This window comes from Methyloceanibacter sp. (genome assembly GCF_050999895.1).
Lineage (GTDB): Bacteria > Pseudomonadota > Alphaproteobacteria > Rhizobiales > Methyloligellaceae > Methyloceanibacter.
Genome location: NZ_JBPCOU010000062.1, coordinates 1 through 48,612, shown reverse-complemented (window position 1 = coordinate 48,612; position 48,612 = coordinate 1). Strand labels below are relative to the sequence as shown.

Below are 48,612 nucleotides of genomic sequence, written 5' to 3'. Positions count from 1 at the left end.
TGGGGAAAGGTTCCGCCCCAAAGCGGGGAAAGGAGGAAGCGCAGAGAGACCCGAAAGCCAACCCCCACGACCTTCTCGCCCACGCCCCCCGATGCCGGGTCATAGCCGAGCACCTGGGTCAGGATGAAGAAATAGACCGCGACACTGAGGAGGGCGAGGCCAGCGACAAGCATGCCGGTCACCGCACCGGCACGGAATGCGATGCTTAAGCCATCACCAAGGCTCTTCGTCGCGGCTTGCGCCGTGCGAACATTCGCGCGCACCGAGACGTTCATGCCAATATAACCCGCTGTACCGGAGAGGATGGCGCCCACCGCAAAGCCGATGGCCTGGGTCACGCCAAGCAGGTAGGCGATGATCACGAAGATGACGGCGCCGACAATGGCGATGGTCGTATATTGCCGCGCGAGATACGCCTGGGCACCCTCTTGAATGGCAGCCGCTATTTCGCGCATGCGGGGCGTTCCCGCATCGGCCGCCAGGATTGCCTTGGTGGTCCAGACGCCGTACGCGATGGAAAGCGCACCGCAGGCAATGATGAAATAAAGAACCCAAGTCATGTTCGGAAAATCCCCGTTCGGTTGGTTGGGATGGCAGGGGATCTCGACCGCGATTAGGAAGGACACTTAGAACTTAAGTGCCGCGGCCTCGTTGCCCCCGTGAATGGCTCAAAGCGTGGCGAAAATGCCAAAGTTACGCGTCAGACGCAACCGACTGCCTATGAGAGCGGCAATTTGGCTGGAACGCGGCCTCAGGGCCAGGCATGGAAAAAGCCCTTTTGGCCAAGTTTCAGAGGCTCGCCTTGTGCATTTAGCGGGGAAACGCCCTGTCCCGCCGCCAAAATTTCCCCGATTAGCGTGAAACCCACCTCATGCTTGCCAGCCTCCTCTTCAAAGTCCGCGGCGCTTGCAGCCGCCACGGCGACGACCACTTCATAGTCATCGCCGGCCGTGATGAGCTCCGAAAGGAGGTCCGGGTCGCGTGCCAGCACCTTCTCCGCTGCCTCCGACAGAGGCACCTGATTCGCCTCGATACGCGCGCCTGTGTGGGAAACGGCGCAGAGTTTCTCGATGTCGCCGATAAGGCCGTCGGAGACGTCGATGGCGGCCTGGCCGAAATTGCGAAGAAGAAGAGCGAGAGCGGTCCTTGGCGTGGGCTCACGATAGCGCTCGACGAGAAAGGCGGTGTCGGCGTCCGACAAACCCCAATGTTGCGCGAGTGCGGGGTCACGGAGAAGACGCAGTCCGAGACAGGCATCCCCGATGGTCCCGCTCACATAGAGCCGGTCGCCGGCCGTGGCGCCGTAGCGCAAAACGACATGGTTGTGCGTGACGTGGCCGATTGCCGTGACGGTGATGCTCAGGGGTCCTGGCGTTGAGGTGGTGTCGCCGCCGACAAGGGCGATGCTCGCCTGTGTCTGCATCTCGCCGAGGCCGGACGCGAAGCTTTCAAGCCATGCCGCGGTGACCTCCACGGGGAGCGACAACGCTAGCAGATAGGCGTAGGGCTTTGCCCCCTTCGCGGCGAGGTCGGAGAGCGTCACCGCCAGCGCCTTGTGCCCGACGGTGTCGGCCGGATCGTCGGGGAGGAAATGCACCCCCTCAACCAGCGTGTCGCAGGTCAACACAAGCTCCTGGCGCTCCGGCACGACGAGGACAGCGGCATCGTCGCGCAGGCCGAGCGCCGCTTTGTCGTTCGCCAGCGGGGCGAAATAGCGTGCGATGATCTCAAACTCATTGAGTGAGGTGCCCTGCTCCCGTTCCGAGATTTCAGGCATGACCTCCTCCTCCGCCCGCAAACTCAGACGGCCGCGCCTCGCGCGCGAGCTTGTCGAGAATGCCGTTCACGACCTTTGGCTCCTCGCCGTCGAAGAACGCATGCGCGAGATCGACATATTCGGTGATGACGACTTTCGGAGGCACATCGTTCCGCTTGAGGATCTCGTAGGCGCCCGCGCGGAGAATGGCGCGCAGAATGGAATCGACGCGGTTGAGTCGCCAGCCTTCGGCCAAATGCTGGTCGATGAGGGGGTCGATACTAAGCTGCTCGCGCACAACTCCCTGGATGAGATCGCGGAAAAACGACGCCTCGGCCTCGCTGTATTCGCTGCCGTCCACCTCTTGCCCGAAGCGATGGGTCTCGAACTCGCCGATGACCTCGTTAAGATCGATGGCCGTCATATCCATTTGATACAGGGCTTGAACCGCGGCGAGGCGGGCGGCGCTGCGGGCGGCACCGCGAGGGGGTTTCTTGTCCTTTTGGACCATGGCGCTAGCGCCGGCTCGCGGAGGAAAAATGTCGCTCGAGCTGCATCAGGGTGAGACAGGCGCGCGCGGCATCGCCGCCTTTATTGCGGCCGTCGACGCTCGCGCGTTCCCAGGCCTGGTCGCGGCTCTCGCAGGTGAGAATGCCGAAGCCGATGGGGACCGCGTGCTGCACGGCAAGCTGATGCAGCCCCGCGGAGCTCTCCCGCGCCACGATATCGTAATGGGTCGTCTCCCCGCGTATGACGCAGCCCAGCGCGATACAGCCGCGATGGCGCCCTGCCCTGCCAACAAAGCCGTTGGCAAGCGCAAGGCTGAGCGCGAGCGCGATTTCGAGAGAGCCCGGAACCCCAATGCGCTCGTAGCTGACCTGGTTGGCGTCGAGCTCCTCGATCGCACCGCGAGCCAGCTCGTCGGCGATGTCTTCATAGAAGCGCGCCTCGATGATGAGAACAGAACGTCCTTTGCGGCTCATGGCGCTATCCCAAGCTCCGATGGCCTGCGACCTTGAGGCCGTAGCCTTCCAGTCCCACGATCTTGCGTGCCGGCGCATTGCTCAAAAGCACCATCTCGCGCACGCCGAGATCGAGCAAGATCTGCGCGCCGACCCCGTATTCAATCAGGCGCTGCTGCCCGACGGACTGCGTGCCCTGATCTTTCAGGCGCGAGGAAATGGCGTTGGGCTTCGTTTCGCGAATGAGCACGACGACGCCGCGGCCCTCTTCGCCGATGATCTCCATCGCCTTCTGCACCAGGCTATCGCGATGGCCTCCGGCTGAGAACACATCGTCGATGGTGTTCATCGCATGCACGCGGACAAGCACGGGACCGCCAGCGGCGACCTCGCCCTTCACAAGCGCGATGTGCTCGGCCGGGTCCACCGTCGTGGCGTAGACCTTGACGTCGAAAGCCCCGCCATGGGCGCTGTCGAGTTCAGACTCCGCCACGACCTTGACGAGATGATCGTAGCGCAAGCGATACGCAATCAGGTCGGAGATAGCCGCGATCTTGAGGCCGTGGGTCCCGGCGAAGGTCGTGAGATCGGCCAGCCGCGCCATGGTGCCGTCGTCATTCATGATCTCGCAAATGACGCCGGCGGGATAAAGCCCAGCGAGGCGCGCGACATCCACCGCTGACTCGGTGTGGCCGGCGCGCACGAGAACGCCACCGTCCTTGGCCACAAGCGGGAACACATGTCCCGGCGTGACTACGTCGCGATAATCCTTGGTCGGGTCGATGGCGACCGCGATGGTATGGGCCCGGTCGTGGGCGGAGATGCCCGTCGAGATGCCTTCCCGTGCCTCGATGGAGACGGTGAAGGCCGTCGAATGCCGCGAGCGGTTCGAGCGCGACATCAGCTCAAGATGAAGCTGCTTGGCGCGGTCCGGCAACAGCGCGAGACAGATGAGGCCGCGGCCGTGCTTGGCCATGAAATTGATGGCCCCGGGCGTTGCCATTTGCGCCGGGACGACGAGGTCGCCTTCGTTCTCGCGCTCCTCTGCGTCCACGAGGATGAACATGCGGCCGTTGCGTGCGTCTTCGATCACCTCCTCGATGGAGGAGAGCGCAGGTAGCTGCGGGGCGGGCTTCAACACGGTCACGATCTTGTATCTCGTTGCATGATACGCTCGACGTAGCGCGCGAGCACGTCGATCTCAAGGTTTAGCAGATCACCGGGCACGCGGTCCCCCCAGGTGGTGTGGGCGAGCGTGTAGGGAATGACGTTTACACCGAACGCGTTAGCATCCACTTCATTGACGGTCAGAGAAACCCCGTCCAACGCCACCGAGCCCTTGGACGCGATGAGATGCGCGAGCTCCGACGGAGCCTCCAGCAGCACCCTAGCGCTGTCGCCGTCGGCCTTGATATCCTTGATCTTGGCGCGGCCGTCGACATGGCCCATCACCAGATGCCCGCCGAGCTCAGCGCCAAGGACCAGGGAGCGCTCCAGATTGATGCGGCGGCCTTTCGTCCAGGCGCCAGCGGTCGCGCGCTCCGCGGTCTCGTTGGACACCTCCACCTCGAAGATCGTGCTTTCGCCCTCTCCCGCGCGGAAGCCTGTCACGGTGAGGCAGCAGCCATCGCAAGCGATCGAGGCACCCTCCTCAAAGCTCGCGGGCTCGTAGGCGCACGCGATGCTGAGCCGCGCACCGTTGCGTGCGATGACTATGCCTATGTCGCTGACAATGCCGGTGAACATCTGCGGTTCCGCCGCCACACTGTCATGCGGTCAGCTCCAAACGATCGCGTGTGGCTGTTAGTGAAATGACCGCTATCGGTGAGCCGATCAAGTCCTTCGCCGGCAAAGGGTAACAGACCGTCACCGCCGACTGCTTCCGCACCTTGGTAAATGACAGCCTCATCGATCAGATCGGCGTCGAGAAACACGCGCGCCACCGATGGCCCACCTTCCACAAGCACCCGCGTAATCCCCCGCCCCGCCAGCCGCTCCAGCGCCTCGACGACGCAGGGCAAGCCTTCCGCATCGACGGGGATTGGAATGATCTCGGCGCCCCGCTCCTGCAGCCTTTCGGCGTTGGGCTGGTCCTCGTCATCGGCGCAGATTAGCCAGACGGGCACCATCTCATCTTCAAACAGACGCGCGCTGGGAGGCGTGCGTAGCCGGCCGTCGAGAACGACGCGAACCGGGGAGCGGCAGGACATCCCCGGTAGGCGGCAGGTGAGGCTTGGATCGTCCGCCGCGACCGTGCCCCGCCCGACCAGGATCGCGTCGGAACGGGCGCGCAAGAGGTGGCCGTGGGCGCGCGCGTCGGGGCCGGTAATCCACACCGGCGCGCCGTCGCCACGCGTCACGAAGCCATTGGCGCCGACGGCAGTCTTAAGGGTGACGGCGGGACGGCCTTGCGTCACGCGATAGACATGGCCGAGCACGATATCGAGGGCCTCCGAGGCGAGCAGCCCCTCCGTCACCTCGATGCCGGCGGCGGTGGCGCGCGAGATGCCGGCGCCCGAAGTGCGCGGATCCGGATCGCGCAACGCGATGACAAGACGCGCCGGTTGCGCCTCGGCGATGACATCGGCGCAAGCGGGTCCGCGCCCCTCATGCGCACAGGGTTCAAGCGTCACGTAGATGGTAGCGCCGCGCGCGGCCTCGCCGGCCTCCTCAAGGGCAATCGCCTCGGCGTGGGGGCGGCCTCCGGGCGCCGTCCAACCGCGGCCGATGATCTCGCCCTCCGGCGATACCACCACCGCTCCCACGGCAGGATTGGGCCAGGTCAGACCCAGGCCGCGGCGGGCAAGCGCCAAGGCCTGCGCCATATGCTGCTCGTCACTTGCACGCATTTTTTGGGTAGCGGCCTGACGCTAATCCTCGAGGGGAATGGCAGTCTCTTCGTCGCCTTCAGCGCCGGCCAACTCGCCGAGCAAAGCCTCGAAATCCTTGGCCTCGCGAAAGTTCTTGTAGACCGACGCGAACCGGACATAGGCGACGTCGTCAAGCGACTTCAGCGCCTCCATGACGAGCCTGCCAATGGTCTCGGACTTAATCTCGCTCTCGCCCATGTTTTCAAGCCGGCGCACAATGCCGCTCACCATGCGCTCGATGCGCTCGGGATCAACCGGGCGCTTGCGTAACGCGATCTGCACCGAGCGCATCAGCTTGTCGCGATCGAAGGGCGTCCGGCGACCGCTGCGCTTCAGCACCGTCATCTCGCGCAGCTGTACGCGCTCGAAGGTCGTGTAGCGTCCGCCGCAATCGGCGCAGACCCGCCGCCTGCGGATCGTGGTGTGATCCTCGCTAGGCCGCGAATCCTTCACCTGCGTGTTGGTGCTGCCGCAATAGGGGCAACGCATGGGCGCCCGCCCTCCGCTGTTTCACCGTCACGCCTTACGTCGTCGGATAGATGGGGAATCTTTCACAAAGCTCGATCGCGCGCTTCTTGACGCGTTGCTCGACGTCGCTATTGCCGCCCTCGCCGTTGGCCGCGAGCCCATCCAGCACCTCGATGATCATGTCGCCGACGGACTGGAACTCGGCGATACCGAAGCCGCGCGTAGTGCCTGCGGGCGAGCCGAGGCGGATGCCCGATGTGATCATCGGCTTCTCCGGATCGAAAGGCACGCCGTTCTTGTTGCAGGTGATGTTCGCGCGGCCGAGCGCTGCTTCGGCCGCCTTGCCGGTCAGCTTCTTGGGCCGAAGATCGACGAGCACCAGATGCGTGTCGGTGCCGCCGGAGACGAGGTCGACGCCACCCTTGACCAGGGTCTCGCCGAGCGCCTTGGCATTGTCGACGACGGACTGAGCGTAGAGCTTGAAGCTCGGCGCGAGCGCCTCTCTGAACGCCACCGCCTTGGCGGCAATGATGTGCATCAGCGGACCGCCCTGCAATCCTGGGAAGACCGCGGAGTTGATCTTCTTGCCGATCTCCTCACCGTTGGAGAGCACCATGCCGGCGCGCGGTCCGCGCAGGGTCTTATGCGTCGTTGTGGTGCAAACATGGGCGTGCGCCAGTGGGCTCGGATGCACGCCGGCAGCAACCAGACCGGCAAAGTGCGCCATGTCTACCAGGAAATAAGCCCCGACCGCATCGGCGATCTGGCGAAAGCGGGCGAAGTCGATGATGCGCGGATAGGCGGAGCCGCCGGCGATGATGAGGGCTGGCTTATGCTCCTTGGCGAGACGCTCGACCTCGTCATAGTCGATGCGGTGATCGTCTTGCTTCACGCCGTATTGGACGGCGCTAAACCACTTGCCGGAAAGATTGGGCGGCGCGCCGTGGGTGAGATGACCGCCTGCGGCGAGCGACATGCCGAGGACCGTGTCGCCGGGCTTGATGAGGGCGAGCATGACCGATTGATTGGCTTGCGAACCGGAATGGGGCTGCACATTGGCGAAGGCGCAGTTGAACAGGCGCTTGGCGCGGTCGATGGCGAGTTGTTCGACGACATCGACAAATTCACAACCGCCATAATAACGGCGCCCGGGATAGCCTTCGGCATACTTGTTGGTTAGGAGCGTGCCAGCGGCGTCGAGCACGGCTTGCGAGACGAGATTTTCCGACGCGATCAGCTCGATCTCGTGCTGCTGGCGGCCGAGCTCGTCGCTGACGGCGGCAAAAACCTCTGGGTCTGCCTCGCTCAAAGGCGTGGTGAAGAAATCATCGTCCTGCGCCGCGGCGCGTCTCGCATCACTTGCCGTCATTCTAGCCACTCCTTGACCCTTACGGACGGTGAACCACTGCCAATATCAGGCAAATTTCCTGTCGGCTCGCTCTACCACATGTCGCCGGGGCACGCTAGCAACACCCAAGGATTGGGCGAGACGCCAATGGCCTCAGGCGAACAAAAAAAGCCATCCGGCCGTGACCGGATGGCTTCGTAAAACCTTGTCGCGTCACCTCAATAGGCGGAGGCGGTCGTCTCTCCAGGCGTATCGGTGTTGTATATATCGGGCCGGAAATGGACCACGCCGTCAGGCGTCGACCAGGCGCTGATATAGGTGAAATATACCGCGATCGACTTCGCCACCTTGACGTCGGCTTGCTGACCGGATGACTTCATCGACATGATCCGCTGCTGGTCCCAGCCCGGATTGTCGCCCAAGATCCAAGCGACTAGCTGCTCCACATTATGGATGCGGACGCAGCCCGAGCTTTCGAAGCGGACGCTGCGGCCGAACAGGCTCTTCAGCGGCGTATCATGCATGTACACCGCGTCCTTGTTCGGGAAGTTGATCTTCACGAAGCCGAGCGAGTTCTCTTCCCATGGCAGTTGGCGGAAATTGTAGGTGTAAACCTCCGGACCGAACCAATCGATGCTGCGCGGATCGACGGGCTGTCCACTCGGCGTGAACACCTGCATGCGATAGGCGGCGAGCATGTCCTGGCCCCGGTTGGCAAATTCCTGGCCTTTGGGGACGAGATCCTTCTGGATGATGCTGCGCGGCACGTGCCAGTACGGATTGAAATTGATTTCCGACACCTTGCTGCTGAGCGCGGGTGTTGGCCGCTCGATCTTGCCGACCACGGCCGCATGCCGCGAGATGACCTGGCCGCCCTCCACCGCTTCAACTTGCGCGGAGGGAACGTTCACGAGCACGTAGCGGTTGGCGACACCGGGCGCCAAGGTCTGGAGCCGCTTCAGACTGGCCTGAAGCTGTGCGAGCCGAACCGTCGCCGGGACGTTGAGCGCATCGATGGTGGAGCGGCTGTCAATCACGCCGGTCGGCGGCAGGTTGTGCCGTGCCTGGAACTTCTTCACCGCCATCACGACGGCCTGATCGTATTCGTCGGGAATGCTTTGTCCGGTGAGGTCGCCCGAGATTTCGAGCCGGCGGTGCAGCGTCACGATTTCCTGTCCGCGCGAGCCCGGCTTCATCACCGAAGCGGGCACCATGGGCCAGCCGCCTTGCGCGACGATAGCCCGATAGCGCTCGATGGCCGCCTTGGTCGCCTCGATGTTGCGGGTCGTCAGCGTCGGTATGCCCGGCGCAGGATTGGTGATCCACGCCCGCGTTTGCGGATTGCCCTCTTCCGGCGGTGCTTGATGGGTGCCGGATCCGGGCTGGGAATTTCCCCATCCTGGCGCGCCATAGCTCCGCCCGCCGGGGGCGTTCTGATTGTTGTCGCCCTTCAGCCAGGAAAACAGGCCGGCATGGGAGGGTTGCGCGGTGGACAGAAGAAGTGTCGCCGCCAGGACCGTCGTGGCGCAAACCACGCCGGTCTTAAACATGCGCCGCAACGTTGGCATTTGCAGATCCCCGTTTTTCGCGGCCTACGAAGGTCGCGCTAACTATAGGCTTTTAATCATCGTTACTCTAGCCGTTTTAAAGTTACGGACGTGTAACGACCTCGGGAAACGAAACCTTCCAGCTTTGGTTTCCTAAAGGAGGCCCCGGGCCCCCGCAACGAGCCGTAACCCCGCCATGAATCTCAACAAAATCTAGCCGCGAAATCGGGCGATTTTGGGCGCAGGGATGTTTGCACAACAGAAATCGCCCCCGCGGTCTCCCGCGAGGGCGATCAAACTCTGTTGATCTCGCCCGAAGTTAGAGCTGGTAGCGGATCTGATCGGTCCAGAAGCGCTCGAGACGAATCAGGGACCGGTTCAGGACCTCGACGTCGTCAGGTCCGATACCGCCGACCTGCTGCAAGGACTTAAGCTGGCGGTTGTAGAGCCCGTTCACCACCTGACACACGTCCTGGCCTTTTTGGGTCAGCCGCACCCGCACCGAGCGACGGTCCGTCGTGGAGCGCTGGTGATTGATGTAGCCGGAATCGACCAGCTTCTTCAGATTGTAAGAAACGTTGGAGCCGAGATAGTAGCCGCGGCTCGTAAGCTCGCCCGCGGTCAACTCGGCATCGCTGATATTGTACAGAAGCAAGGCCTGCACGCTGTTGACGTCGGAACGTCCCAAGCGTTCAAACTCATCCTTGATAACATCGAGCAACAATCGATGCAGACGCTCGACCAGCTTCAACGAAACAAGATAACGGCTCTTGAGGTCTTCTGCCTCATCCGGTGCCGTATGTGTCCCTATGTTCAGGGCTACACTCATCGCCTACCCTCGTTAGTTGTTGTTAAATCCCCAACTTGGTGGCGACTGTAGGCTCAAACAATCTAAAATGAGCTTAAGCGAGACGCTTAAGATTGCATGAAATTCTAGTATTAAGTTTTGGTTATTTCGCGAGACCTTGAAGCGAGTCAAGCGCCTAGGCGGCGTTCCTCAAGCTCCAGCTCATCCTCGTCGTCGGCCGGCTGCGAGAAAAAAGACTCGATTTTAGCCTCATCGACATCTTCCAGGGTGGCTGGCGCCCAATTCGGCGTCCGACCCTTGCCGGCAATGCGAGCGCCGACCCCTTCACTAAAATCGGGGGTCCCCACGACATGCGAGGCGATGCGGTACTCCAGTCGCAAGGCACCTCGAATATCCAGCGATTTGCCGCGCTGCATTTGGAGGAATGCGATTTTGAGGGAGGTTGGCGACTTTCGGCGGAGGACGGCGGCGGTCTCGCGCGCCCATTCCTCATCCTCGCCGCGCTCGGCGTCGAGCCGCTCCAGAATGGCTTCAACGGAGGGCGCGGTGAAGACTCGGCTGATTGCGGGCGTCAGGCGCACGAGCTCCCCCTCGCCCGGCTCGCGATGCAATCCATCCAGAAGCCGATCGATCGGATGGTTGTCGCTCACCGCGTCCGTGATGACATGGAAGTGAGCGGAGGGAATGCAGTGGGTCACGAGGCCGAGGCGGAAGGCATCCGCCGGACCAATGGAGCGCCCGGTCAGAGCGAGGTAGAGACCAGTCACACCGAGGAGACGAGGAAGAAAATACGTTCCGCCGATGTCCGGGATGAATCCGATGCCGACTTGCGGCATTGCCATGCGATAGTTCTCGCCGGCGACGCGGTGAGTGCCGAAGAGCGTTATGCCGATGCCACCGCCGAGCACGAGCCCGTTCATAAGGGGAATATTCGGCCGGATGAAATTCTCTAAAACCCAAACATGGGTGTAGGCGGCACGATAGAATGCGCGAATCGTGGAGAGCGCCCCCTGCTTGCCCCAATCTTGCAGGACTTTGAGATCGCCTCCGCTGCAGAAGACAGAGGGATGGGTGGATTGCATCACCACGCCGTAGATGTTAGCCGCCGGTCCCCAGCGCAGATAGCGCTCGCTCAGGGCTTCGAACATCTCGCGGCTCAGCGCATTGAGGCGCTCCGGACGGTCGAGCGTGACGATGCCGGCGCGATCGTTTTCCTCGAATGTGATGCCGAGCCCTTCGCTCAACGTCCTGTCCTTCTTATCCATGCGCCGGCAACGTCGTTGGAAAGCCCGCGGCAGCTAGCATCCAATCGCTTCGATCACAAGTTGCGGGGGGCCTCACGCCGGCCCGCCGCTTCATGAAGCGCGCTTGGTTCCTGATCCTCGCAATGGCCATGCTGCTCCCAGTGCCGGCGTGGGCTGCCACGGAAGGACCGCCGACGCGAGAACGCAACCCGGTGCGGGCCGCAGCGCCTCCCTCTGTCAAAGAGCCGGAGGCGCCGGAGGCGAAAGAGGCTGTTGAGCCCGAAAAAAAAGAGCCGGCGACGCCGGCGGAAACGCCGAGCGTTCCTTGGAGCGACAGCGAGGTTGCCGCTGCGAAGGCCGCCTGCACCCAGCTCCTCGCCCCGGTGACGATGGAATACGAGCCCCTGCCTCCGATCAAGGAAGGCATGTGCGGCACGCCCGCTCCCATCCTCCTCAAATCCATCGGCAGCGATCCCAAGGTCGAGATTGCGCCCCCGGCGACCGTCAATTGCGCGGTCGCGGCAGCCGTCGCAGTATGGCTCAAGGATGTCGTGCAGCCGGAAGCGACGGATCTTCTTGGCGCGAAGGTGGTCAAGCTTCACAACGCGACGTCATATGCCTGCCGGAACCGTTATGGGGGCGCCATGACTCCCCTGAGCGAGCATGCGCTTGCAAACGCGCTCGACATCTCGGAATTCGTGCTCGGCTCCGGCGAAAACGTCACGGTGCTGGAAAGTTGGCCTCGTGTCGTCGAGACTACCGAACCGCCGCTGCCTTTGCGCAACCCGGACCGGCCAGAGACTACGGCCGCGTTGGCCCCACCACCGACCTTGCCGCCGGTCTCTTCGGTAAAGCGCATCGGCGCTTCCGTTCTGGAAGTAGCGAAGGCGAAGGCCGCCGACCCGCCAAAGCCGCCGCCGGAAGCGGTACCACCCCAGCCCATCGCCGTGCGCAAAAGCGATTTCGTGCGTAACCTGCATGACGCCGCGTGCAAGACGTTCGGCACCGTGCTTGGGCCGGATGCAAACGCCGCCCACAAGAACCATTTCCACCTGGATATGAAAGCGCGCCGGTCCGGCTTCTGCGAATAGGGCCTTAAACATTACGCAGGGTGAGCGGTTGGCAGCCGCCTTCACCGGGTGATAGCTTGGCTGTCATTTCAAGCGGAACCGTCGCAAACGATGTCACCGAAGGATAAGACAGTTTCTCTGCACACCGCGCGGGTGAAGCGCGCAGCGACGGCTGCGCCCCGCGTGCCCCGTCCGGGATTTCCGGCGACGCGCATGCGCCGCAATCGCCGCGCTGACTGGTCGCGCCGGCTTGTTCGCGAGACGTCGCTGCAAACGAGCGACCTGATCTGGCCCCTCTTCGTGATCGAGGGCCACGGCGAGCGTTCGCCGGTGGCGGCTATGCCGGGGGTCGAGCGCTTCAGCGTCGATCTTGCAGTCGAGGCCGCCGAGGACGCAGTCGAGCTTGGGATCCCTGCGATTGCCATTTTCCCCTTCACGGATGCGTCCCTCCGGGACAAGGACGCGAGCCAAGCGACCGAGCCTGGCAATCTTGTCTGCCGCGCCGTGCGCGCCATCAAAACGCGCGTGCCTGAGATCGGCGTCATCTGCGACGTTGCGCTCGATCTTTATACGAGCCACGGCCACGACGGCATTCTCATCGGCGGCGAGATCGACAATGATCGTTCCGTCGAGGTCCTGGTGCAGCAGGCTCTCGTGCAGGCGGAGGCCGGCTGCGACGTCATCGCGCCTTCGGACATGATGGACGGCCGCATCGGCGCCATTCGCGCCGCGCTTGAGGAGAGCGGCTTCAGTCACGTGCAAATCCTGGCTTACGCGGCCAAATACGCCTCTGCCTTTTACGGGCCGTTCCGCGATGCGGTGGGCTCGGGGGCGATGCTGCGCGGCGACAAACGCACCTATCAGATGGACCCTGCGAACGGCGACGAGGCGATGCGCGAAGTCGCCCTCGATATCGCCGAGGGCGCCGACATGGTGATGGTGAAGCCCGGGCTCGCCTATCTCGACATCGTATGGCGGCTGAAGCAGGAATTCCGCCTGCCAACCTTCGTCTACCAGACCTCGGGCGAATACGCGATGATCGCCGCCGCCGCGGAACGCGGCTGGATCGATCGCGAGCGAGTGATGCTGGAAAGCCTGATGGCCTGCAAGCGCGCCGGCGCCGACGCCATCTTCACCTATTTCGCGCCCGAGGCCGCGCGGCTGCTGCAAACAAAGGCGTAGCCTATTCGGTGACTTTCACGCTTTTGAAGATCACGCGCGCATCCTTGGTCTTGTCGAAATTGTCGCCCGACAGACCGAAGCGCCAGCCGCCTTTCGGCGCCTGACCGCGCAGATCACGGACCTTCGTCCCATTGATATAGAACGTGACCGTGTTGTCCTTGGTCGTGACACGCAGCGTGTTGGAGGCGCCGGGGCTCGTCTTGATGGACGAGGCCGCGATATTCTCGGCAATCGTGTGCCACTTGCCGTCCTGCTTGCGGGCGATCCAGAACTTGCCGTTATTGAGGACGCCGAACTGGAAGTAGGTCTTCTTGTCCTCGCCCCAGAACAGAAGGCCCGCGCCAAGCACCGGCTGGTCGCCTTCGGGCCACACCGCCTCGGAGCAGATGTCGGCGTTTTCGACCGTGTAAGTGACGTTGAGATTGGACTGCATGTCGTCGGGCGTGAGCTTGAAGACGAACTGTCCGTCCTTCACCTCGACGGAATCCTGCACCGCCCAGCCGCCGGCGTCGTCGGTGAACGCGTCCTCGAAAACGGCCTCGCTTCCCTCGCAGGCAAAGCTCGGCTGCGCGGCTGCGGTCGTGAAGAGCAGCGCAATCGTAAGCAACAACAGCGATTTCGGCATAGGTGGCCCCCGTAGCCTTTACTCGTGTCCGCGAATCCTTAACGTGTTGGCTAGGTATCGGCAACCTTACGTGGATGCCGCGTCTTGCTTCCCTCGCGTCTAGCCGCTTGTTTGAGGCCGCGGCGGTCACCATCTCAGCGCTGACAAACGCGACCCTTCATCGGAGAGATCATGATGAGCGAGCAGAAAACCTTTCCCCCGCGTGCGGGCTTTACCGATCAGCTTTACGCCTATGACCCGGTGACGCAGCCGCAGCTCTTCAGCCACGTGATCCGCAAGCGGTCGATGGCCTTCCTTGTCGACGCGCTCATCATCTTCGTGTTGACGGCGATCGCCTATGTCGTGGTGGCACTTCTCGGCGTCATCACGCTCGGTCTGGCCTGGCTCCTGTTCGGGCTTGTCTTTCCCGCCGTCGGTCTTGGCTACAACGCGCTCACCATCGGCGGCCCGAACTCCGCCACCATCGGCCAGCGCATGATGAATCTCGAGGTGCGCATGTGGCATGGGGGCAAGGTTTCGCCTCTGATCGCCGCCTTCCATGCCCTGTTGTTCTGGTTCTCTCTTGTCATCTTTTGCCCGATCCTGCTCTGGGCCCTGTTCGACCCGCGCAAGCGGTGCCTGCATGACATTATTGCGGGCATGCTCGTCATCAACCGTCCTTAGCCGGGAGCGCTAATTTAGAACCCTTCGAATGCGATGCGGCCCTTGTTACGAGCAATTGCGCGTGGCCACTTTCATCCACTAAGCTCGATCCAAAGAGGTTCCGGATTCGGACAGTCTCGACGGGCATGACAGAGCACAAGAGCAACTTTCCAGAGTTCTACATCACCGCCCCGCAGCCCTGCCCCTATCTGCCGGGGCGGCTGGAGCGAAAGCTCTTCACGCACCTCACGCGCGACAAGCCCTATTTTCTGATCGACAATCTCCTGAAGGGCGGTTTCCGGCGCAGCCAGAACATCGCCTACATGCCCTATTGCGATGCGTGCTCGGCGTGCGTGCCCGTTCGCATCCTCGTGGATGAGTTCTATCCCGGGCAATCGCTGAAACGAATCCGCCGCCTGAACAGCGACCTCGTCGCAACGCGCATGGCCCCCGCGCCGAGCGCCGAGCAGTATTCCCTCTTCCGCACCTATATCGACGCGCGTCACGCCGACGGCGGCATGGCCGAGATGTCGGTGCTCGACTATTCGCTGATGGTCGAGGACAGCGTGGTCGAGACCTTCATCACCGAGTATCGCCTGAAGCCGGATCCGGAAGCCGGCGGCGACGCGCCGCTCATCGCCGTTGCGCTCTGCGACCGCCTCAGCGACGGCGTCTCCATGGTCTACAGCTTCTACGATCCGGAACTGAGCGCACGCAGCCTCGGCACCTACATGATCCTCGATCATGTCGACTATGCGCGGGCGCAGGGACACCCCTTCGTCTATCTCGGCTATTGGATCGAGGGGTCGCGGAAGATGCGCTACAAGAATCGCTTCCAGCCGCAGGAACGTCTCACCTCGAAGGGCTGGGTGCGCATCGACGCGCCTTGCGAGTAGCCGTCATTCGGCCTAGCCAAAGCGCGGACCGAAACTGTTCGACTTCGGGAAGCCCTTCGGCGGCAAACGCCCGGCCTGGGCACGAGCGCCCCACCAATCGCGCAGATCGCTGATGACGAAGTCGCGGCCTGCAGAGTCGGTATAAGGCAGCCCTTCCTTCTTCTTAAAGATCTTGGCGTCGGCCAGCCCGCCATCCTTGTAGCGCTGCAGACGCACGCCTTTGCCGCGCGTCATCTCGGGCAGCTCCTTCAATGCAAAGAGCAGCAACTTCCGATTGTCGCCGATCACCGCGATGCTGTCGCCGTCGACCGGCGTGCACAGGACGGCCTCTTCGCCGTCCGGAATGTTCAAGACCTGCTTGCCCTTGCGCGTCATGGCGACGACCTCGTCCTCGGGCACGATGAAGCCGTGGCCGCTAGTGCTTGCGACGAGCAGCTTGCGGCCGGGCTCATGCACGAAGATCTCGATGGCATCGGACGCATCCTCGATGTCGACCATGAGACGGAACGGATCGCCATGGCCGCGTCCCCCCGGCAGCTTGTCCGCGCCAAGCGTATAGAAGCGTCCATTGGTGGCAAACAGCAACAGCGTGTCCGTCGTTTGCGCCTGCACCGCGCGTTGGAGGCGATCGCCTTCCTTGAAGATGAGGCTGTCGAGCGCGGTCTGATGCCCACGGATGGCACGGATCCAGCCCTTCTCCGACAGCACGATGGTGATCGGCTCCTTTTCGATCATCGCTTCGGCGAGATCGATGTCCGCGCCCTCCGGCGCCTCGGCAAAACTCGTGCGCCGGCGGCCCAGCTCGGTCTTCTGCCCAAATTGGGCCTTCAGCGCCTCGATCTCATCGCCGATCCGCCGCCACTGCCTGTCCTTGGAACCAAGCAGCGATTTCAGCTCCTTGCGCTCCTTTGTCAGCGCATCGTGCTCGCGCCTCAGTTCCATCTCCTCGAGCTTGCGCAAGGACCGCAGCCGCATGTTGAGAATCGCCTCGGCCTGGATGTCGGTCATCTTGAAGGCGCGCATCAATTCGGGCTTGGGTTCGTCCTTCTCGCGGATGATTTTGATCACCTTGTCGAGGTTGAGATAGACGATGAGGTAGCCTGCGAGCACTTCCAAGCGGTGGTCGATCTTGGCGAGGCGGAATTTCGAGCGCCGCACCAGCACGACCTGGCGATGATCCAGCCATTCGCGCAGCGCCCGGCGCAGGCCGATCACATTCGGCACCTGGCCGCGGCTCAGGACATTCATGTTCAGCGGAAACCGCGTCTCCAGCTCCGTGAGCTTGAACATGGATTCCATGAGCAGCACCGGATCGATGTTGCGGCTCTTCGGCTCGAGGATCAGGCGCACGATATCGGTCGACTCGTCGCGGACATCGGCGAGGAACGGAAGCTTCTTCGCTTGGAGCAATTCGGCGATGCGCTCGACGAGCCGGGCCTTCTGCACTTGATAGGGAATCTCGGTGACGACGATCTGGTAGGTGCCGCGGCCGGTGTCTTCCTGCTCCCAACGCGCTCGCAGGCGGAAGCTGCCGCGTCCCGTCTTGTAAGACTGCACAATCGACTCGCGCGGCTCGACCAGAATGCCGCCGGTCGGAAAGTCAGGGCCCGGCACCAGATCGACCAGTTTGTCCGCGGTGGCGTTCGGAAACTTGATGAGATGCAGGGCGGCATCACAGAGCTCGCCCGCGTTGTGCGGCGGGATATTGGTCGCCATGCCGACCGCAATGCCGGACGACCCATTGGCGAGCAGGTTGGGGAAATTGGCGGGGAGGACGACGGGCTCCTCGTCTTCGCCATCGTAATTGGGACGGAAGTCGATGGCGTCCTCGTCGATGCCATCGAGCAGAACGGCAGCAACCGAGGTCAACCGCGCCTCGGTGTAGCGCATGGCGGCCGCGTTATCGCCGTCGACATTGCCGAAATTACCCTGGCCGTCGACGAGCGGGTAGCGCACGGAAAAGTCCTGCGCGAGACGCACGAGCGCATCGTAGACGGCGCGGTCGCCATGCGGGTGATATTTGCCGATCACGTCGCCAACGACGCGGGCGCATTTCTTGAAGCCGCCTTCGGGATCGAGCTTCAGCTGGCGCATGGCGTAAAGCAGGCGCCGATGTACCGGCTTCAGACCATCGCGCACATCGGGCAGCGCCCGGTGCATGATCGTCGACAGCGCGTAAGCGAGGTAACGCTCCTCGAGAGCTTCGTGGAGGTTGACGGGCTCGATCGGCCCTTGCGAATCAGGCGGCGCTATTCTCTTTCCCATGCCTCGCGGGATACAAGCGCGCGCGCTCTGAATCAAGCGCGGCTCGCGCCATCACTTGCAGTCAGGCTCGACGAACATCTGAATGGCGGTATAGGTCCAGCGATCGCCGTGCTTCCAGCCGGCGACGCCGACGCCGATCTCGGTGGCGGGCGAACGCAAGCCCTTCTCGTGTCCAGGCGATTTCTTCCAATAGGCCATGGCTTTGCTCATGGCCGCGCTGGCCGTCGCCGGGTCAGGCCGCGTCCAGGACTGATAAAAATTCTCCCAGACTTTGCAAACTTGGACTCCGGCTGCCCTCAGGCGATCGCGCGGTGATTTTCCATCCGCCCGGTGCCCAGCCTTGTTGGTTCGCGCGAGATAGGTGGCATAGGCCTGCGCGACCTGATTGGCGCGCGCGCTCTGGCTCAGGGCGGCCAGGCCTTTCTGCCGGCGATAGGCATTGGTCTCATTGACGATCGTCGATCTGGCACTCGATGCCACGTCGAATTGCTGTGCCTGCGCGGACGCCGACACAAGTTGCGCGAGGGCAAGAATTGCGAGCGCCCTCATCAGGCGGCGCGAGGGGTGCGGGCGAGGAGCCCGATGAGCCGTTCGCGCGCCTGCGGCATTGCGAGCCCGTGCGGCTCGAGCACGTCACGGGTCAGGAAATGGCCGGTGAGCGCGAAGCCCGCCGCAATGTCTCCCGCGTCAATACCGGCGTCCTCGTCCACGAGAAAGCGCGGCAGCTTGAGGAGCTTGCCGACATAAGGCTCCCCCGCTACGCGCGATACGGCACGGCCCGAGCGCGGCGAGACGAAAGCAAGGTCGATATCGGTTCCGGTCGCAGCACATTCCGACAGATCGATGCCAAAGCCGAGATCCTGCAACAGCATCATCTCCCAGTGCACTAGCAGCGCGGGCCACAGGAGTTCGTCGTCGAAGGCGCGTAAAATCTGCAAGGCCGTGGCGTAAAGCTGCCTATGCGGGTCGCGCTCGGGCAACAGCTTAGCCAAAGTGGCGAGCGAGGTGACCGCGGAGAGCGCCCGCTCGTCGTCGAGAATGAGGGCCGCGCGCGCTTCACTCAGTTCAATGGTGAAGCTGCCGAGATGTTCCGAGAGCCGTGCCCGCCAGGTGACGGCCACGACATTTCCAGGCTGGAGCAATGGCCGCACGCGGCGAGAGCGCCCTCCTCGCACCAGTCCAAGATGACGGCCATGAGCGCGTGTCAGAAGCTCGACGATCGCGTTGGCTTCGCCCAGGGCGCGGCAGCTCAAGACGATCCCTTCGTCGCTCCAATCCATGTCGCAAAGCTATAGCTTCTTGGGGTGCAGGCACAAGAAAGGCCCGGCGCTGGACCGGGCCCTTCCAAACTCAATACGTCCAAAGGCGACTAGCCACCGCTGGAGCTGCCGCCACCACCGGAGCTGCCGCCCGCGCCCGCCGAGCCGGACCCGACCGAACCACCCGTGCCGGACGATCCGCCGGTCCCGAGGGTACCGGCTGTGCCGCCGGTGCTGGGGCTGAGAGTTCCGGCCGTGCCGCCAGTGCTGGGGCTGACGCCCGTGCTATTGGCGCTTGGAGAGCTGCTGGTGGATCCAGGTGTACCTGAGGCCGACCCGTAATCGTGCATCTGGCCAGGAGCATAGTCAGACGCCCCTGGCGTGTTCGGCGCCGCGCCATAATCCGGGGTCCCGGCACCGGTGCCTGCACCACCCGGCGTACCAAGGCCTTGCGCGCCGCCTTCGGTTGTACTGGAAGGTCCTGAGGCTTGAAGCGCGGTCGCGCCGAAAAGTAGGGCCGCCGCAGCCACTGCGGGAACGAAGAATTTCATGGGTTTGACTCCTCTGTAAGTAGCTCGGGCAGTCAACGTGGGCACTGGCCGGCAGTTCCGGGAGGTGAGACCCGACGCCTTGTTGCCCGCTTTATCTCCCTTTTGGGTAGTCGAGGCCCATTTGGCGATAGCGCTCGGGGTCTTCGCCCCAGCGCCCGCGCACCTTCACAAAAAGAAAAAGATGCACCGGCCGCTCCAGCATGGCTGCGATGTCCTCGCGCGCGGCAATGGAGATTTCCCTGATCGTCGCGCCTTTGGCGCCGAGAACGATCTTCTTCTGGGTATCGCGCTCGACGAAGATCGTCTGCGCGATGCGGACGCTGCCGTCGGCGAACTCCTTCCACTCCGTCGCCTCGACGGTCAGCGCATAGGGCAACTCATCGTGGAGGCGGAGAAACAGCTTTTCACGTGTGATTTCGGCCGCAGCCTGCCGCAGTGACGCGTCGGTCAACTGGTCAGCCGGATAGAGCCAAGGCCCGGGTGGCACCGCGGCCGCAAGATAGGCTGTCAGGTCGGCGACGCCGTCACCGGTCGAGGCGGATAGCATAAAGATCTGATCGAAGCTGAATTGCGCCGAGACCTCGGAGGCGAGGCGCAGCAGCTCAGGCTTCGACACGAGGTCGATCTTGTTCAGGACCGCAATGGTGGGGCGCTTGATCTGGTGCAGATGCCGCAGCAAAGGAATCACGCTCTCGTCGAGCCCGCGCTTGGCGTCGATCACGAGCACAATCAGATCGGCGTCGCCGGCACGGTCCCAGGCCGCCGCGGACATGGCGCGGTCCAGCCTCCGCTTGGGCTGAAAGATTCCCGGCGTGTCGACGAGGATCACTTGGCTCTCGCCGATGAGCGCAATGCCGCGCACCGGTCCCCGCGTCGTCTGTGCCTTGTGGGTGACGATGGAGACCTTGGCGCCGACAAGGGCATTGGTGAGTGTGGACTTGCCACTGTTCGGCGCGCCGATCAGCGCGGCAAAGCCGCAGGCGGTCTTTGCGTCGGGAGATCTGTGCTCGGTCTCATCCATCGGAGGGGACCTGCCATACACCTTCGCGCAAAAGGAGAGCGAGTGCAGCGGCCTGCTCGGCCGCGCGTTTATTGGCGCCCTCGCCGCGCTCGGGCTCCACGCCTTCGATATGCACCTCGGCCGTGAAGCGGGGCGCATGGTCCGGGCCTTTGCGCGCAGCCTCGACATAATGCGGCAACGGCAAACCCCTTCCCTGTACCCATTCCTGCAGCACCGATTTCGCATCGGGCGCGGTGATTTCGAGATCCGCGAGCTGCGGGGACCAGAAGCGATGCACGATGGTTTTTGCAGGCTCGTAGCCGCCATCGGCGAAGACGGCGCCCAGCACGGCCTCGCAGGCATTGCCGAGAATGGTCTTTTTTCTGCGGCCGCCGCTTTCCGCTTCGCCCCCGCTCATAGTGATGAGCTCGCCCAGCTTCCATTCCTCCGCGATCGCGGCGCAAGTCTCGGTACGCACGAGCTGATTGAACCAGCGTGCCAGCTCTCCTTCGCGTGCCTCGGGGAAACGCGTGGACAAAAGCTCAGCGATGGCCAGCCCAAGCACACGGTCGCCGAGAAATTCCAGCCGTTCATTGTCCTCGATGGGCTTCTGGCCGGCGCGCGAGCTCGCATGCGTCAGCGCCAGCAGGGGAAGTTCCGGATCGTTGAAAACGTAGCCTAGTCGGCTGGAGAGATGGCTTGCGGTGTCGCGCCTCTTCGGCAAGCTCAGTGCACCGTCTGAAGGATGCGCGACCAGCGCACATCTTCGGGCCACTGCCAGAATTCCAGGAAGTGCGAGTCCTCACCCATGGAGAAGAAAATGATTTGCGCCTTGCCGACCAGATTCTCGAACGGCACGAAGCCGACCTCGGAGAGGAAGCGGCTGTCGGTGGAATTGTCACGATTGTCGCCCATCATGAAGAAGTGCCCCTCCGGCACCTTATAGACTTCGGTGTTGTCGCCGAAGCCATCCTTCACAGTATCGAGCACGGTATAGCTCACGCCATTCGGCAAGGTCTCGCGATAGCGCGCCATGCGGCGTTCGCGCGCGCCTTCCGTCACCACATAGTTGTCGATCGGAGTCTTCTCGACCGCCTTGCCGTTGATATGCAGCACACCGTTCAGCATTTGGATCTCGTCGCCGGGCAAGCCGATCACGCGCTTGATGTAGTCCGTCTCGTTGTCGCGCGGCAGTTTGAACACCACGACGTCGCCACGATCGGGCTCCTTCGACCAGATGCGCCCTGAGAACAGGTTCGGTCCGAAGGGGAAGGAGTAGCGGCTGTAGCCGTAGCTGTATTTCGAGACGAAGAGATAGTCCCCGACGAGAAGGGTCGGGATCATCGAACCGGACGGAATATTGAAGGGCTGAAAGAGGAAAACCCGCACGATCAGCGCGAGGATCAGGGCATGGATAACAACGCGGATCGTGTCCTTCACGCTGCCTCTCTCTTCCCGATCGTCAACTTCAACACTCATGGGGAAAGCTCCTCGCCGACCTCCCCCGCGGGGGCCCGGCCCGTATAGCCCCTCCCACACTTCCAGGCAAACCGCTCAATCGCGCGTGATGACGCGTACCGCAGAGATGATGACGATGGCCTGGGCGGTGGGAAAATCGTCGGTAATCGTAAGATCAATGCGTGCTTCATGACCGTCAGGCGTGAGCCGCGCGAGCGCTTGTGCCGCACCCCCGGTGAGCGCCAGCGTCGGGCGTCCCGACGTGAGATTGACCACGCCCATGTCGCGCCAGAAAACGCCATGGCGGAAGCCGGTGCCCAATGCCTTGGAGCAGGCCTCCTTGGCGGCGAAGCGCTTGGCGTAAGACGCCGCTTGCGCGTAGCGGCCATCGGATTTGCGCCGCTCCGTGTCGGTAAAGACGCGATTGAGAAAGCGCTCGCCGTAGCGCTCGATGGTGCGCTCCACCCGCCTGATGTCGATCACATCGCTGCCGAGACCGATAATCATCACGCGCCGCGCGCCCTCAACTCGTTGGCCGTATCCTGCACCTCCGCGCGCGTCACATCCATGATGTCACGCATGCGGGCGACGCTCTCACCGAGGCCGACGAAAAGGGCCTCGCCGACAAGGTAATGTCCGATATTGAGCTCGACGATTTGCGGGATCGCTGCCACCGCCGCCACATTCTCATAATCGAGACCGTGCCCGGCATGAACCTCGAGCCCTTCCCGCGCCGCCAGCCTCGCGCCCTCCACCAGGCGTTTCAGCTCGCGCTGCAGCGTGATGGAGTCGCCACCCAGCGCCGCCTCGCAATAGGTGCCGGTGTGCAGTTCTACGGCATCGGCGCCGGCCTTCCTTGAAGCCCGAATTTGCTCAGGGTCCGGGTCGATGAACATCGCAACCTGGATGCCGGCTGCCCGCAATTCCGCGACGAAAGGCGTTATCGCCGCCATCTGCGCGCTCACGTCGAGACCCCCTTCGGTGGTGAGTTCCTCGCGCCGCTCCGGCACAAGGCAACAGGCGTGCGGCCGATGTTTCAGCGCAATGGCCAGCATCTCTTGCGTCACCGCCATTTCCATGTTGAGGGGGACGGTGAGCGCGGCCATCAGCCGCTCGATGTCGGCATCGCGGATATGGCGGCGATCCTCGCGGAGGTGGGCAGTGATGTTGTCCGCGCCGGCCTCGATCGCCACCATCGCCGCGCGCAGCGGATCGGGATGGCCGCCGCCGCGCGCGTCGCGCAAGGTGGCGACGTGATCGATGTTGATGCCGAGGAGGATCGGCGCCACGCCGGCGATCCTGTCGATGTTCATTGTTGGATACCGCTCATCGTGCGTCGAGGACCTCGCCTCGCGGGCGAACGCCAAGTTCGCGGCGGCGATGCTGATACGCCTCGACCGTCGGCTTCACCAGCACATAGCTGAGCGCCGCGCCGGCAAGCCCCACCGGAATGGCGCCGAGAGACATCGGCTTCAGGATCGGCCATAGCTGATCCAGGGAGGCCTGGAAGATACCGTCGGAGAGATCGATCTTATGCTCGCCCGACCCGCTGCCGAGCATGAGGTTGCCGGCGACATAGGTGATGTACCAGAAGAACGGATAGGTCAGCGGGTTGCCGACAAAAGTCCCGAGCAGCGCGGCGACGATGCTCCCGCCGATCGCCCAGGCGATCAGGGCCGACATGAGCATGTGGGCGCCGAGAAACGGCGTGATGGCGGAAAACACACCCGCCGCAAACCCGAGCGCCACGGCATGCGGGGTCGCGCTCAGGCGGCGCACTCGATAGACGACATAACGGCTCGACCGTTTCCAGTTCCGCCGGGGCCATAGATGCACCCGCAGGCGCTCCCACCTGCTTTCTTCCTCGCGACGCCGGAACAGCATGATCACCTCGGTAGGGCCGCCCCAAGCCCCTGAAAGTCGAAGCCTTAGGACGGATAGCCCCTAACATATTTAGGCGGCCTCGCTCCAGAGACCAGAGGCCATGCGTTGAATTGCAGCAAGGAACTGCGGGCGCCCACGAAGGCTCGCGTCAGCCGCTCACCCTGCTCGCGTCACTGACGACGTCCTTGGCGCGCAAGCCGGCGATGATCTCGTTTAGATGTTTCAGGTCCCAGACCTCGAGATCGATGAGCATCTCGGTGTAATCGGGGACCTTATTGGTCAGCTTGATATTGTCGATATTGCCGTCGGCCTCGCCGATCACGGTGGCCACCTGCGCAAGACTACCGGGCTCGTTCAGAACCGCCACCGAGATCCGCGCGGGAAAACGCTGCGGGTCGTCTTCATCAATATCCCAGGTGACGTCGATCCAGCGCTCGGGCTCCTCGTCGAAGGCCTTCAGCCCCTCGGCGTGAATGGGATAGATGGTGATGCCGTGACCCGGCGACAAAATGCCGACAATACGATCACCCGGCACGGCGCCGCCATCGGCAAAGCTCACGGGAAGATCGCCGCCGAGACCGCGGATGGGAATGCCGTTTTGGGTCTCACCCTCGGCCTTGGAGCGCGCGCTCGAACCCGGCCAGCGGAACTTCAGTCCCATCACCTTGCCGAGCCCGAACCAGCCCTCGTCGTTGCGCTTCACCTTGCGCCGTCGCTTCGGCGCGTCGGCCGTCTCCCCTGGGAAAACCGCACGCACAACGTCGAGGGACGACAGCTCGCCGCGGCCGACAGCGGCAATCGCATCCTCCGCCGTCTTCTGCGACAGACGGCCAAGACCGGCGGTGATGGCCTCGTCGGTGAAGCTCTTGCCGCGCCGCGCAAAGGCGCGTGTCAGGATCTCGCGACCGAGCTTGCCGTATTGAGCCCTGACGGCTTCGCGCGTCGCGCGCCGGATCGCCGAGCGCGCCTTGCCCGTGACGGCGAGGCTTTGCCATGCGGTCGGCGGGCGCTGCGCCTTGGAGCAAACGATCTCCACCTCGTCGCCGTTGCGCAACTCCGTTGCGAGTGGCATGGACCGGCCATTGATCTTGCAGCCGACGCAGGTGTTGCCGACATCGGTATGGACGGCGTAGGCAAAGTCGATCGGCGTCGCACCGCGCGGCAGCGCGATGAGGCGGCCCTTTGGCGTGAAGCAGAACACCTGATCCTGGAACAGCTCGAGCTTGGTGTGCTCCAGGAACTCTTCCGGGTTGTCGCCTTCCAACAAAATTCCGACGAGATGGCGCAGCCAGCGATAGGCGTTGCTGTCCTGGCTTGGGAGCCTGCCATTCGCAGGGCCCGTGCCATTGGTGCTGTCTTTATAAAGTCCATGCGCGGCGACGCCATATTCGGCGACGGAGTGCATGCGCTCGGTGCGAATTTGCAGCTCGACGCGCTGATGGCGCGGACCGACGATGGTCGTGTGCAGCGATTGATAATCGTTCTGCTTCGGATTGGAGACATAATCCTTGAAGCGGCCGGGAACGACGTGCCAGGTCGTGTGCACGACGGCGAGCGCGCGGTAGCAGTCGATGATTTCAGGCACGATGATGCGGAACGCATAAATGTCGGAGAGCTGCTCGAGCGAGATCTGCTTGCGCTCCATCTTGCTCCAGATGGCGTAAGGCTTCTTTTCGCGGCCCGCGACGACGCCCGCGACCTTGGTCTCCTCAAGACGCGCCGTCAGCCCGGTCTCGATCTCCTCGATCAGGCCCTGGTTGCGTTCGCGGAGAATCTTTAAACGCTCAACGACAGCCGAGTACGCTTCCTGGTTCAGCCAACGAAAGGCGTGATCCTCAAGCTCCTCGCGCAACCATTGCATGCCCATGCGCCCGGCAAGGGGCGCATAGATGTCCATGGTCTCCTCGGCGATGATGCGTCGTTTGCCGGGCTTCATATGCTCGAGCGTCCGCATGTTGTGCAATCGGTCGGCAAGCTTCACGAGAAGCACGCGGATGTCGCTGGAAATGGCCAAGAGCAGCTTGCGAAAATTCTCGGCCTGCTCCGCCTTCTTGGTCACGAGGTCGAGCTTCTTGATCTTGGTCAGGCCCTCGACCAGCGAGCCGATCTCGGGACCGAACAGCGCGTCGATCTCGTCGCGCGTGGCGCCTGTGTCCTCTATGGTGTCGTGCAACAGCGCCGTGGCGATGGTGGCGTCGTCGAGACGCATCTCGGCGAGAATGGCCGCTACTTCAAGGGGATGAGAGAAGAAGGGAGCGCCGGAGGCGCGTTTCTGGTTGCCATGAGCCCGCATGGCGTAAATATAGGCGCGGTTGAGGAGCGCCTCGTCGGCGCCGGGCTCATAGCTCTTTACGCGCTCGACCAGCTCGTATTGGCGGGTCATCGATACCGCCCAGCACACAACGCGCCGCACACAATGCGGCGAGAAGCAGGGCTGTAGCCGCTACTTCTATTAGGGGAACTCAGGCTAGCGCGATCGTGGTCCCGCATTGGAGCCATCCGAGGGTGCCTGGCTCGCCATCCTGCGCAACAGCTCCTCCTCGGACATCTTGTCGATCGTGGCATCGCTCGACGGATCATCCTGACCAAGGATCGGCATCCGCGAGTCCGAGGAAAGCATCGGCACGGCGTCCGCCTCGGGTTCATCCACTTCGACATATTTCTGCATGGAATGGATGAAGTCTTCCTTGAGATCTTCGGAAGAAACCTTTTTGTCGGCGATCTCGCGCAACGCAACGACGGGGTTCTTGTCATTGTCCCGCTGCACCACGATTTCTGCACCGGCGGAAATCATCCGGGCGCGATGGCTCGCCAGCAGGACGAGCTCGAAGCGGTTTTCAATCTTGTCGACGCAATCCTCGACGGTGACGCGAGCCATCAGCTAATCCTTGTGTAAGGGCGAGAAAGTTCAACTCTATTTAGGCGGTTCGTTCCCGGCTGGCAAGCGGAGCAAGGGCTAGAGCCGCTTGAGAATCCTGCCCTGTTCGCCGCGGGCCACGCGCCGCCAAAGCTCGGCCGCGGTCCGCCGCAGGACTGGATGGCGCCAATCGGGTGCGACATCGAGCAGCGGTCTGAGCACGAAGGGCCGCTTATGGGCGAGCGGGTGTGGTAAAACGAGGGGACGCGGACCGGCGTGGCCAAAGCGCAGGCTTCTCTTCGGCCCATGCATGACGAGGCCTTTATAATCCACGATGTCAAGATCGAGGGTGCGCGGGCCCCAGGGCCTGCCGCCACGGCGCCCTGCTTGTGCCTCCACCTGCTTTAGAAGCCGCAAGAGCGCGGCCGGCGGGATGCTCGTCTGCACGCGGGCGACGGCGTTGACGTAGGGAGGTTGCCGTGCGGCGCCGACGGCCGCCGTCTCGTAAAAGGGCGACACAGCCACAACGACAACCCCTTTCTCCTCCAGCGCGCGCAGAGCGCGCCGCAATGTTTCGGGAGGAGTTCCCCACGGCCCCGGAAAATTGCCCCCCAAAGCTACCAAGATGCTGTCACTGAGCGGCGATTGTGCAGTCACGCTTGCATTCCTATGTAATTAGCAGCCCCCTTCGTTCCGATTCTCAGGGTGGCTGGTTTTTTGCGCTCAACGCTTTAATTTCCAGTGATCGGAGCCTGAATGAATTTCTCTCCAACCGAGCGCATCGCGCTCTTTATTGACGGCGCCAATCTCTACGCCACCGCGAAATCGCTCCCCTTTGACATCGACTACAAGCGCCTGCTCCTGTTCTTCCGCAGCAAGGGGCAACTCGTTCGCGCGCTCTACTACACCGCCCTGGTAGAGGATCAGGAGTATTCGTCGATCCGGCCGCTGATCGACTGGCTCGATTATAACGGCTACACGATGGTCACGAAGCCGACCAAGGAATTCGTCGATGCCACGGGCCGGCGCAAGATCAAGGGCAATATGGACATCGAGCTTGCCGTCGATGCCATGGAGCTTTCCGACCATCTCGACCATGTGGTGCTGTTCTCGGGCGACGGCGATTTCCGCTCGCTGGTCGAGGCGCTGCAGCATAAGGGTAGGCGGGTCAGTGTCGTCTCCACGCTGACGACGACGCCGCCGATGGTCGCCGACGAATTGCGGCGGCAGGCGGACCAATTCATCGACCTTGCCGATCTCGAAAAGGAGATCGGCCGCAATCCCGCCGAACGCGGCCAGCGCCGCCGGCCTGAACCAGAGCCGCTTGATGAGTTCGAGTCTGAGGATTTGATCGAGACCGGACGAATGCCTGCCACGCACGGCTAGCGCTCGCGCTGCCACGGCCTTAGTGATGGGAAGATGACTCCCGTCGCTACGAATCAATGCGACCCTCCGGAGCCTGTCCGAGAGTGTCCGTTCTGTCCGCGCCTCGTCGCCTTCCGACAGGTCAACCAGGTTGCGCACCCGAATTGGTATAACGGCGCTGTCCCATCCTTCGGAGCGGAGGATGGGCGCTTGCTCATCGTCGGGCTCGCGCCGGGACTGAAGGGCGCGAACCGCACCGGGCGTCCCTTTCTCGGCGACTATGCCGGTGAACTGCTTTATCGGACGCTGCTGAAAGTCGGACTGGCGCGCGGCACCCATGATGTGGCCGCGCCGGAAGCCCTTCGCCTCGTCGATTGCATGATCAGTAATGCGGTACGCTGCGTCCCTCCGGCGAACAAACCGCTTCCTGTCGAGATCGGGCGCTGCCGGCAATTTCTCATCAGCCGCCTCGCGGCCTTGCCGGGCTTGCGCGTGATCCTTGCCCTCGGCCGCATTGCCCATGACAGCACGCTCGACGCGTTCGGCCTCAAACGCGGCGCGTATCCGTTTGCGCACGGCGCACGGCATCTGCTTCCCGAAGGCCTCATTCTCTTCGACAGCTATCACTGCTCGCGCCAAAATACGAATACAGGACGCCTCACGCCTGCGATGTTCGAGGCTGTGTTCGCGGATATCGTGACAGACCTCGCCGCTCCCGCCGGCTAACGCGCCTTGCCGCCGCCTGCCAAGTCGGGCATCCTTCAAGCCGCCTACGCGTCGTTGCCGGACAGGTGCCTCATGGCCTCCTTAGAGATCTCGCCCAGCAAAGTCGGCTACGTTATCGTCAAGGCGCGCGAATATGGCGCGAAGGTCGGCGCCTGGGACGACAGTGCGACCTCAGATCACGATGCCGACTCCATCCTTGAAGATTTCGCCGACGACCCAACGCGCGCCGAGCTCAAGGGTTTCATCAGGGACCTGAACGAAGACGAGCAGGTTAGCCTCGTCGCGCTCGCCTGGATCGGCAGAGGCTCCTATGGACCCGACGAGCTTGATGAAGCGCTGGAGACCGCCCGCGCCGAGCGGGTCAATCGCACCGAGGACTATCTCATGGGGATGGCGATGCTTCCTGATTATCTCGAGGAGGCGCTCGATCGTCTCGGCTACTCGGTGGAAGACGCCGAGGAGGACTCGCTCTGAAGCGCGGCTAGGACCTCGCTCGCATGAAGCGCCGGATTTTCGACGGGGAAGAACACGCGCTCGATGCTGCCACTGTCGAGAATGAGTGTCAGCCTCTTTGAATAGATCTCACCGCCGGTCGCGAAGCTTGGAAGGCCTAACGCTGCGGAGAACCGCCCGTCTGCATCGCTGAGGATTGGGAACGGCAGCTTGAGCCTCACCGCCATCTCGCGCTGATAGTCGATTGTCTGACGGCTTAGGCCGAACAGCTTTACCTTTGCGGCCGCGAAGGACGCTGTGAGATCGCGGAAGCCTTCGAGCTCCGGCGTCGAGCCATGCGCGCCTGGAATGTCGTCCCAGTCAGGCGGATTCGGCAGTCCCGGCGGGCCGGTCCAGGGATAAACGGCGAGGACGCTGCGTCCCCTTAACGCCGCAACGCAGACAGCGCCGCCGTCGGTTGCGGCGAGGGTCATGTCCGGGAGCTGCATCCCCGGCCGAAGGTGAGCGGCTGCGGGGTCGTAAGACACCCCCTACCCCTTGTCGCGCATGAGACGGCCCTTTTGCCGCTGCCAGTCGCGCTTCTTCTCGGTCTCGCGCTTGTCGTGCAGCTTCTTGCCGCGAGCGAGCCCCAGCTCCACCTTGGCGATGCCGCGATGATTGAAATAGAGCCGGAGGGGAACCACGGTCATACCCTGGCGCTGGATCGCGCCGGCGAGACGGCCGATCTCTTTTTTATGCAGTAGGAGCTTGCGCGGTCGCGTCGGCGCATGATTGGCGCGGCCAGCCTGCGCATATTCGGCGATATGGGCGTTAATCAGATAGATCTCGCCGCCTTCGTCCGCCGCGTAAGACTCAGCGATCGTCGCCTTGCCGGTCCGGAGCGACTTCACCTCGGAGCCGAGCAGAGCGATGCCGGCCTCGATCTTGTCCTCGATCTCGTAGTTGAAACGCGCTTTTCTGTTCTCGGCGACGACTTTCTTGCCGTCGCCGGTTTTGGGAGCCATCACATCACCGCTGAATTAGACGTGCGCAAGACCGACGGAAGCGAGCGCCTCGTCGACCTTCTTGCGAGCATTCGCGCTGAGCGGCGCGAGCGGCAGCCGGGTCTCGCTTGCGCAGAGGCCCAGCTTCTCGGCGGCATATTTGACCGGCACCGGATTGGACTCCACGAACAAAACGTCGTGCAGCGGCATCAAGCGATCCTGCAGGTCGAGCGCGCGCTTGTAGTTGCCGCCAAGGCAGGCAAGCTGAAACTCCGAGCATAGTGCTGGCGCGATATTCGCCGTGACCGAGATGCAGCCATGGCCGCCATGCGCCATGAAGCCGAGCGCGGTTGCGTCTTCGCCCGAGAGCTGAATGAAATCGTGGCCCAACGCTGCGCGTTGCTGGCTCACCCGCGCGAGATTGGCGGTCGCATCCTTCACGCCCACGATATTCGCGAGCTTGAAGAGCCGCGCCATGGTGTCGGTGGTCATGTCGACGACGCTGCGCCCGGGAATATTGTAAATGATGATCGGAATGGCGACCGCGTCATTGATGGCCTTGTAGTGGAGGTAGAGCCCTTCCTGCGTCGGCTTGTTGTAATAGGGCGTTACAACGAGCGCGCCGTCGGCGCCCGCTTCCTTCGCATGTCGCGTGAGTTCGACCGCTTCCGCCGTGGCGTTCGATCCGGCGCCCGCGATCACGGGCACGCGGCCCGCGGCAGCCTCGATGCAAAGCTCGACCACCCGCTTGTGCTCTTCGTGCGACAGTGTCGGGGATTCCCCCGTGGTTCCCACGGGAACGAGCCCGTGGGTGCCCTGGTCGATCTGCCACTCGACAAGTGCCTGGAAGGCCTTGGCGTCGATCTTGCCGTTCTTAAACGGGGTAATCAGCGCGGTGATGGAGCCTTTAAACGGCGGCATGGGCACGGGGCGCAGGCTCCCAGGTCTTGTGTGCGCGGCGGGTGGGTCGGTCAAGAAAGCGAGCGCGGACAATAGGGTTTTGCGGTATGGGCGGCAAGCTTGGGCGGAGCCTCTCACCGTCGAGGCCGGCTGGAGCCGCCTGGAGTTTTCCACAGCCTGTCGCGTGATGGGCTTGCCAAATCGCGGATGATTCTGCGCCGTTTGGTTGTGTCCAACCGACACGCAGGCGTGGAAAGCCAAGGCTTCCAGTCATCTTTCCGCCTGATTCTTTTAGACATTGTTCAATTCAAGCACGTTACAGTGCAACCTTCGTCGCGGCTCCCCGGCTCGGGGGACGTCCTGATCAGTCTTAGCCAGGCCGTAACCGGTACCGATCGACGAGCATGAAACGCTGTAGAGTGAACGTCCTAGCATTGTTTGCCTCGCTCGCCTGCCTCGCTCCCGGCGTGGTCGCGGCGGCGGACAAGCTCGTTCCCCTTCCCGATAAAAATCCGAGCAGAGCGGAGACCACTGCCGCGCTGCCGCAGAGCGACAAAGCCCTCCCGGCGGAGCAATCGAAGCAGGCCGCGGCGCCCGCCGAGGAAGCTGCTGCCGCGATCGAGGCTGCGGCGCCTCTCGTAGACATTCCCTGGCCGGATCCCAATCCCAAGCGCGCCGCAGCGAGTCCCGGTTATGCCGTGAAGGGCGCGGTCACCGACACACCGAAGCCGAGAATCGATTTTGCAGCGCTGCTGCAGCCGCTTCTCGCTTACCAACTCAGCAGTGGCGACGAGAGCAATTTCAGGGCCGCGGTCCGCGCAAGCTCCAGAGGCGACGGCGCTACGGCCGCAGCATCCATCGCGCAGATCAAGGACCCAGCCGCCCGCACCCTCGCCACCTGGCTCGAATATCGCAGCGGCAGTCGGGCGCCGGATCCTGTCGCGATCGAAGAGTTCCGCCGCACGCATGAAGAATGGCCTGGCCAGGACGATCTGCGCGAGCGGGCCGAGGCGCTGCTTTTTCTGCAAGACACCGACGTCGACAAGATCAAGGCCTTCTTCGCCACCTCTGCGCCGCAGACAGGGGCCGGAAAGGCTGCTTTAGCCAGCGCGCATTTGAAGGGTAATGGCGATGAGGCCGCGGCGCGCGAACTCGTGATTTCCGCTTGGCGGGATCACCAGCTTAACGCCGACATCGAAAAGAAAATCCTCGACCGCTTCGGCTCGATGCTCACCCGTGAGCATCACAAGGCCCGGGTCGACCGCCTGCTGTATCCCGACGACAAGAAGGCGATCGATGCTGCGCTCCGCGCCTCCAAGCTTCTCCCCACCGAGGAGCAGAAAAAGGTGGCGGCACGCATTGCGGTGATGAAGCGGGGCGAAAACGCCGGCAAGCTCCTCGCCGCATTGCCGGCAAGCGCGACCAGCGGCGACGTTGGCCTCCTCTTCAATCGCATTCAGTGGCTTCGGCGCAAGGACCGCGACGAGGAAGCCTGGAAGATGCTGCTCGATGCGCCGAGCGAACCCAACGTCCTGCTCGACCTGAACACTTGGTGGGTGGAGCGGCGCGTGCATTGCCGCTCGGCGCTCAATCTCGGCGAGCCAAAAGTCGCCTACGAGATCGCGGCCAAGCATGGCCTCGTCTCGGGCGATGCCTATATCGAGGCGGAGTTCCTCGCCGGCTGGATCGCTCTGCGTTTTCTCAACGATCCGCAGACGGCAAACACGCATTTCACGGCGCTGCGCAAATCCGCCACGAGCTCGAAGAGCATTGCGCTCGGCGAATATTGGCTCGGCCGCACCTCGCTCGCCCTCGGCAATCAAGGCGCCGCCATCATCCACTTCCATGGCGCTGCGAAATATCCGCAATATTTCTTCGGACAGCTGGGGCGTCAGGCCCTCGACGTGAAGCCCGCGCGGCTTGAAGTGACGGCGACGCCGCTGCCGACACAAGCCGACCTCGACCAGTTCCTCGCGCGCTATGCGGTTCGCGCCATCGGCATCGCAGAAGTGGCCGGCCTTGGCGGTTACGTGCCGCAATTCTTCCTGGCGCTTTCGCGCAAGCTTACGAACCCGGCCGAAGTCGTGCTCCTCGCCGAGCTCGCCAAGGCAACGGGCCAGAACCAGCTCGGCTTGCGATTATCCAAGATCGCGTTCAACCGCGATCTTCCGGTCGGCGACTACGCTCTTCCCCTCGGAGGCATTCCGCAATTCAAGAGCCTCCTCTCGCAGCGTCTCGACCCCGCGCTCGTGCATGCGCTGTCGCGACAGGAGAGCGAATTCAATGCCGGCGCAAAAAGCCCGGTCGGGGCAAGCGGCCTCATGCAGTTGATGCCGGGGACCGCGAAGGCTGTCGCCAAGCAGTACAAGGTCAAATACGCAGCCTCGCAGCTCACCGACGCCGCCTATAACGTGCAACTGGGCGAAGCGCATTTGAACGATCTCGTGAGCAACTATTCCGGCTCCTACATCCTCGCACTTGTCGCCTACAATGCCGGCCCCGGCCGCGTGCGGGACTGGACCAAGGAATTCGGCGATCCGCGCGACCCGGAGGTCGATCCCATCGATTGGGTGCAGCGCATTCCCTTCACGGAGACGCGGGAATACGTCATCAAGATCATGGAGAGCCTCCAGCTCTACCGCTCCAGGATTTCGGGCCCCGTGGGTGCGCTACAGCTCGTGCAGGATTTGAACCGCGGCAGGAGCTTCATGCACCCCTCGGCCACGGCGCAGCAGGCCTCCGCGGTGGCGAAGCCGGAATAACGCCAGACGGCTGCGCCCAGCTTGGGCTTGCCCCGCCGCACGGTTTGCTCAACACTGCGGCCGATCGTGGGGAATTGCCCCGCTACATCTGGTCTCGACAACTCCCAAGGCCCAGCTCACGACGATGCCCGCTCTTGCTGACGAGCTCTGGCGTGACATCCATTACGCGTCCTTCGACGATCTCCGCCTCTATGCGCGGCATTATCCCGCGCGGGGTGCAACAGCCCGCAGCGTGGTCTGTCTTCCCGGCCTCACCCGCAACAGCAAGGACTTTCACACGCTCGCTTGGTATCTCTCCACGCACCCGGAACGGCCGCGCGATGTCTACTGCCTCGACTTTCGCGGCCGCGGCGCCTCGCAATTCGACCGGCACTGGCACAATTACACGCCGCTGATCGAGCTGCGCGACACGCTCGATTTCATGGCGATCGTAGGACTCCACCAAGCCGCGATCGTCGGCACATCGAGAGGCGGCATCGTCGCCATGATGATGGGAGCGTTGCGCCCAACCGCCATGGGCGTGGTTGTGCTCAACGATATCGGCCCGGTGATGGAGACGCGGGGGCTCGCGCGCATCATGGGCTATGTCGGGAAGATGCCGGTGCCGCGAACCTGGGACGACGCGGTCGTGCAGTTACGCGAGATGAACGGGCGCGCCTTCTCAGCCATCGCAGCTGCGCAATGGGAGGAGATCGCGCACGATCTCTTCAATGAGCGGAAGGGCCGGCCCGCGCGCGGCTACGATCCCAAGATTGGGCGCGCTTTTCGCGGCGTCGATCTGCGACGGCCGGCGCCGGCCCTGTGGCCGCAATTCACCGCTCTACAGCAGTTCCCGGCCTTCGTGCTCCGCGGCGCCAACTCGGATCTGCTGAGTGCGGAGACCGTGAGCGCCATGGTGGAGCGGCACCCGAACCTGCGCACGGTCACGGTGCCCGGCCAGGGACATGCGCCCTTCTTGCGCGATCGCGACAGCGTGGAGGCGATCGAGATGTTTCTCGCCGCCAACGACTAGTGCTCAGTTAGAGGTTTGCTTCTTCCGCTCGTAGCGGGAGCGCGCAAGGGAGCCTAGTGCCAGCCCCGCGGCAAAGACAAAAACGAGCAGCACCCAGGTGCTGAGCGCAAAGTTGCTCATCGTGGGTTGTGCCTTTTTCGGCTCAGGACCGCACCGGCCAGCGCCTGATCCAGCCCAGCGCAAAGCCGACCGCAAATACGATGGTGAAATAGAGCCACATGTCGGCGAGGACGGCGCGCGTCATTGGTGCTCGAGCAAGGGCAATTGAAATTTCGTCAGCTCACTCTCGCTCCGCGCCAGATCATTGATGCGCGGGATAATCTGCTCGATCGTGTCGGTACTGGGCGCCGCCGTCTTCCAGCGAATGCTCTCGGAGGTCGAGAAGAGCTCCGGCATGTCGCGCTTCAGTTGATAGGAGACCGTGGTGGCGGTGCGCTCGTCGCGGGCAACGCCATCGATGGTGACAGCGAGGCCGGACAGCGAGACCTTGCCCGATTCCAGTTGACTGAGCGCCCGTAATGCCGCGTCGACCGCATTGTCCCATCCCTTGGGAGCGCCCGATGCAAGCTGGAGCTTGTCCCCGAGGCCAGGGCGCGTGAAGAGCTGGCGCGACAGCTCACGCACATGCTTTCGCGCGTCCTCGCTCGGCACGCTCCCCGAAAGGCTGAGCGAGTTCTCGCCAAGCGTTGCAACGAAGACAAAAGGATCGACGAAGGGGGGCCGTATGCTTTCGCTGATAATGCTGAGGCCGGTCGGTAGCGGTCCGCTGAGGGCCTTCTTGATCTCGGCATAGTCGTTAGCGCTCAAGGCTTCGCCGCTCAACTTCAGGCCCACGTTGAGGAGCCGCGCCGAGCCGTGTTTCAAATGAGATAGCTGCTTCAGGCTGAAGCTCATGGCGCCCAGCCATTGCTCCTTCGGTGGAGACCCTGCGACGACTTTGAGCCGGTCCTCGACCTGAAGGTCGGGAAAGTGCGCCTTCACCATGCCCAGAATGGTGCGGCGATCGTCTTCCGAAGGAACCGAGCCGCGCAGCCTCAGGCTGTCGCTGCTCCGCGTGGCGGCCCAAACATAAGTCTTATGCGAGGCGTCTCCGTCCGAGGCAGCGGCGAACTGCAGATTTGTCGAAGAGGGCTCTTCGCCGGCAACGAGATCCAACGCGAACGCCGCATGAATACCGAAGCCGGCGAGCGCCGCCAGGACGAGGCACGACATCAGACAGAGCAGCAGTGGCTTCCGCCACAATTCCGACATTGGAATTCTCATCCCTCCTGATGCGGCCGGCCCCACAAGACCTTCCCCACCGCCTACCTACTGCGTACGACCGCGAAGCGTAACGAACTTCGCCCAGGGAGCAGGGGTCCCCAATAGCCGGACGGATGTAGCAAGAACTGCACCCCGCGCGCCCAGCGGACAGCCCCTCCTTCGCCTCTAACCGTGAATGTTTGAACTATAGGCTATCGGAGAACCCGGCTCCAGCGGCTCCTTGGCAATAATTCCCCGGCAAAACTCGAATTTCGCAAACAATCGTCTTGGCCCTATTGGAAATGGTGGGCGAGACCAATGATTCCGATGGCGATGAGATAAATCGCGATCACGTAATTCAGCAGCCGCGGCATCAACAAGATAAGAATCCCCGCAATCAGTGCGATGAGTGGATTGACCACAATTGGATCGAAAGCTGGCATCGTTTCGCCCCCCCTTCTTTGGCCACAGAGCGGCCTGATTCGTTGCTTGACGCATCGAAGCATAAGCGATCCGTCCGGCCTTGTCCTGCGCCTAAGCCATGCGCTCCACGTGAGACCGTGGCACGGAGATGTCGCGCGCAGCCTTCCATCCTGTTCCGGAGAACCTATATGCCCGTCTTGTCCTTGCCGTTTTCGGCGGCACAGGGTAAGCACCGCCGCCGGCTCTGCCCGGTTGGCGCTTAGCGGGGGGCAGAGCAACACGCATGACGTTCGAAGATCCCGCCTTCTGGCTCGCCGTCCTGCAAATTATTTGGATCGACCTGCTCCTGTCGGGCGACAACGCCGTCGTCATCGCGCTTGCCTGCCGCAAGCTCCCACCGAAACAGAGAATGTGGGGCATCGTCCTTGGCACGGTGGTCGCCATCGCATTGCGCGTGATGTTCACCGGCTTGGTGACCACGCTCATGACGATGCCCTACGTGAAGCTCATCGGCGGCGTTCTGCTTCTTTGGATTGCCATCAAGCTGCTCGGCCCCGAGGACGACAACAAGACCGGGACGATCGAGCCGGTCGACAATCTTTGGCGCGCCGTCAAGATCATCGCCATCGCCGACGTCGTCATGAGCCTCGACAATGTCATTGCCATCGCGGTCGCGTCTCGCGGGAGCTATGCGCTGTTGATGTTCGGGCTCGCCGTCAGCATCCCACTGATCATGGCGGGCGCGGCGCTCGTCATGTCGCTCCTGGAGAAATATCCCATCGTGGTCTGGGCCGGCGCGGCACTGCTCGGCTGGATCGCCGGTGAGATCATCGCCAAGGACCCCCTCTCCTCCGCCCATCTCAATCCGGAGACGGCGCATGCGGTCTGGATGGCGGCAGCGGCCTGCGGCGCCCTGCTGGTCGTGGGGATCGGCTTGCTGCGACGCCGCATGGGACGCCGGGCCTCGGACCAGATCTAGCGCTCCTCGCTCGTTCTTGCGGGGGTGGATTGGGCGGCATATCCCTCTACATTCTGCATCGGATGGGTGGCCGAGTGGTTGAAGGCACCGGTCTTGAAAACCGGCAGGCGTGCAAGCGTCTCGAGGGTTCGAATCCCTCCCCATCCGCCAGTCCGCCGATTCTGCGCCAGCCTGCGATTGCAAGCTGTAACTCCGCATCGGAAATCGCACCCGACGACGTTCGGCGTCGGAGGGCTTTGTGACAATCCAATGAATGATTTGGCGCAATAATAGCTTCGCGTGGCCGTGCTTTGCTTGGCGTCCGATCCGCAGGATTCCCAGAGCAGGCGGACTCTGCGCGTGACCACCTTTACCCGGGGTCATTGTCCGGCGAACGCCACCTCAAATCGAGAACCGCTCGCATGCGTGATCATGGGGAGATGACGGGCACATAGTGCTCGTCATCTCCGGGCGGTCACCTTCGGTCCCGTGCGTTAAAGAGGGCGATCCCTGATTCTGATCAAATTTTCTCGTGGCGGGAAGGCACGAGCGGGGTCCATTGTTCTAACTTAGCAGCTGGCCCTAGCGTAGGGTGAGTCATGAACGCCCCTCTTCCAGAAAGAAGATAGACCTCTTCACGTCGTATTTCACGGCGAGCTACGAGACCCCATGTGTCGGTTCTGATCTCACCCTGCGTATCAATGAAGGGAGCTTTCACGCGTCAGCTCCGAACTTGGTTGCTTGACATGTTTCGCTCCCGAGGTGTGCGTCGCAAACGGCGATGGCTACGTCGAAAAAATCTGCGCGCACCCGAGCGTCACCTTCGGATCATCTCCGTGCTGTCGTTCCTATCTGGTGCTGGGATCATGCTCGACATCGGCTCCAATATCGGGCTGACGAGCGTTCCGCGCGCGATGATGCGGCAATTCACCCATGTTCACGCTTTCGAGCCGGAGCCGAAAAATTTCGCCTGCTTGCAAGCGAGCGTCGAAGCAAACGGGCTCGGCAACCGCATGACCGCAGGAATCTCGCCGTGGGTGCCGCAACATCATCCGGTTGGATACGCCTTCGCAGCGGCATGGCGCGGCACGACATGGCGACGCGTGCGGACAGCGACACTGTTGCGTGCGGCGTCACAAGCCTTGATGCCTGGATGGAGGAGCAGGGCGTGCCCCCGGAGGACATTCGTTTCATCAAAGTCGATGGTATAGGGCTTTGAAGCCAATGTCCTCCACGGCGCTTCCAAAAGTCTCCAGCTCGGCAAAGCCGTCTGGCAACTCGAGGTGGCTCCTGTGCTCTTGGAGCGTTACGGTACTCCTCAGGAAAAATTTGTCGCGCTTCTGAACCAGCATTTCTCTTGGTTCTGCGATATGGAGAATATCGGGCTTGGCTTTCGCCCTATCCTGGAACTTCAACCCGACCTCGGCTTAACTGATCGCAAGTTCACCGATCTCATTCTGTTTCGGAGTCCGAGCCTGAATTAGCGGCCGTCACTCATCCACCACGCCGAACATCTTTCGGAGCCGCATGTACGGACCGGCGTGATTGACCTCGATCAATTACCCGCGCCCTGCCCGCGTTACAGTTGGACACATCTTGAGTGAGAACCCATCGCTTATGGGTCACGCCTCGCCTGCGCGCTCACTTTGGGCGACATCAAAGATAGCCCAAGGATGACGGCGGACGCCGGCGGTAGCGCGGCCGCGCAAGCCCTACTCTCCTGCTACGACGCCCGGGCCGCCCACGAGCCAGGACACCCGCTCGACGGGACGCGGCATCGGCGTCGGGTTGCGCGCCAGGCTGCGCAAGTGGAAGACATCTTCAGCATCCGGCCGCATATCTTGGCAAAGCGCCCAGGCGTGGGGCCGCGTGAGATGTGAGGGCAGCCGCGTAAAGGCATCGCCCAAGGCAGAGTTGATCTGCTCCTGCGTCAGGTTGCGCGCCTCGATGAGCTGAGTTCCGCAGAGATTGGCTTCGATGAGGCAGGCGCCGGCAAAGTCGGCGCGGTCGAGGATCGCCCGGCTCAGATCCGCACCCCTGAAGTTGGCGCCATCCAGGCGCGCGCCGCCAAGATCCGCATCGGACACATCCGCCCCTGCGAGATCGGCCGCAGTCAGGCTTGCGAAGCGAAGAGACGCCTTGCGGAGCCGTGCGGCGGACAAATTGATGGGACCGCCATTGATGGGGCCCATTTGGCGTTCGCCCACGCTGACCCCCACGCCCACGAGATAGGGGATCGTGTTGGGGTGCTGCGCGCGCCAAATGTTCCATGGCCTCGGGCCACGGCGCAGCATCGCGACGTGCGTCGAATCGGCGGGCAAAACGCTACCCTACGCAACAGATACGCTACGCGCGCAACAAACACGCTACGAACGCAACACTGGTGGAAGAACGACCGACGCGGATACAAAACAGTCGCGAACTGGATAGCAGACTAATCCAAACGATCTGTTACCGGCAAGCATCTTGCGGTTGCGTGATAGCGTTTGCCGCCCGGCCTGGATGCCGGAGGCGCCGCGCAAAAGGAAAGAGCCGCCCGAGGACGGCCCTCCACGTCGCAAACGAAGCTAAGAAGTCCGCTTAACCGCTGATGCGCGCGGTGCCGGAACGGCCGTCGTTGCGCACCCAGCGCACCGCATTTCCGTTGCGGGTGAGCTTGTAACAGTAGGACTTGCCTTCCATCCAGCTCGACCATTTCTGGCAAAGCTGATCGGCGTCGACCCACCATTTGCCGCTGTCCGCCGCACCGTCTCCCCGCGAGAAGCTCGCGGCCACCGTGCTCATCTTGCCGGTCATGCGCCCATTGGCGGCATATTTGATGGGAAGCTCAAAGCCGGAAACATTCAGAAAGACAGTCTTGCCGACCACTGCCGAACGAAGTTCGTCTCCGGCGAGCGAGACGGATTCGGCCGTCGCGGCCGTGGCGGCGGCGGTTAGCGCCCCAGCCACGAGGATTGTTGTGATGTTCATTGCTTCCCCTTCGTCGCTTATTTGTCACACCAAACCCCGATAGCGCGGTCTAAATCAGGTCAATTTTAGGCTAAGCAAAGGGAATTGAGTGACAAAGTTAAGATCGAAGGCCGGCGAACTCAGTGCAGAACGTTTGAGCGCGGGTTAACCTTTTTTCGGCGCCGGTTTTGTCTTGCGTCTATTACGCGAGGCAAGGACGTTGACCACCTCCACGGCAGCCGAGAACGCCATGGCAAAGTAGATGTAGGCGCGCGGGATGTGGAACTGGAAGCCGTCGGCAATCAGCGCCGCCCCGATCAGCAGAAGGAAAGAAAGCGCCAGCATCTTGGTCGTGGGATGCCGCTCGATAAAGGCGGCGACGGGCTCCGACGCCAAATACATCACCGCGATGGCGACGATCACCGCCGCCACCATCACTTCGATGTGGTCTGCCATGCCGACTGCTGTGATGATCGAATCCACGGAAAACACGAGGTCGATGATTGCAATCTGAATGATTGCCGTGGTCATGGTGTTGCTGGCGACCTTGCCCGGCGTCACCTCCTCCTCATCCCCTTCGATCCCGATGTGGATTTCGCGCGTGCCTTTCACGAGCAGAAACAAGCCGCCGGCGATGAGAATGAGATCGCGCCAGGAAAACCCCTGGCCGAATACCGAAAAAACCGGCGTCTTCAAGTGAATCATCCAGGCGATGGTCCCGAGCATCGCCACGCGGAAAACGAGGGCGAGGCCTAGACCGATCCGGCGCGCCATGAGCCGCTGCTGCTGCGGCATGCGCGATACCAGGATTGAGATGAAAACGACGTTGTCGATGCCGAGCACGATCTCCATGGCGCTCAGCGCAAGGAAGCTCGCCCAGATTTGCGGATCGGTAAGCCATTCGAGCATGTCGGATCTGTACGGGGGTTATCGGCGGGTTGAAATTCAGCGGGAGCTGATAGCGCAGCGGCAGAGCGGGGTCCATGGCTAAGGTCGGGCTTCTTCGCTCGCCGGGAACAGCGAGCGAATAAGCCCGACGCCGATCAGGTAGGAAGCCGTCGCGAGCAGCGCAAGCTTGATCCAAAGCGGCGATGGAAAAGAATGCAGCACGGCGGCGGCGGCGGCGGCGGCCCAGACCAGCGTGACCATGGTCGTGAGAACGTGCAACCGCGTGACGCGGAAGGGATGCAGGCATAGGACCGGCACGAAAGTGGCGAGGATGAGAAGTGCGACCACGCCCAGCGCCAGGAACGGCGGGAACCCGAGTGCAAATAGGTAAAGGCTAACAATGTTCCAGATCGCGGGGAAGCCGACGAAATATCCCTCTTCCGTCTTGCTGGCGCGGTCGGCAACATGGAACAGGCTGGATACCATGATGGCGATCGCGGCAGGCAGCCTAAAGGCTTCCGGCAGAAGGTCCGCTTCGCTGAGAGCGAAGGCTGGAACCGCGACATAGGTGAGGTAGTCCACGATCAGATCGAGGCGCACGCCGCTGAAGCGCGGGAGGACGGTGTCGACCCCGACGCGACGCGCCAACGGTCCGTCCACGGCATCGATGAGGAGAGCCACCCCGAGCCAGGCGAACATCCTGTGCCAGTCGCCCAAATGCGCTTCGTGCAATGCGAGCAGCGCGAAGGCTGCGCCGGAGGCCGTGAGCATGTGCACCAAGGCTGCTGCGAGACGCTGGGTCGGAGGATGACGAGCGATGGGACCCCCCGGTATCGATGCCCCGGCGCAAGGCCGGCCTCACAGGCCTGTGGCTCGGCAGCGTCTAGAAGCGGCGCTTCACCTTGCCCACGACGGAGAGATCCTGATCCGTTTCGAGGGAGGGTGTGGATTGCATCTCCAATTGCTGCTTCTGCTGCGCGGCGCCGTAGAGCAGATCCAGGCCGAAATCCATCTTGGGCAGGAGGCCGAATCCGAACCCCCTTTTCTTCGCCGCGGGCTGTTGTTCCGCGGTCGACGGATCGCCGAGCTTCATCGGCGGCACCAGAGGCTTTTCGTCTTTGCTTGGGGCTTGTTCTGCCGGCGGAGGAACAGGCGTCTCCTGGAAGGCGAGCACGGGAGACGCCGCCGTTGACAGCACGGCCATCACGCCCGCGACAAACCCAATACGCCTGCTCATGGATACTCTCCGCTCGCCTCAAGATTGGCTGCGTGGCCTTTCTATTGCAAGCTTGTGTGTCATCCGCTTAACGGCCTGTTACAGTTCGAGAAAGCCGAACCGTTTCGGTTGCGCTGTTGCGCCGCCGCAACAGGGGGGCGGGCTTCAACCCGTCACTGTTATCGTCCGGTCATCCCGCGTCCCTACGATTTTTGCGTTTTTGCACCACTAGAGGGGACTGCGGACTGAAGAAGAATTACGCCTTAAGCGCTGCCGTCGCGGTGATCGTCTGGCCGCCGGGCCAAGCTTTGCCGAGTACGTCAATCCCGTCGCCTTCCGCAATCCGGCGATCCAACCGACGTTCAGGTTGTGATCGAGATTCCCGCCGGTACCTTCACCAAATACGAGATCGACGGCAAAACAGGACATCTCTTCGTCGACCGCTTTCAATCGATGCCGGTCGTCTATCCCACAAATTACGGCTCGATCGCGAGCACTGTCGGACCGGACGGCGACCCGCTTGATGCCTTGGTGATACGCGCCAGCCGATCAACCCGGGAGCGTTCATCCGGGTGCCGCCGATCGGGCTTCTAAAAATGATCGATGGCGGCGACGTCGACGACAAGATCGTGGCGGTTCCGATCTCGAAGGTCGACCCGACCTATGACGAGATCAAGACCATCGACGACCTGCCTGCCATCGAACGCGCGCGCATCGAGCAGTTCTTTGCGGTCAACAAGAAGCTTCCCGATGGTCGGAAAGTCGTCGAGGTCAAGGGTTATGACGGCGTCAACGGCGCCGTCGATATGCTCAAGACCGGGCTCGACAAGTTCAAGACGACAGACGTTTTCAACGTCCGCTCGCTAACTCAAGCCTTTTCTCGAAAGACCTGAAGCTCATCGAGGCGGATCGCCTCGGTGAGTTGTTTTGTTTGCGGAGAACGCAGCGCAAAAAAAAGGCCGCCCCAAGTGAGGGCGGCCCCATGCTCGGCTCTTGGGGAGGAAGAGCCTTTGGCAATGAAAGGTCGGCGATTACCAGTCGACCTGGGCGCGCATGCCGACACCCGTGATCTCGGCGCCGTCGTTGAACCCACCCTCGATTTCGGATTGGGTCACGTTCAGCTTCAAGGCCGTATAGTCCGTCAGCCACCAATTCACGCCGATGAGCCAGGTCTTCTGCTCGCCGCATTCGGAGCACGAGACACCGGCAAGTGTAATGGCAGCAGCATCGTCGCTCAGATCGACGACGTCGTAGCGGCCGGCGATCTGCCAGGCGCCCCAGCCACCGCTACCCCCGTAAACGGGGTTCTTGACCTTGGTGCGACCAAACTCGCCTGCATCGGCCTCGTAATTCCGCATCTCGCCCGTCAAGAACAAGCTCGCATCCACGTACCAACCATCATAGGTCGGACGCAGGTCCGCTATGCTCGGAGCAACGTCGGTCCTGAGTTGCGCATATTCGCCTTGCACCGAGAAGGATTTGTAGACGAAGGCGCCTTCTAGGACGAACAAGTCGTCGGATTCGCCGATATCCGGCGTATCGACGAAGCGGTCGGCGAGATGCAGATCGGCAGCCCGCGCACGATACTCAAACAGATCGGTGTCGCCCGATCCTCTCAGCTCTCCGGCGTCGCGATGCCGGTAGCTCGCACCCATATGCAGCACCGAGGTGTCGTTGTTGATGGGGGCAACAGTTCCACGGACCGTAGCGGCCATTTCATCCGTCCAGAACGTCTCCTGCTCTCCGGCAGGGGCGCCATAAACACCCGTCTGCAACGACCAATGCTCGCCACCGCCGAGGAGGGCCGCGCCGATCTGTCGGTCCAGGAAGAAGGCCTCGGTGAAGGCTGCCCGCTCCATGAACGTAATGAAGCGTGAGCTGGTAACCTGCTCGAGTGAGTTGAACGTATAAAAGTTACCGGCCCGAACCTCGAACTTGCCGAAGTCATACGCAAGATAGGCATCCTTAATTTCGGTCTCATCGCCGGCGAAGTCGATCTCGAACTTATACTTCCAGTCCGAGAAGAGCACGCCTTCGACGCCGAGCCGCGCTCGGCGGAGCTCAACCGCGCTGATGTCGCCTTCGCCGGTAATCCCCTCATCTTGATCGATTCCGTTGTAATCGGTCATGATGCGGCCACGAACTTTAAACTTGAATTTGCCGTCGGCGCTGGAAAGTTCCGGCGCCCCCTTCCATTTGACCTTGAGATCGAGCGCGTCGCCGCCGTCCCCGCTTCCGGCCGTGGCCTTTGCGGCTGCAGCCGCGGCCTTCGCTTCCGCAACCTCTTGTTGCAGAGCTCTCATCTGTGCCTGCATGGCCTGCATTGCGGCTTCTAGTTGCTGCACGTCTGCCGCACCGGCAACTGAGCTGGTCGATGCCCAAATCGCAATTGCGCTGGCCCCCGCGAGTAAATAACGGCTCGCAGCCCCACTTCGTCCCCCGATCATGACCCTCTCCACGGTAAAATTTGACGCTTCTTTTTGTGCACCGAACGTCAAGGCTTGCCGGCCAATGCGGCCTACCCTTGCGTTTTATTGGGCCAGCCATGACGTTCTCGTGACAGCACCATCACGGTCTCATATTTGACGTTTGGCTGTTGCTCAAACGCAACGATCCACAGAGACTGAAGTCTCGTCTGGCGGTTTGCTGTGAACGTGAATGAGCTTTTGAGCGGCATGCCATCGAGCCAGAATTCCATCGTTCAAGCTGCCGCCGCCGTGGTGGGCACGGGTCCTGCGGGGATCGCCGCCGCGCTCTGCCTCGCCTGTATCGGCGCCGAGGTCGCGCTGATCGGGCCCGCGCCTGCGAAGCCGCAAACCGCCCCCGGTGATACGCGCACGGCGGCGCTGCTAACGAGCTCGGTCGATCTCCTGAAGCGACTAGGCGTCTGGGAGGGCGTCGCGGCCGAGGCCGCACCTCTCGAAGCCATCCGCATCATCGACGATTCCAAGAGTCTGCTGCGCGCGCCGGAGATCGAATTCGCCGCAAAGGAGCTAGGTCTCGACGCCTTCGGCTACAACATCGCCAATACCGCCCTTGTGGCGGCGCTCTACGAAAAAGCCGCCACCACGGTGAAGGCAGTGTTCGCCGCGAACGTCGAGCACATCACGATTGGCGCAGATCATGCCGACTTGCGCTGCAGCGGCGGCGCAGGCGCCTGGGCGTGCCTGGTTGTCGGCGCGGATGGGAGGCGGTCGGTCTGCCGCGCGGCAGCAAGCATCGAGGCCAGCGAATGGCGGTACGATCAGGGCGCGATCGCCACGAGCTTCTCCCACACGCTTCCGCATCGCAATATCTCGACGGAGCTGCACCGTGAAGCCGGGTCGGTGACGACCGTGCCCCTCCCCGATCCCCTCGCCTCGAGCCTGATCTGGGTCGGCAGCGCGGCGGAGATCGAGCACCTGATGCAGGCCGACGAGGCGTCTTTCGCGACCGCGCTGGGACAGCGCCTCGGCGGGATTCTCGGCGGCATTGGCACGACCGGCGCGCGCGCCTCTTTTCCGGTGGCCGGACTGAGCGCCAAGTCGCTTGTGGGAAAGCGCACCGCGCTTGTCGGCGAAGCAGCGCACATCCTGCCGCCCATCGGCGCGCAAGGACTGAATCTCGGACTGCGCGATGCCGCAGCCTTGGCGGACTGTGTCGCCGATGCGCAGCTGCGCGGTGCCGATCCCGGCGGTGACGCCACCCTCAGCGCCTATGCAAAGGCGCGCGAGCTCGACGTCATGTCGCGCACGGTCGGCGTCGATCTGTTGAACCGGTCTTTGCTGACAGGCTTCATGCCGTTGCAGGCAGCGCGGGGACTTGTCCTGCATGGCCTGAATGCCCTGCCGCCCCTGCGGCGCCTGGTCATGCGGGTCGGGCTCACGCCGCCGACGGCGCTGCCGAGCCTCATGCGTGGCGCCGGATAAGCCTATCGCCCGCACCCTTGACGCCCCCTCGCCCATTTGCCACCACGAAACGGCCGACCGCGCGGTCTTCCCCTTAAACCCTTTCAGCTAGAGATTTCTCACCTGGCTCCTCCACCTATCAAACCTTCGCTGCTGCGCGATCTTCGCTACCGGCTCGAATATGCGGGCTTGCGGATTCTGATCGGCTTCGTGCGCCTGTTCCCGGTCGATCTCGGCGGCAGCATCTCGGCCAAGGCTTGGCGCTTCCTCGGCAAGCGCAACCGCCGTCACAAGCGGGCTTTGATGAATCTGGAGCGCGCGTTTCCGGAGAAGACGCCCGAGGAGCGCGAACGTATCGCGCTCGCCGCCTGGGACAATCTCGGGCGCGTCATGGTCGAGACGATGAATATCGACCGCATCCTCAAAGATCCCGGACGCCTGCACGTGACCAACGGCCACTGGATCGGCCGCTACAACCAAAAGATGGGCCCCGTCTTGATCGTGACCATGCATATGGGCAATTGGGAGCTTGGCATGTGGCCCGTCATGCTCGCCGGGGTCTCGCCGGCGGGCGTCTACCGGCAGGTCAAGAATCCCTATGTCGACCGCTATCTGCGCGCCCAGCGCAAGGATCTCTATCCGGGCGGCCTGTTCGGGCGCGGGCGAACGGCGGGCGTCGACGAGACGCAGAAGACCGCCCGCTTGATCATGGACTATGTCCGCCAGGGTGGGCGCCTCGGATTCATCTCCGATCTATACGACGGCACCGGCGTCGCGGTGCCGTTCTTCGGCTATCCCGCGAAGAGCATGCCCATCGCCGCGATGATCGCGCGGCGGGTCGGCGCCCGCATCTGGATCGGGCGCTGCGTCCGCATCGGCAAGCGCGCCGTGTTCGACGTTAACGTCAATGAGCTCAGGATCCCGCGCACGCAGAACCAGGCGGAGGATATTCGTTCCATCACCGCCGCAATTCAGCGCCAATTCGAGGTCTGGATAAGGGAGAATCCCGAGCAGTTCATGTGGTCGAACCGCCGTTGGTTCTGATGCAGCTTTAACGCGTTGACAGTCCTTCAGGCCTTCGATCTTATCGGGACAAAAGAAGAATGAATACGGGGTTTTACGGGATGTCTATGGTCCGCGCGGCGCGGTTTCAGATCGGCCAGGTGGTGCGCCATCGCCTGTATCCGTTTCGCGGCGTGATCTTCGACGTCGACCCCGCCTTCAGCAACACCGAGGAATGGTACAGCTCCATTCCTGCCGAGGTCAGGCCGAACAAGGACCAGCCCTTCTACCACCTGCTCGCCGAGAACGCCGATACCGAGTACATCGCCTATGTCTCGGAGCAGAATCTCGTGCCGGATAACTCCGATGAGCCCCTGCGGCATCCGCAAGTGTCCGAGCTGTTCGAGGATTTGTGCGACGGCGTGTTTCGCTACCGCTTCCTGCAGGAACATTGAGGCTCCCGCGGGCCGCTTAACCCGCACCCCTTAAAGCCAAAGGCCGCACCTCAAGAGGCGCGGCCTTTTTTTATTGGGTCGTGATCGAGATCTAACTTAGGGCGTTGCCGGTGCCGGGACCGGAGCCGGTGCGCCGGCAGCGGGGGCCGGTGCGCCCGCCTGCGCTTGACCCTTCTTATCCTGCGCCTCGGCGGCCTTGCTCGCGAGCTCGGCCTGGCGCTTGCGGATCATCTCCATGAGCTGGCGCCGCGCCTCCTGATATTTGGCGTTGTCGACCGGAGGCCCGTCATAGGCCTTGCTGAAGCCTGCCAGCGGCACCGGGAAGCCGATCGCCTTCCGCTGCAAGTTGACGGCGGCGACCACCATCTGCTTGCCGCTGCGAATGCTCTTCATCAGTTCCGGCGTCACTTCGGTCTCGGCCTGGCAGCTCGTGGCGTAGCAGAGCGTATATTTCAGCGCGAGCGGCTCGTTCTCGTCGATGCGAAGTTGCACACCCGCGGGGATCGCCAGCGCGATGGCGGTCGGCAGCCTGACGAGGATCTGCTCCTTCGGGTCGCCCTCAACCCTGCGGATGGCGGCGGCGACAAGCACGATGCCGGAATTGCCGTCCAGCCGCTCGTGGTGGGTGAGGCAGATTTCCTTGTTCTCTGTCTGCGCGCTCTTCTCGCAGAGCTTCACCCAGGCATTCTCATCGGGTGG

General features: G+C 62.7%; 52 protein-coding genes, 1 tRNA gene and 1 pseudogene. 17 read left to right on the top strand and 37 right to left on the bottom strand.

Features of this window, described 5'->3' with window-relative positions:
• From ACR2J1_RS06920 to ACR2J1_RS06865, 12 genes are all read right to left on the bottom strand, one after another.
• Window positions 1-560 (bottom strand): sodium/proton-translocating pyrophosphatase (locus tag ACR2J1_RS06920; protein ID WP_434018602.1); only part of this gene is annotated, 560 nt, incomplete at its 3' end.
• A 191-nt stretch (window positions 561-751) separates the two neighbouring features.
• Complete coding sequence (thiL, locus tag ACR2J1_RS06915; RefSeq protein WP_434018601.1) at window positions 752-1,777, bottom strand: thiamine-phosphate kinase; 1,026 nt, start codon at window positions 1,775-1,777, stop codon at window positions 752-754.
• Window positions 1,770-2,267, bottom strand: coding sequence for a transcription antitermination factor NusB (gene nusB / locus ACR2J1_RS06910; protein WP_434018600.1), 498 nt, complete (start codon window positions 2,265-2,267; stop codon window positions 1,770-1,772). The genes thiL and nusB overlap by 8 nt, the downstream gene beginning before the upstream one ends.
• 4 nt (window positions 2,268-2,271) lie before the next feature.
• Window positions 2,272-2,739 carry a 6,7-dimethyl-8-ribityllumazine synthase gene (ribH, locus tag ACR2J1_RS06905; RefSeq protein ID WP_434018599.1) on the bottom strand — a complete coding sequence of 156 codons (468 nt, stop codon included), beginning with the start codon at window positions 2,737-2,739 and terminating at the stop codon, window positions 2,272-2,274.
• Window positions 2,740-2,743: 4 nt separating this feature from the next.
• Complete coding sequence (ribB, locus tag ACR2J1_RS06900) at window positions 2,744-3,865, bottom strand: 3,4-dihydroxy-2-butanone-4-phosphate synthase (protein ID WP_434018598.1); 1,122 nt, start codon at window positions 3,863-3,865, stop codon at window positions 2,744-2,746.
• Window positions 3,862-4,464, bottom strand: coding sequence for a riboflavin synthase (locus ACR2J1_RS06895; protein ID WP_434018597.1), 603 nt, complete (start codon window positions 4,462-4,464; stop codon window positions 3,862-3,864). Before ACR2J1_RS06895 ends, ribB begins: the two co-directional genes overlap by 4 nt.
• A complete protein-coding gene (gene ribD, locus ACR2J1_RS06890) occupies window positions 4,437-5,567 on the bottom strand; it encodes a bifunctional diaminohydroxyphosphoribosylaminopyrimidine deaminase/5-amino-6-(5-phosphoribosylamino)uracil reductase RibD (protein ID WP_434018596.1) in 1,131 nt (376 codons plus the stop codon). Before ribD ends, ACR2J1_RS06895 begins: the two co-directional genes overlap by 28 nt.
• A gap of 21 nt (window positions 5,568-5,588) precedes the next feature.
• Entirely contained in the window at window positions 5,589-6,077 is a 489-nt protein-coding gene (gene nrdR / locus ACR2J1_RS06885) for a transcriptional regulator NrdR (protein WP_434018595.1), read from the bottom strand.
• A gap of 34 nt (window positions 6,078-6,111) precedes the next feature.
• Window positions 6,112-7,425 (bottom strand): serine hydroxymethyltransferase, encoded by a 1,314-nt coding sequence (gene glyA / locus ACR2J1_RS06880; protein WP_434018594.1) that lies wholly within the window; start codon window positions 7,423-7,425, stop codon window positions 6,112-6,114.
• A gap of 197 nt (window positions 7,426-7,622) precedes the next feature.
• Window positions 7,623-8,954: a L,D-transpeptidase family protein gene (locus tag ACR2J1_RS06875; RefSeq protein ID WP_434018593.1), complete on the bottom strand. Its 1,332-nt coding sequence runs from the start codon at window positions 8,952-8,954 to the stop codon at window positions 7,623-7,625.
• A gap of 316 nt (window positions 8,955-9,270) precedes the next feature.
• Entirely contained in the window at window positions 9,271-9,780 is a 510-nt protein-coding gene (ldtR, locus tag ACR2J1_RS06870; RefSeq protein WP_434018592.1) for a transcriptional regulator LdtR, read from the bottom strand.
• A gap of 146 nt (window positions 9,781-9,926) precedes the next feature.
• Window positions 9,927-11,003 (bottom strand): enoyl-CoA hydratase/isomerase family protein, encoded by a 1,077-nt coding sequence (locus tag ACR2J1_RS06865; RefSeq protein WP_434018591.1) that lies wholly within the window; start codon window positions 11,001-11,003, stop codon window positions 9,927-9,929.
• Between the two features lie 113 nt (window positions 11,004-11,116).
• On the opposite strand from ACR2J1_RS06865, the gene ACR2J1_RS06860 reads away from it, so the two are divergent.
• Together ACR2J1_RS06860 and hemB are read left to right on the top strand one after the other, a co-directional pair.
• Window positions 11,117-12,094, top strand: a complete 978-nt coding sequence (locus ACR2J1_RS06860; RefSeq protein WP_434018590.1) for an extensin-like domain-containing protein — start codon at window positions 11,117-11,119, stop codon at window positions 12,092-12,094.
• A 192-nt stretch (window positions 12,095-12,286) separates the two neighbouring features.
• Window positions 12,287-13,255 (top strand): porphobilinogen synthase, encoded by a 969-nt coding sequence (hemB, locus tag ACR2J1_RS06855; protein WP_434018605.1) that lies wholly within the window; start codon window positions 12,287-12,289, stop codon window positions 13,253-13,255.
• 1 nt (window position 13,256) lies between these two features.
• On the opposite strand, the gene ACR2J1_RS06850 is transcribed toward hemB, so the two are convergent.
• Complete coding sequence (locus ACR2J1_RS06850) at window positions 13,257-13,880, bottom strand: family 16 glycoside hydrolase (protein WP_434018589.1); 624 nt, start codon at window positions 13,878-13,880, stop codon at window positions 13,257-13,259.
• Between the two features lie 174 nt (window positions 13,881-14,054).
• Here ACR2J1_RS06850 and ACR2J1_RS06845 point away from each other — a divergent pair, with 174 nt between their 5' ends.
• Entirely contained in the window at window positions 14,055-14,543 is a 489-nt protein-coding gene (locus ACR2J1_RS06845; protein ID WP_434018588.1) for an RDD family protein, read from the top strand.
• Window positions 14,544-14,668: 125 nt separating this feature from the next.
• A complete protein-coding gene (locus ACR2J1_RS06840; RefSeq protein WP_434018587.1) occupies window positions 14,669-15,418 on the top strand; it encodes an arginyltransferase in 750 nt (249 codons plus the stop codon).
• Between the two features lie 12 nt (window positions 15,419-15,430).
• Here ACR2J1_RS06840 and parC read toward each other — a convergent pair whose 3' ends face one another.
• From parC to folK, 12 genes are all read right to left on the bottom strand, one after another.
• Complete coding sequence (gene parC / locus ACR2J1_RS06835; protein WP_434018586.1) at window positions 15,431-17,683, bottom strand: DNA topoisomerase IV subunit A; 2,253 nt, start codon at window positions 17,681-17,683, stop codon at window positions 15,431-15,433.
• Window positions 17,684-17,734: 51 nt separating this feature from the next.
• Complete coding sequence (locus ACR2J1_RS06830) at window positions 17,735-18,232, bottom strand: CAP domain-containing protein (RefSeq protein ID WP_434018585.1); 498 nt, start codon at window positions 18,230-18,232, stop codon at window positions 17,735-17,737.
• The gene (recO, locus tag ACR2J1_RS06825) at window positions 18,232-18,963 is read right to left on the bottom strand and encodes a DNA repair protein RecO (protein WP_434018584.1); all 732 of its coding nucleotides are present in this window, start codon (window positions 18,961-18,963) and stop codon (window positions 18,232-18,234) included. Before recO ends, ACR2J1_RS06830 begins: the two co-directional genes overlap by 1 nt.
• A gap of 621 nt (window positions 18,964-19,584) precedes the next feature.
• The gene (era, locus tag ACR2J1_RS06820) at window positions 19,585-20,514 is read right to left on the bottom strand and encodes a GTPase Era (RefSeq protein WP_434018583.1); all 930 of its coding nucleotides are present in this window, start codon (window positions 20,512-20,514) and stop codon (window positions 19,585-19,587) included.
• Complete coding sequence (gene rnc / locus ACR2J1_RS06815) at window positions 20,507-21,217, bottom strand: ribonuclease III (protein WP_434018582.1); 711 nt, start codon at window positions 21,215-21,217, stop codon at window positions 20,507-20,509. The genes era and rnc overlap by 8 nt, the downstream gene beginning before the upstream one ends.
• Before the next feature lie 2 nt (window positions 21,218-21,219).
• Entirely contained in the window at window positions 21,220-21,972 is a 753-nt protein-coding gene (gene lepB / locus ACR2J1_RS06810; RefSeq protein ID WP_434018581.1) for a signal peptidase I, read from the bottom strand.
• A gap of 75 nt (window positions 21,973-22,047) precedes the next feature.
• Window positions 22,048-22,458: a holo-ACP synthase gene (acpS, locus tag ACR2J1_RS06805; protein WP_434018604.1), complete on the bottom strand. Its 411-nt coding sequence runs from the start codon at window positions 22,456-22,458 to the stop codon at window positions 22,048-22,050.
• Window positions 22,458-23,264, bottom strand: a complete 807-nt coding sequence (locus ACR2J1_RS06800) for a pyridoxine 5'-phosphate synthase (RefSeq protein ID WP_434018580.1) — start codon at window positions 23,262-23,264, stop codon at window positions 22,458-22,460. Before ACR2J1_RS06800 ends, acpS begins: the two co-directional genes overlap by 1 nt.
• Before the next feature lie 13 nt (window positions 23,265-23,277).
• Window positions 23,278-23,835, bottom strand: a complete 558-nt coding sequence (locus ACR2J1_RS06795) for a DUF2062 domain-containing protein (RefSeq protein WP_434018579.1) — start codon at window positions 23,833-23,835, stop codon at window positions 23,278-23,280.
• A 148-nt stretch (window positions 23,836-23,983) separates the two neighbouring features.
• Window positions 23,984-26,218 (bottom strand): RelA/SpoT family protein, encoded by a 2,235-nt coding sequence (locus tag ACR2J1_RS06790; RefSeq protein ID WP_434018578.1) that lies wholly within the window; start codon window positions 26,216-26,218, stop codon window positions 23,984-23,986.
• An 84-nt stretch (window positions 26,219-26,302) separates the two neighbouring features.
• A complete protein-coding gene (gene rpoZ / locus ACR2J1_RS06785; protein ID WP_434018577.1) occupies window positions 26,303-26,713 on the bottom strand; it encodes a DNA-directed RNA polymerase subunit omega in 411 nt (136 codons plus the stop codon).
• A gap of 78 nt (window positions 26,714-26,791) precedes the next feature.
• Complete coding sequence (gene folK, locus ACR2J1_RS06780; protein ID WP_434018576.1) at window positions 26,792-27,349, bottom strand: 2-amino-4-hydroxy-6-hydroxymethyldihydropteridine diphosphokinase; 558 nt, start codon at window positions 27,347-27,349, stop codon at window positions 26,792-26,794.
• Window positions 27,350-27,448: 99 nt separating this feature from the next.
• On the opposite strand from folK, the gene ACR2J1_RS06775 reads away from it, so the two are divergent.
• The 3 genes from ACR2J1_RS06775 to ACR2J1_RS06765 all read left to right on the top strand — a co-directional run bounded on the left by ACR2J1_RS06775 (window position 27,449) and on the right by ACR2J1_RS06765 (window position 29,257).
• Entirely contained in the window at window positions 27,449-28,078 is a 630-nt protein-coding gene (locus tag ACR2J1_RS06775) for an NYN domain-containing protein (protein ID WP_434018575.1), read from the top strand.
• A gap of 33 nt (window positions 28,079-28,111) precedes the next feature.
• Entirely contained in the window at window positions 28,112-28,783 is a 672-nt protein-coding gene (locus tag ACR2J1_RS06770; RefSeq protein ID WP_434018574.1) for a uracil-DNA glycosylase, read from the top strand.
• A gap of 72 nt (window positions 28,784-28,855) precedes the next feature.
• Window positions 28,856-29,257, top strand: a complete 402-nt coding sequence (locus ACR2J1_RS06765) for a DUF3775 domain-containing protein (protein ID WP_434018573.1) — start codon at window positions 28,856-28,858, stop codon at window positions 29,255-29,257.
• On the opposite strand, the gene ACR2J1_RS06760 is transcribed toward ACR2J1_RS06765, so the two are convergent.
• From ACR2J1_RS06760 to dapA, 3 genes are read right to left on the bottom strand one after another with little or no spacing between them, the layout of a single operon-like run.
• Window positions 29,221-29,763: a peroxiredoxin gene (locus ACR2J1_RS06760; protein WP_434018572.1), complete on the bottom strand. Its 543-nt coding sequence runs from the start codon at window positions 29,761-29,763 to the stop codon at window positions 29,221-29,223. The genes ACR2J1_RS06765 and ACR2J1_RS06760 overlap by 37 nt on opposite strands.
• 3 nt (window positions 29,764-29,766) lie before the next feature.
• Window positions 29,767-30,240 carry an SsrA-binding protein SmpB gene (gene smpB / locus ACR2J1_RS06755; protein ID WP_434018571.1) on the bottom strand — a complete coding sequence of 158 codons (474 nt, stop codon included), beginning with the start codon at window positions 30,238-30,240 and terminating at the stop codon, window positions 29,767-29,769.
• Between the two features lie 15 nt (window positions 30,241-30,255).
• Entirely contained in the window at window positions 30,256-31,140 is an 885-nt protein-coding gene (dapA, locus tag ACR2J1_RS06750; protein WP_434018570.1) for a 4-hydroxy-tetrahydrodipicolinate synthase, read from the bottom strand.
• A gap of 383 nt (window positions 31,141-31,523) precedes the next feature.
• Between dapA and ACR2J1_RS06745 the strand changes: the two genes are divergently transcribed.
• A complete protein-coding gene (locus ACR2J1_RS06745; RefSeq protein WP_434018569.1) occupies window positions 31,524-33,881 on the top strand; it encodes a lytic transglycosylase domain-containing protein in 2,358 nt (785 codons plus the stop codon).
• Between the two features lie 124 nt (window positions 33,882-34,005).
• Window positions 34,006-34,893, top strand: coding sequence for an alpha/beta fold hydrolase (locus tag ACR2J1_RS06740; protein ID WP_434018568.1), 888 nt, complete (start codon window positions 34,006-34,008; stop codon window positions 34,891-34,893).
• A 240-nt stretch (window positions 34,894-35,133) separates the two neighbouring features.
• Here ACR2J1_RS06740 and ACR2J1_RS06735 read toward each other — a convergent pair whose 3' ends face one another.
• On the bottom strand, window positions 35,134-36,144 hold the full coding sequence (locus ACR2J1_RS06735) for a hypothetical protein (protein WP_434018567.1): 1,011 nt from the start codon (window positions 36,142-36,144) through the stop codon (window positions 35,134-35,136).
• A gap of 284 nt (window positions 36,145-36,428) precedes the next feature.
• Window positions 36,429-36,578, bottom strand: coding sequence for a DUF3096 domain-containing protein (locus ACR2J1_RS06730; RefSeq protein WP_434018566.1), 150 nt, complete (start codon window positions 36,576-36,578; stop codon window positions 36,429-36,431).
• Between the two features lie 263 nt (window positions 36,579-36,841).
• Between ACR2J1_RS06730 and ACR2J1_RS06725 the strand changes: the two genes are divergently transcribed.
• The 4 genes from ACR2J1_RS06725 to ACR2J1_RS06710 all read left to right on the top strand — a co-directional run bounded on the left by ACR2J1_RS06725 (window position 36,842) and on the right by ACR2J1_RS06710 (window position 39,000).
• A complete protein-coding gene (locus ACR2J1_RS06725; RefSeq protein WP_434018565.1) occupies window positions 36,842-37,537 on the top strand; it encodes a TerC family protein in 696 nt (231 codons plus the stop codon).
• A 60-nt stretch (window positions 37,538-37,597) separates the two neighbouring features.
• Window positions 37,598-37,687, top strand: a tRNA-Ser gene (locus ACR2J1_RS06720).
• A gap of 922 nt (window positions 37,688-38,609) precedes the next feature.
• On the top strand, window positions 38,610-38,735 hold the full coding sequence (locus ACR2J1_RS06715; RefSeq protein WP_434018564.1) for a hypothetical protein: 126 nt from the start codon (window positions 38,610-38,612) through the stop codon (window positions 38,733-38,735).
• A 64-nt stretch (window positions 38,736-38,799) separates the two neighbouring features.
• Window positions 38,800-39,000, top strand: a complete 201-nt coding sequence (locus tag ACR2J1_RS06710) for a hypothetical protein (protein ID WP_434018563.1) — start codon at window positions 38,800-38,802, stop codon at window positions 38,998-39,000.
• A gap of 228 nt (window positions 39,001-39,228) precedes the next feature.
• Here ACR2J1_RS06710 and ACR2J1_RS06705 read toward each other — a convergent pair whose 3' ends face one another.
• From ACR2J1_RS06705 to ACR2J1_RS06685, 5 genes are all read right to left on the bottom strand, one after another.
• Window positions 39,229-39,810: a pentapeptide repeat-containing protein gene (locus tag ACR2J1_RS06705; protein ID WP_434018562.1), complete on the bottom strand. Its 582-nt coding sequence runs from the start codon at window positions 39,808-39,810 to the stop codon at window positions 39,229-39,231.
• A 286-nt stretch (window positions 39,811-40,096) separates the two neighbouring features.
• Window positions 40,097-40,486: a hypothetical protein gene (locus ACR2J1_RS06700; RefSeq protein ID WP_434018561.1), complete on the bottom strand. Its 390-nt coding sequence runs from the start codon at window positions 40,484-40,486 to the stop codon at window positions 40,097-40,099.
• Between the two features lie 144 nt (window positions 40,487-40,630).
• The gene (locus tag ACR2J1_RS06695; protein WP_434018560.1) at window positions 40,631-41,374 is read right to left on the bottom strand and encodes a TerC family protein; all 744 of its coding nucleotides are present in this window, start codon (window positions 41,372-41,374) and stop codon (window positions 40,631-40,633) included.
• A gap of 78 nt (window positions 41,375-41,452) precedes the next feature.
• Window positions 41,453-42,130: a CDP-alcohol phosphatidyltransferase family protein gene (locus tag ACR2J1_RS06690; RefSeq protein ID WP_434018559.1), complete on the bottom strand. Its 678-nt coding sequence runs from the start codon at window positions 42,128-42,130 to the stop codon at window positions 41,453-41,455.
• A 106-nt stretch (window positions 42,131-42,236) separates the two neighbouring features.
• Complete coding sequence (locus ACR2J1_RS06685) at window positions 42,237-42,590, bottom strand: hypothetical protein (protein WP_434018558.1); 354 nt, start codon at window positions 42,588-42,590, stop codon at window positions 42,237-42,239.
• 348 nt (window positions 42,591-42,938) lie between these two features.
• Between ACR2J1_RS06685 and ACR2J1_RS06680 the strand changes: the two are divergent.
• A pseudogene (locus ACR2J1_RS06680) lies at window positions 42,939-43,462 on the top strand (inorganic diphosphatase).
• A 138-nt stretch (window positions 43,463-43,600) separates the two neighbouring features.
• Here ACR2J1_RS06680 and ACR2J1_RS06675 read toward each other — a convergent pair.
• Window positions 43,601-44,872 (bottom strand): OprO/OprP family phosphate-selective porin, encoded by a 1,272-nt coding sequence (locus tag ACR2J1_RS06675; protein WP_434018557.1) that lies wholly within the window; start codon window positions 44,870-44,872, stop codon window positions 43,601-43,603.
• Between the two features lie 351 nt (window positions 44,873-45,223).
• Between ACR2J1_RS06675 and ACR2J1_RS06670 the strand changes: the two genes are divergently transcribed.
• From ACR2J1_RS06670 to hspQ, 3 genes are all read left to right on the top strand, one after another.
• Window positions 45,224-46,477, top strand: a complete 1,254-nt coding sequence (locus ACR2J1_RS06670; RefSeq protein ID WP_434018556.1) for an FAD-dependent monooxygenase — start codon at window positions 45,224-45,226, stop codon at window positions 46,475-46,477.
• Between the two features lie 93 nt (window positions 46,478-46,570).
• Complete coding sequence (locus tag ACR2J1_RS06665) at window positions 46,571-47,500, top strand: lysophospholipid acyltransferase family protein (RefSeq protein WP_434018603.1); 930 nt, start codon at window positions 46,571-46,573, stop codon at window positions 47,498-47,500.
• Between the two features lie 80 nt (window positions 47,501-47,580).
• Window positions 47,581-47,913, top strand: a complete 333-nt coding sequence (hspQ, locus tag ACR2J1_RS06660; protein WP_434018555.1) for a heat shock protein HspQ — start codon at window positions 47,581-47,583, stop codon at window positions 47,911-47,913.
• A gap of 96 nt (window positions 47,914-48,009) precedes the next feature.
• Here hspQ and ACR2J1_RS06655 read toward each other — a convergent pair.
• The coding region (locus ACR2J1_RS06655) for an invasion associated locus B family protein (protein ID WP_434018554.1) at window positions 48,010-48,612 on the bottom strand (603 nt) is incomplete at its 5' end.

What these genes read in the sequence shown, in the direction of transcription:
- thiL (WP_434018601.1), bottom strand. Translation starts at nt 1,777, where the DNA reads ATGCCTGAAATCTCGGAACGGGAGCAGGGCACCTCACTCAATGAGTTT.
- nusB (WP_434018600.1), bottom strand. Translation starts at nt 2,267, where the DNA reads ATGGTCCAAAAGGACAAGAAACCCCCTCGCGGTGCCGCCCGCAGCGCC.
- ribH (WP_434018599.1), bottom strand. Translation starts at nt 2,739, where the DNA reads ATGAGCCGCAAAGGACGTTCTGTTCTCATCATCGAGGCGCGCTTCTAT.
- ACR2J1_RS06895 (WP_434018597.1), bottom strand. Translation starts at nt 4,464, where the DNA reads ATGTTCACCGGCATTGTCAGCGACATAGGCATAGTCATCGCACGCAAC.
- ribD (WP_434018596.1), bottom strand. Translation starts at nt 5,567, where the DNA reads ATGCGTGCAAGTGACGAGCAGCATATGGCGCAGGCCTTGGCGCTTGCC.
- nrdR (WP_434018595.1), bottom strand. Translation starts at nt 6,077, where the DNA reads ATGCGTTGCCCCTATTGCGGCAGCACCAACACGCAGGTGAAGGATTCG.
- glyA (WP_434018594.1), bottom strand. Translation starts at nt 7,425, where the DNA reads ATGACGGCAAGTGATGCGAGACGCGCCGCGGCGCAGGACGATGATTTC.
- ACR2J1_RS06875 (WP_434018593.1), bottom strand. Translation starts at nt 8,954, where the DNA reads ATGTTTAAGACCGGCGTGGTTTGCGCCACGACGGTCCTGGCGGCGACA.
- ldtR (WP_434018592.1), bottom strand. Translation starts at nt 9,780, where the DNA reads ATGAGTGTAGCCCTGAACATAGGGACACATACGGCACCGGATGAGGCA.
- ACR2J1_RS06860 (WP_434018590.1), top strand. Translation starts at nt 11,117, where the DNA reads ATGAAGCGCGCTTGGTTCCTGATCCTCGCAATGGCCATGCTGCTCCCA.
- hemB (WP_434018605.1), top strand. Translation starts at nt 12,287, where the DNA reads ATGCGCCGCAATCGCCGCGCTGACTGGTCGCGCCGGCTTGTTCGCGAG.
- ACR2J1_RS06850 (WP_434018589.1), bottom strand. Translation starts at nt 13,880, where the DNA reads ATGCCGAAATCGCTGTTGTTGCTTACGATTGCGCTGCTCTTCACGACC.
- ACR2J1_RS06845 (WP_434018588.1), top strand. Translation starts at nt 14,055, where the DNA reads ATGAGCGAGCAGAAAACCTTTCCCCCGCGTGCGGGCTTTACCGATCAG.
- ACR2J1_RS06840 (WP_434018587.1), top strand. Translation starts at nt 14,669, where the DNA reads ATGACAGAGCACAAGAGCAACTTTCCAGAGTTCTACATCACCGCCCCG.
- parC (WP_434018586.1), bottom strand. Translation starts at nt 17,683, where the DNA reads ATGGGAAAGAGAATAGCGCCGCCTGATTCGCAAGGGCCGATCGAGCCC.
- ACR2J1_RS06830 (WP_434018585.1), bottom strand. Translation starts at nt 18,232, where the DNA reads ATGAGGGCGCTCGCAATTCTTGCCCTCGCGCAACTTGTGTCGGCGTCC.
- recO (WP_434018584.1), bottom strand. Translation starts at nt 18,963, where the DNA reads ATGGATTGGAGCGACGAAGGGATCGTCTTGAGCTGCCGCGCCCTGGGC.
- era (WP_434018583.1), bottom strand. Translation starts at nt 20,514, where the DNA reads ATGGATGAGACCGAGCACAGATCTCCCGACGCAAAGACCGCCTGCGGC.
- lepB (WP_434018581.1), bottom strand. Translation starts at nt 21,972, where the DNA reads ATGAGTGTTGAAGTTGACGATCGGGAAGAGAGAGGCAGCGTGAAGGAC.
- acpS (WP_434018604.1), bottom strand. Translation starts at nt 22,458, where the DNA reads ATGATTATCGGTCTCGGCAGCGATGTGATCGACATCAGGCGGGTGGAG.
- ACR2J1_RS06800 (WP_434018580.1), bottom strand. Translation starts at nt 23,264, where the DNA reads ATGAACATCGACAGGATCGCCGGCGTGGCGCCGATCCTCCTCGGCATC.
- ACR2J1_RS06795 (WP_434018579.1), bottom strand. Translation starts at nt 23,835, where the DNA reads ATGCTGTTCCGGCGTCGCGAGGAAGAAAGCAGGTGGGAGCGCCTGCGG.
- ACR2J1_RS06790 (WP_434018578.1), bottom strand. Translation starts at nt 26,218, where the DNA reads ATGACCCGCCAATACGAGCTGGTCGAGCGCGTAAAGAGCTATGAGCCC.
- rpoZ (WP_434018577.1), bottom strand. Translation starts at nt 26,713, where the DNA reads ATGGCTCGCGTCACCGTCGAGGATTGCGTCGACAAGATTGAAAACCGC.
- ACR2J1_RS06775 (WP_434018575.1), top strand. Translation starts at nt 27,449, where the DNA reads ATGAATTTCTCTCCAACCGAGCGCATCGCGCTCTTTATTGACGGCGCC.
- ACR2J1_RS06770 (WP_434018574.1), top strand. Translation starts at nt 28,112, where the DNA reads ATGACTCCCGTCGCTACGAATCAATGCGACCCTCCGGAGCCTGTCCGA.
- ACR2J1_RS06765 (WP_434018573.1), top strand. Translation starts at nt 28,856, where the DNA reads ATGGCCTCCTTAGAGATCTCGCCCAGCAAAGTCGGCTACGTTATCGTC.
- smpB (WP_434018571.1), bottom strand. Translation starts at nt 30,240, where the DNA reads ATGGCTCCCAAAACCGGCGACGGCAAGAAAGTCGTCGCCGAGAACAGA.
- dapA (WP_434018570.1), bottom strand. Translation starts at nt 31,140, where the DNA reads ATGCCGCCGTTTAAAGGCTCCATCACCGCGCTGATTACCCCGTTTAAG.
- ACR2J1_RS06745 (WP_434018569.1), top strand. Translation starts at nt 31,524, where the DNA reads ATGAAACGCTGTAGAGTGAACGTCCTAGCATTGTTTGCCTCGCTCGCC.
- ACR2J1_RS06740 (WP_434018568.1), top strand. Translation starts at nt 34,006, where the DNA reads ATGCCCGCTCTTGCTGACGAGCTCTGGCGTGACATCCATTACGCGTCC.
- ACR2J1_RS06735 (WP_434018567.1), bottom strand. Translation starts at nt 36,144, where the DNA reads ATGTCGGAATTGTGGCGGAAGCCACTGCTGCTCTGTCTGATGTCGTGC.
- ACR2J1_RS06730 (WP_434018566.1), bottom strand. Translation starts at nt 36,578, where the DNA reads ATGCCAGCTTTCGATCCAATTGTGGTCAATCCACTCATCGCACTGATT.
- ACR2J1_RS06725 (WP_434018565.1), top strand. Translation starts at nt 36,842, where the DNA reads ATGACGTTCGAAGATCCCGCCTTCTGGCTCGCCGTCCTGCAAATTATT.
- ACR2J1_RS06715 (WP_434018564.1), top strand. Translation starts at nt 38,610, where the DNA reads ATGGCGACGCGTGCGGACAGCGACACTGTTGCGTGCGGCGTCACAAGC.
- ACR2J1_RS06705 (WP_434018562.1), bottom strand. Translation starts at nt 39,810, where the DNA reads ATGCTGCGCCGTGGCCCGAGGCCATGGAACATTTGGCGCGCGCAGCAC.
- ACR2J1_RS06700 (WP_434018561.1), bottom strand. Translation starts at nt 40,486, where the DNA reads ATGAACATCACAACAATCCTCGTGGCTGGGGCGCTAACCGCCGCCGCC.
- ACR2J1_RS06695 (WP_434018560.1), bottom strand. Translation starts at nt 41,374, where the DNA reads ATGCTCGAATGGCTTACCGATCCGCAAATCTGGGCGAGCTTCCTTGCG.
- ACR2J1_RS06685 (WP_434018558.1), bottom strand. Translation starts at nt 42,590, where the DNA reads ATGAGCAGGCGTATTGGGTTTGTCGCGGGCGTGATGGCCGTGCTGTCA.
- ACR2J1_RS06675 (WP_434018557.1), bottom strand. Translation starts at nt 44,872, where the DNA reads ATGAGAGCTCTGCAACAAGAGGTTGCGGAAGCGAAGGCCGCGGCTGCA.
- hspQ (WP_434018555.1), top strand. Translation starts at nt 47,581, where the DNA reads ATGTCTATGGTCCGCGCGGCGCGGTTTCAGATCGGCCAGGTGGTGCGC.